The organism is Bacillus sp. RC251, assembly GCF_044908765.1.
Lineage (GTDB): Bacteria > Bacillota > Bacilli > Bacillales > Bacillaceae_G > Bacillus_A > Bacillus_A wiedmannii.
The window spans coordinates 517029-574699 of the sequence record NZ_JBIYDP010000002.1; the positions used below are offsets into that span (position 1 = coordinate 517029).

At 36.1% G+C, this 57671-nt stretch carries 57 protein-coding genes and 1 other annotated feature (1 of these 58 only partly in view); of the genes, 50 read left to right on the top strand and 7 right to left on the bottom strand.

Features of this window, described 5'->3' with window-relative positions:
* Positions 1-141: 141 nt before the first annotated feature.
* The gene (locus ABH961_RS12725; protein ID WP_000358079.1) at positions 142-1470 is read left to right on the top strand and encodes a PhoH family protein; all 1329 of its coding nucleotides are present in this window, start codon (positions 142-144) and stop codon (positions 1468-1470) included.
* A 45-nt stretch (positions 1471-1515) separates the two neighbouring features.
* Here the strand turns inward: ABH961_RS12725 and ABH961_RS12730 are convergent, their stop codons facing one another.
* Positions 1516-2013 (bottom strand): molybdopterin-binding protein, encoded by a 498-nt coding sequence (locus ABH961_RS12730; RefSeq protein ID WP_048546118.1) that lies wholly within the window; start codon positions 2011-2013, stop codon positions 1516-1518.
* Positions 2014-2163: 150 nt separating this feature from the next.
* On the opposite strand from ABH961_RS12730, the gene ABH961_RS12735 reads away from it, so the two are divergent.
* The 3 genes from ABH961_RS12735 to pyc all read left to right on the top strand — a co-directional run bounded on the left by ABH961_RS12735 (position 2164) and on the right by pyc (position 7539).
* Positions 2164-2451, top strand: a complete 288-nt coding sequence (locus tag ABH961_RS12735; RefSeq protein WP_000135698.1) for an Fpa/YlaN family protein — start codon at positions 2164-2166, stop codon at positions 2449-2451.
* A gap of 125 nt (positions 2452-2576) precedes the next feature.
* On the top strand, positions 2577-3758 hold the full coding sequence (gene ftsW, locus ABH961_RS12740; RefSeq protein WP_048546116.1) for a putative lipid II flippase FtsW: 1182 nt from the start codon (positions 2577-2579) through the stop codon (positions 3756-3758).
* Between the two features lie 334 nt (positions 3759-4092).
* Complete coding sequence (gene pyc / locus ABH961_RS12745) at positions 4093-7539, top strand: pyruvate carboxylase (protein WP_048546114.1); 3447 nt, start codon at positions 4093-4095, stop codon at positions 7537-7539.
* Positions 7540-7773: 234 nt separating this feature from the next.
* On the opposite strand, the gene ctaA is transcribed toward pyc, so the two are convergent.
* Positions 7774-8709, bottom strand: a complete 936-nt coding sequence (gene ctaA, locus ABH961_RS12750) for a heme A synthase (protein ID WP_001188735.1) — start codon at positions 8707-8709, stop codon at positions 7774-7776.
* A gap of 496 nt (positions 8710-9205) precedes the next feature.
* Between ctaA and ctaB the strand changes: the two genes are divergently transcribed.
* The 7 genes from ctaB to ABH961_RS12785 all read left to right on the top strand — a co-directional run bounded on the left by ctaB (position 9206) and on the right by ABH961_RS12785 (position 16345).
* Positions 9206-10129, top strand: a complete 924-nt coding sequence (gene ctaB / locus ABH961_RS12755) for a protoheme IX farnesyltransferase (protein ID WP_000017546.1) — start codon at positions 9206-9208, stop codon at positions 10127-10129.
* 93 nt (positions 10130-10222) lie between these two features.
* Complete coding sequence (gene coxB, locus ABH961_RS12760) at positions 10223-11272, top strand: cytochrome c oxidase subunit II (protein ID WP_000745278.1); 1050 nt, start codon at positions 10223-10225, stop codon at positions 11270-11272.
* Between the two features lie 60 nt (positions 11273-11332).
* Positions 11333-13168: a cytochrome c oxidase subunit I gene (ctaD, locus tag ABH961_RS12765; protein ID WP_170956742.1), complete on the top strand. Its 1836-nt coding sequence runs from the start codon at positions 11333-11335 to the stop codon at positions 13166-13168.
* Positions 13168-13791, top strand: a complete 624-nt coding sequence (ctaE, locus tag ABH961_RS12770) for a cytochrome c oxidase subunit III (protein WP_000557858.1) — start codon at positions 13168-13170, stop codon at positions 13789-13791. The genes ctaD and ctaE overlap by 1 nt, the downstream gene beginning before the upstream one ends.
* 3 nt (positions 13792-13794) lie before the next feature.
* On the top strand, positions 13795-14127 hold the full coding sequence (ctaF, locus tag ABH961_RS12775) for a cytochrome c oxidase subunit IVB (protein WP_000985692.1): 333 nt from the start codon (positions 13795-13797) through the stop codon (positions 14125-14127).
* 85 nt (positions 14128-14212) lie between these two features.
* Positions 14213-15118, top strand: coding sequence for a cytochrome c oxidase assembly factor CtaG (gene ctaG / locus ABH961_RS12780; RefSeq protein WP_000069010.1), 906 nt, complete (start codon positions 14213-14215; stop codon positions 15116-15118).
* 228 nt (positions 15119-15346) lie between these two features.
* On the top strand, positions 15347-16345 hold the full coding sequence (locus tag ABH961_RS12785) for a formamidase (protein ID WP_000535797.1): 999 nt from the start codon (positions 15347-15349) through the stop codon (positions 16343-16345).
* A 46-nt stretch (positions 16346-16391) separates the two neighbouring features.
* On the opposite strand, the gene ABH961_RS12790 is transcribed toward ABH961_RS12785, so the two are convergent.
* On the bottom strand, positions 16392-16757 hold the full coding sequence (locus ABH961_RS12790) for a YugN family protein (protein ID WP_048546108.1): 366 nt from the start codon (positions 16755-16757) through the stop codon (positions 16392-16394).
* A 206-nt stretch (positions 16758-16963) separates the two neighbouring features.
* Here ABH961_RS12790 and ABH961_RS12795 point away from each other — a divergent pair, with 206 nt between their 5' ends.
* The 6 genes from ABH961_RS12795 (at position 16964) to ABH961_RS12820 (ending at position 20492) form a co-directional block, all read left to right on the top strand.
* Positions 16964-17998 carry a CAP domain-containing protein gene (locus tag ABH961_RS12795; RefSeq protein WP_048546106.1) on the top strand — a complete coding sequence of 345 codons (1035 nt, stop codon included), beginning with the start codon at positions 16964-16966 and terminating at the stop codon, positions 17996-17998.
* Between the two features lie 186 nt (positions 17999-18184).
* The gene (gene ylbD, locus ABH961_RS12800; protein WP_001143336.1) at positions 18185-18628 is read left to right on the top strand and encodes a YlbD family protein; all 444 of its coding nucleotides are present in this window, start codon (positions 18185-18187) and stop codon (positions 18626-18628) included.
* An 11-nt stretch (positions 18629-18639) separates the two neighbouring features.
* The gene (locus ABH961_RS12805) at positions 18640-18885 is read left to right on the top strand and encodes a YlbE-like family protein (protein WP_001200991.1); all 246 of its coding nucleotides are present in this window, start codon (positions 18640-18642) and stop codon (positions 18883-18885) included.
* 82 nt (positions 18886-18967) lie between these two features.
* Positions 18968-19540 (top strand): histidine phosphatase family protein, encoded by a 573-nt coding sequence (locus tag ABH961_RS12810; protein ID WP_033657734.1) that lies wholly within the window; start codon positions 18968-18970, stop codon positions 19538-19540.
* A gap of 116 nt (positions 19541-19656) precedes the next feature.
* A complete protein-coding gene (locus ABH961_RS12815) occupies positions 19657-20106 on the top strand; it encodes a YlbF/YmcA family competence regulator (protein WP_000634355.1) in 450 nt (149 codons plus the stop codon).
* Between the two features lie 119 nt (positions 20107-20225).
* Positions 20226-20492 (top strand): YlbG family protein, encoded by a 267-nt coding sequence (locus ABH961_RS12820; protein WP_002080814.1) that lies wholly within the window; start codon positions 20226-20228, stop codon positions 20490-20492.
* A 55-nt stretch (positions 20493-20547) separates the two neighbouring features.
* Here ABH961_RS12820 and ABH961_RS12825 read toward each other — a convergent pair whose 3' ends face one another.
* Positions 20548-20937: a DUF7147 family protein gene (locus tag ABH961_RS12825; RefSeq protein WP_000616012.1), complete on the bottom strand. Its 390-nt coding sequence runs from the start codon at positions 20935-20937 to the stop codon at positions 20548-20550.
* A gap of 530 nt (positions 20938-21467) precedes the next feature.
* On the opposite strand from ABH961_RS12825, the gene rsmD reads away from it, so the two are divergent.
* Positions 21468-22034: a 16S rRNA (guanine(966)-N(2))-methyltransferase RsmD gene (rsmD, locus tag ABH961_RS12830; protein ID WP_001266975.1), complete on the top strand. Its 567-nt coding sequence runs from the start codon at positions 21468-21470 to the stop codon at positions 22032-22034.
* The gene (gene coaD, locus ABH961_RS12835; protein WP_000200598.1) at positions 22031-22522 is read left to right on the top strand and encodes a pantetheine-phosphate adenylyltransferase; all 492 of its coding nucleotides are present in this window, start codon (positions 22031-22033) and stop codon (positions 22520-22522) included. The genes rsmD and coaD overlap by 4 nt, the downstream gene beginning before the upstream one ends.
* On the opposite strand, the gene ylbJ is transcribed toward coaD, so the two are convergent.
* On the bottom strand, positions 22514-23743 hold the full coding sequence (gene ylbJ, locus ABH961_RS12840) for a sporulation integral membrane protein YlbJ (protein WP_098847189.1): 1230 nt from the start codon (positions 23741-23743) through the stop codon (positions 22514-22516). The genes coaD and ylbJ overlap by 9 nt on opposite strands.
* A gap of 113 nt (positions 23744-23856) precedes the next feature.
* On the opposite strand from ylbJ, the gene ABH961_RS12845 reads away from it, so the two are divergent.
* Positions 23857-24648, top strand: coding sequence for a patatin-like phospholipase family protein (locus ABH961_RS12845; RefSeq protein ID WP_000662602.1), 792 nt, complete (start codon positions 23857-23859; stop codon positions 24646-24648).
* Positions 24641-25666 (top strand): SepM family pheromone-processing serine protease, encoded by a 1026-nt coding sequence (locus ABH961_RS12850; RefSeq protein WP_000476311.1) that lies wholly within the window; start codon positions 24641-24643, stop codon positions 25664-25666. Before ABH961_RS12845 ends, ABH961_RS12850 begins: the two co-directional genes overlap by 8 nt.
* Positions 25667-25690: 24 nt before the next feature.
* Here ABH961_RS12850 and ABH961_RS12855 read toward each other — a convergent pair whose 3' ends face one another.
* Positions 25691-26932 carry a nucleotidyltransferase gene (locus ABH961_RS12855; RefSeq protein WP_165775555.1) on the bottom strand — a complete coding sequence of 414 codons (1242 nt, stop codon included), beginning with the start codon at positions 26930-26932 and terminating at the stop codon, positions 25691-25693.
* Positions 26933-27085: 153 nt separating this feature from the next.
* Here ABH961_RS12855 and ABH961_RS12860 point away from each other — a divergent pair, with 153 nt between their 5' ends.
* From ABH961_RS12860 to ABH961_RS12870, 3 genes are all read left to right on the top strand, one after another.
* Positions 27086-27586, top strand: a complete 501-nt coding sequence (locus tag ABH961_RS12860; RefSeq protein ID WP_000872150.1) for a YceD family protein — start codon at positions 27086-27088, stop codon at positions 27584-27586.
* Positions 27587-27647: 61 nt separating this feature from the next.
* On the top strand, positions 27648-27821 hold the full coding sequence (gene rpmF / locus ABH961_RS12865; protein WP_001984764.1) for a 50S ribosomal protein L32: 174 nt from the start codon (positions 27648-27650) through the stop codon (positions 27819-27821).
* 130 nt (positions 27822-27951) lie between these two features.
* Positions 27952-28458, top strand: coding sequence for an RsfA family transcriptional regulator (locus tag ABH961_RS12870; RefSeq protein ID WP_048546098.1), 507 nt, complete (start codon positions 27952-27954; stop codon positions 28456-28458).
* Positions 28459-28492: 34 nt separating this feature from the next.
* Here the strand turns inward: ABH961_RS12870 and ABH961_RS12875 are convergent, their stop codons facing one another.
* Positions 28493-28966 (bottom strand): N-acetyltransferase, encoded by a 474-nt coding sequence (locus tag ABH961_RS12875; RefSeq protein ID WP_000506689.1) that lies wholly within the window; start codon positions 28964-28966, stop codon positions 28493-28495.
* 379 nt (positions 28967-29345) lie between these two features.
* Here ABH961_RS12875 and panE point away from each other — a divergent pair, with 379 nt between their 5' ends.
* From panE to ileS2, 26 genes are all read left to right on the top strand, one after another.
* The gene (gene panE, locus ABH961_RS12880; protein ID WP_404519475.1) at positions 29346-30236 is read left to right on the top strand and encodes a 2-dehydropantoate 2-reductase; all 891 of its coding nucleotides are present in this window, start codon (positions 29346-29348) and stop codon (positions 30234-30236) included.
* A 79-nt stretch (positions 30237-30315) separates the two neighbouring features.
* A complete protein-coding gene (gene bshC, locus ABH961_RS12885) occupies positions 30316-31932 on the top strand; it encodes a bacillithiol biosynthesis cysteine-adding enzyme BshC (protein ID WP_098079040.1) in 1617 nt (538 codons plus the stop codon).
* Between the two features lie 368 nt (positions 31933-32300).
* Positions 32301-33233: a 16S rRNA (cytosine(1402)-N(4))-methyltransferase RsmH gene (gene rsmH, locus ABH961_RS12890; protein WP_000472512.1), complete on the top strand. Its 933-nt coding sequence runs from the start codon at positions 32301-32303 to the stop codon at positions 33231-33233.
* A 15-nt stretch (positions 33234-33248) separates the two neighbouring features.
* The gene (gene ftsL / locus ABH961_RS12895) at positions 33249-33611 is read left to right on the top strand and encodes a cell division protein FtsL (RefSeq protein WP_000067079.1); all 363 of its coding nucleotides are present in this window, start codon (positions 33249-33251) and stop codon (positions 33609-33611) included.
* A gap of 21 nt (positions 33612-33632) precedes the next feature.
* Positions 33633-35783 carry a penicillin-binding protein gene (locus tag ABH961_RS12900; RefSeq protein ID WP_088110381.1) on the top strand — a complete coding sequence of 717 codons (2151 nt, stop codon included), beginning with the start codon at positions 33633-33635 and terminating at the stop codon, positions 35781-35783.
* Positions 35784-35864: 81 nt separating this feature from the next.
* The gene (locus tag ABH961_RS12905; protein WP_001266227.1) at positions 35865-37781 is read left to right on the top strand and encodes a stage V sporulation protein D; all 1917 of its coding nucleotides are present in this window, start codon (positions 35865-35867) and stop codon (positions 37779-37781) included.
* Between the two features lie 207 nt (positions 37782-37988).
* The gene (murE, locus tag ABH961_RS12910; RefSeq protein WP_404519478.1) at positions 37989-39464 is read left to right on the top strand and encodes a UDP-N-acetylmuramoyl-L-alanyl-D-glutamate--2,6-diaminopimelate ligase; all 1476 of its coding nucleotides are present in this window, start codon (positions 37989-37991) and stop codon (positions 39462-39464) included.
* Positions 39465-39487: 23 nt separating this feature from the next.
* On the top strand, positions 39488-40462 hold the full coding sequence (mraY, locus tag ABH961_RS12915) for a phospho-N-acetylmuramoyl-pentapeptide-transferase (protein WP_000893058.1): 975 nt from the start codon (positions 39488-39490) through the stop codon (positions 40460-40462).
* Positions 40463-41815 carry a UDP-N-acetylmuramoyl-L-alanine--D-glutamate ligase gene (gene murD / locus ABH961_RS12920; RefSeq protein ID WP_048546091.1) on the top strand — a complete coding sequence of 451 codons (1353 nt, stop codon included), beginning with the start codon at positions 40463-40465 and terminating at the stop codon, positions 41813-41815.
* Positions 41816-41905: 90 nt separating this feature from the next.
* Positions 41906-42997: a stage V sporulation protein E gene (spoVE, locus tag ABH961_RS12925; RefSeq protein WP_000753516.1), complete on the top strand. Its 1092-nt coding sequence runs from the start codon at positions 41906-41908 to the stop codon at positions 42995-42997.
* A gap of 104 nt (positions 42998-43101) precedes the next feature.
* Positions 43102-44196 carry an undecaprenyldiphospho-muramoylpentapeptide beta-N-acetylglucosaminyltransferase gene (murG, locus tag ABH961_RS12930; protein ID WP_001265424.1) on the top strand — a complete coding sequence of 365 codons (1095 nt, stop codon included), beginning with the start codon at positions 43102-43104 and terminating at the stop codon, positions 44194-44196.
* Positions 44197-44257: 61 nt separating this feature from the next.
* Positions 44258-45163 carry a UDP-N-acetylmuramate dehydrogenase gene (murB, locus tag ABH961_RS12935; RefSeq protein WP_048546089.1) on the top strand — a complete coding sequence of 302 codons (906 nt, stop codon included), beginning with the start codon at positions 44258-44260 and terminating at the stop codon, positions 45161-45163.
* 98 nt (positions 45164-45261) lie between these two features.
* On the top strand, positions 45262-46032 hold the full coding sequence (gene divIB, locus ABH961_RS12940; protein WP_000798232.1) for a cell division protein DivIB: 771 nt from the start codon (positions 45262-45264) through the stop codon (positions 46030-46032).
* 400 nt (positions 46033-46432) lie between these two features.
* On the top strand, positions 46433-47740 hold the full coding sequence (gene ftsA, locus ABH961_RS12945) for a cell division protein FtsA (protein WP_048546087.1): 1308 nt from the start codon (positions 46433-46435) through the stop codon (positions 47738-47740).
* Positions 47741-47779: 39 nt separating this feature from the next.
* Positions 47780-48934 (top strand): cell division protein FtsZ, encoded by a 1155-nt coding sequence (ftsZ, locus tag ABH961_RS12950; RefSeq protein WP_000888983.1) that lies wholly within the window; start codon positions 47780-47782, stop codon positions 48932-48934.
* A 312-nt stretch (positions 48935-49246) separates the two neighbouring features.
* Positions 49247-50164 carry a sigma-E processing peptidase SpoIIGA gene (spoIIGA, locus tag ABH961_RS12955; protein ID WP_048546085.1) on the top strand — a complete coding sequence of 306 codons (918 nt, stop codon included), beginning with the start codon at positions 49247-49249 and terminating at the stop codon, positions 50162-50164.
* A 19-nt stretch (positions 50165-50183) separates the two neighbouring features.
* On the top strand, positions 50184-50903 hold the full coding sequence (sigE, locus tag ABH961_RS12960; RefSeq protein WP_000976947.1) for an RNA polymerase sporulation sigma factor SigE: 720 nt from the start codon (positions 50184-50186) through the stop codon (positions 50901-50903).
* Positions 50904-51060: 157 nt separating this feature from the next.
* A complete protein-coding gene (gene sigG / locus ABH961_RS12965; protein WP_000197753.1) occupies positions 51061-51840 on the top strand; it encodes an RNA polymerase sporulation sigma factor SigG in 780 nt (259 codons plus the stop codon).
* 172 nt (positions 51841-52012) lie between these two features.
* Positions 52013-52291 carry a YlmC/YmxH family sporulation protein gene (locus ABH961_RS12970; protein WP_048546082.1) on the top strand — a complete coding sequence of 93 codons (279 nt, stop codon included), beginning with the start codon at positions 52013-52015 and terminating at the stop codon, positions 52289-52291.
* A 117-nt stretch (positions 52292-52408) separates the two neighbouring features.
* Entirely contained in the window at positions 52409-53227 is an 819-nt protein-coding gene (gene pgeF, locus ABH961_RS12975) for a peptidoglycan editing factor PgeF (protein WP_046956465.1), read from the top strand.
* Complete coding sequence (locus ABH961_RS12980; protein ID WP_000218035.1) at positions 53224-53898, top strand: YggS family pyridoxal phosphate-dependent enzyme; 675 nt, start codon at positions 53224-53226, stop codon at positions 53896-53898. The genes pgeF and ABH961_RS12980 overlap by 4 nt, the downstream gene beginning before the upstream one ends.
* Positions 53899-53917: 19 nt before the next feature.
* On the top strand, positions 53918-54388 hold the full coding sequence (locus ABH961_RS12985) for a cell division protein SepF (protein ID WP_000119131.1): 471 nt from the start codon (positions 53918-53920) through the stop codon (positions 54386-54388).
* A 6-nt stretch (positions 54389-54394) separates the two neighbouring features.
* A complete protein-coding gene (locus tag ABH961_RS12990; protein WP_000259082.1) occupies positions 54395-54658 on the top strand; it encodes a YggT family protein in 264 nt (87 codons plus the stop codon).
* Positions 54659-54673: 15 nt separating this feature from the next.
* Positions 54674-55441 (top strand): YlmH family RNA-binding protein, encoded by a 768-nt coding sequence (locus ABH961_RS12995; protein ID WP_000029706.1) that lies wholly within the window; start codon positions 54674-54676, stop codon positions 55439-55441.
* An 89-nt stretch (positions 55442-55530) separates the two neighbouring features.
* Positions 55531-56037 (top strand): septum site-determining protein DivIVA, encoded by a 507-nt coding sequence (gene divIVA / locus ABH961_RS13000; protein WP_001131609.1) that lies wholly within the window; start codon positions 55531-55533, stop codon positions 56035-56037.
* Between the two features lie 51 nt (positions 56038-56088).
* Positions 56089-56313 (top strand) — a binding site (T-box leader).
* Between the two features lie 71 nt (positions 56314-56384).
* Positions 56385-57671, top strand: the beginning of a protein-coding gene (ileS2, locus tag ABH961_RS13005; protein ID WP_098079052.1) for an isoleucine--tRNA ligase. The gene runs 1479 nt beyond the window's last position; the window shows 1287 of its 2766 coding nt (coding positions 1-1287); it begins with the start codon at positions 56385-56387; its stop codon lies beyond the right edge, outside the window.

A 57671-nucleotide genomic window follows, 5' to 3' on the forward strand; every position in this document is an offset into this window, starting at 1 on the left:
AATAAATAAAAGGTTTCATGGCTATGAATTTCGATTCTACCTCGTTTATACGGTACATATAATTATAACAATGGTTCGTCCATATTTTATGGATGAAACCCTTGTTCTACAAATTTAAAAGTGGAGTCAGGGGGTAACAGGTTGGATAAAATTTATGTGTTAGATACGAATGTACTTTTGCAGGATCCTTTATCTATTTTTTCATTTGAAACAAATGAAGTAGTGATTCCAGCAGTTGTATTAGAAGAGGTTGATTCGAAAAAACGTTATATGGATGAAGTAGGACGAAACGCTCGTTATGTATCTAAGTTAATAGACAAATTTCGTGAAATAGGAAAGCTGCATGAAAGTATTCCGTTAGAAAACGGCGGTACATTTCGTATTGAATTAAATCATCGTTCATTTGTTCAACTACAAGATATTTTTGTAGAAAAAACAAATGATAATCGAATTTTAGCTGTAGCAAAAAATCTATCTTTAGAAGAACAAGAAAAAGAGGACGGGAAGTCTGTTATTTTAGTAAGTAAAGACGTGCTCGTAAGGGTAAAAGCTGATGCAATTGGTTTGAAAGCGGAAGATTATTTAAGTGATCGTGTAATTGAAGTAGATAATATATATTCAGGATTTTTAGAAGGGTATATATCAAAAGAGCAATTAGATTATTTTTATGAAAAAGGTGAATTGCCTTTATCCGAAATTGCAAATCACCCTTTTTATCCAAATCAGTTTGTAGTAATGAAAGATGCATTAGGGGGATCTAGTTCAGCACTTGGCATTGTGGATCATTTAGGTAAGAAGGTAAAGAAACTTATTTTTCACAATGAACAAGTATGGGGGATACGACCACGAAATGTGCAGCAAATTATGGGATTAGAATTGTTGCTTCGTGAAGATATTCCGCTAGTCACGTTAACAGGGAAAGCTGGTACAGGAAAAACATTACTCGCGTTGGCTTCAGGACTCATGCAAACGGAAGATTTAGGACTATATAAAAAACTACTCGTTGCAAGGCCAATTGTTCCAGTCGGAAAAGATATCGGTTATTTACCAGGAGAAAAAGAAGAAAAGTTAAGACCATGGATGCAACCGATTTTTGATAATCTAGAGTATTTATTTAATACGAAAAAGCCAGGAGAGTTAGATGCTATTTTAGCTGGAATGGGTTCGATTGAAGTAGAGGCCCTTACCTATATACGTGGGAGAAGTATTCCAGATCAGTTCATTATAATTGATGAAGCACAAAATTTAACGAAGCATGAAGTGAAAACGATATTAACAAGGGTAGGAGAAAAAAGTAAAATTGTATTAATGGGAGATCCTCAGCAAATTGATCACCCGTATTTGGATGAATATAATAATGGTTTAACATATGTTGTAGAGAAGTTTAAAGAGCAACGTATTAGTGGTCATGTAAAGTTTGTTAAAGGGGAGCGGTCTAATTTAGCTCAACTTGCAGCGGATTTATTATAAAAGGAGTGAGCTGAGGCTCACTCCTTTTTCTTCCAAGTATACACTTTAAATAATTGTAAATTTACGGATGTTACGGATTGGATTTTGTCTATTAGATCCATCATTGTAATATAGATGAACAGGTCCATCCTCTTTTAATGGCTTTCCTTCTTTTGAAAAACCAAGAATAGCATTTTCTACAGTTTCTAATGGAAGTATTATTGTTTGATCTACTGTTTCAATTTCGACTTGCGTAGCGTCCTCTAAAATTTCGGCGTTAGCAAGAAATGGATGAAATGGTATACCGAACGTTCCAGTAATTAGTTGTTCTTTTTTATATTTCTTTACACTTTGTTGTATCGGTGGAAACGCAGCACCATCACGGATTTCGCGATCCCAATGCTCTGAAGTGTTTTTTAAATAAGCTTCTAGTTCTGAAGTGTTTTCTCTTGTTTCATCAAAGTAAGTTGTCAAATCTACTTTTCGATCATCAAAGATCCAAACAGTTGGATCGATAGTGATTGGAAAACGAACTTTTCCATTAATAAATAAAATTTCGCTCATTGTTGTTCCCCCATTTGTGTTATACTCCCACTTTTCAGTATAATAGCATTAGACACGGTTGTCACAAAAAATGTTTCTATTGCAATTTACTAAAACTATCGCTAATATTAATAGATAGGAGAGAGTAGGACGGAAACGGAGGGAATCAATTTGGCGTCTGAGACAGTATCAAATCATCAGGAAAAGGCACTAGCCCTTCTACAAGCGGATGCGGAGAAGATTTTAAGACTTATTAAGGTGCAAATGGACAACCTTACAATGCCGCAATGTCCATTATATGAAGAAGTGTTAGACACACAAATGTTTGGACTATCCCGCGAGGTCGATTTTGCAGTTCGCCTTGGTCTTATTGCAGAAGAACAAGGGAAAGCAATGTTAGGAGAGCTTGAACGTGAGTTATCTGCACTTCATGAAGCATTTACGAACAAACAACAATAACGGGTTCAAATAGGGGGGCTCAAACTGAAATAGTTTGGGCTTTTTATTTGTATAATAAAGCAGGAAGAATCAATGTACATATGGAATACAACAATAATTAAATTGAAACAGAAAGAGGAAATGAAATGAAAAGAGTATGGAAATCAATGGATTATTCATTATTACTTCCTCTTGTTATCTTATGTGTGTTGGGAGTTATAATGGTATATAGTTCTAGTTCCATTGTCGCGATTTCGTCGAAATATAACTGGCCAGCAGATCACTTTTTTAAAAAACAATTAGTTGCTCTTGCTATTGGAACGGTAATACTAGTGATTGTCGCTGTAATTCCTTATAAATTTTGGAAGAAAAAAATAGTGCTTGCAGCGATGGGGTTAGGGAGTCTCGGCTTACTAACAGCAGCTTTCCTTTTCGGTAAGGTAATCAATGGTGCAAAAGGATGGATACTAGGTATACAACCAGCTGAGTTTGTAAAAATAGCAGTTATTATTACGCTAGCAAGTTTTTTTGCTAAGAAACAAGAGAGGCAAACCCCTTTTTTTCAAGGGATAATACCTCCTATATTTGTTGTCGGTGGATCGATGGTGTTAATTTTATTACAAAATGACTTAGGAACTGACATATTAATAGGTGGAACAGTGTTAATTATGTTCTTCTGTTCAGGAGTTAATGTTAACTTGTGGATTAAAAGATTTTTATTAACATCTGTCGTGTGGGTTCCGGCGTTGTATTTTATCGGAAACTATAAATTAAGTCAGTACCAAAAAGCTCGATTTTCAGTTTTTCTTGATCCATTTAGCGATCCGCAAAAAGATGGATTTCAATTAATAAATTCATTTATTGGAATTGCCTCAGGTGGGTTAAATGGTAGAGGACTAGGAAATAGTATACAAAAGTATGGCTACTTACCAGAGCCGCAAACGGATTTTATTATGGCGATTATATCTGAAGAACTAGGTTTTATAGGTGTAGCTATCATTTTAATCTGTTTACTACTTATTATCATTCGTTCGTTTAGAGTAGCACAGAAGTGTAAAGATCCATTTGGAAGTTTAATTGCAATCGGAATTGCAAGTTTAATTGGGATACAAACTTTTGTTAATGTTGGTGGTATGTCTGGATTAATACCACTTACAGGAGTACCTTTACCGTTTATTAGTTATGGTGGTAGTTCGTTATTGGCTAATCTAATTGCGATGGGTATATTATTAAATGTTGCTAGTCATGTAAAACGACAAGAGAAACAACAAAATGAGGTAATGAAAGAAAGAGAGCAAGATGGACCGCGTCTTGTTGTAGTAAAATAAAAAACACATTGTGCTTTAGAGCGCGATGTGTTTTTTTATGTGCAAGAAATATTAAATAGGATGCATTAATTGGTATATACACTAAAAAATATATCACATTAAATTAAATGTGATATACAATTAAGTTGTTAGAAAAGGAAGAGGTATGCTATACTATTTTTGTGAAACAAATTGATCAGAAAACTTATCATTTGTTAAAAAATAAGGTATGATGGATAAAAATAAAGTGAAGCTTTCTAAGTATAATATAATGTAGAAAGTGAAGAACTTCACGCTCTTTATGGTGTGTATATATTTTATCTCTAGAGTGGTAGGAAAGTAGAGGGGGAAAATCATGACAAAGCTGCAACGTATTCAAAAAGTATTGGTAGCTAACCGTGGAGAGATTGCAATTCGTGTGTTTCGAGCTTGTTCGGAACTTGGATTAAAAACAGTTGCAATCTATTCTAAAGAGGATAGTGGTTCTTATCATCGTTATAAAGCCGATGAGTCCTATTTAGTTGGGGAAGGGAAAAAGCCAATTGATGCTTATCTAGATATTGAGGGCATTATTGAGATTGCGAAAAGTAATCATGTAGATGCAATCCACCCTGGATATGGTTTCTTGTCAGAAAATATTCAATTCGCAAAACGTTGTGAAGAAGAAGGGATTATCTTTATTGGTCCAAAGAGTAAGCATTTAGATATGTTTGGAGATAAAGTGAAAGCAAGAACACAAGCGCAGCTAGCACAAATTCCAGTTATTCCTGGTAGTGATGGACCGGTAAATTCAGTAGAAGAAGTTGGAGAATTTGCTGAAAAGTATGATTACCCGATTATTATTAAAGCTTCCCTTGGCGGTGGTGGTCGTGGTATGCGTATTGTACGTAGTAGTGAAGAATTAAGAGAATCGTATAATCGAGCGAAGTCAGAAGCGAAAGCAGCCTTTGGTAATGATGAAGTATACGTTGAAAAATTCGTTGAAAAACCTAAACATATAGAAGTTCAAATTTTAGCAGATGAAGAGGGCAATGTTGTTCATTTATACGAGCGTGACTGTTCTGTACAACGTCGTCACCAAAAAGTGGTAGAAATTGCACCTAGTGTGTCGCTTTCAGATGATTTGCGTCAGCGTATTTGTGATGCTGCTGTGAAATTAACGAAAAATGTAAATTATTTAAACGCAGGAACAGTAGAATTTCTTGTAAAAGGTGATGAGTTTTACTTTATTGAAGTAAATCCGCGTGTTCAAGTTGAACATACAATTACAGAAATGATCACAGGGGTAGATATCGTTCAATCGCAAATTTTAATAGCTGATGGACATGCATTACATAGTAAAATGGTAGGTGTTCCGAAGCAAGAGGAAGTAGTTGTTCATGGATTTGCGATCCAATCTCGTGTAACGACTGAGGACCCACTAAATAATTTCATGCCGGATACAGGAAAAATTATGGCATACCGATCAGGCGGTGGTTTCGGTGTTCGTCTTGATACAGGTAATAGTTTCCAAGGTGCTGTTATTACACCGTACTATGATTCTTTACTTGTAAAAGTTACAACATGGGCACTTACTTTTGAACAAGCTGCTGCGAAAATGGAACGTAACTTAAAAGAGTTCCGTATTCGTGGTATTAAAACAAATATTCCATTCCTAGAGAATGTAGTAAAACATAAAAACTTCTTATCAGGAGAATATGACACTTCATTTATTGATGCGTCACCTGAACTATTCCTGTTCCCGAAACGTAAAGACCGCGGAACAAAAATGTTAAATTACATTGGGTCAGTAACAGTAAATGGCTTCCCAGGAGTAGGGAAAAAAGAGAAACCAATTTTCCCGGATGCTCGTATACCGAATGTATTACACTCAGAGCCGGTTCAAAATGGAACGAAACAAATTTTGGATGAGCGTGGAGCGGATGGATTAGTAAAATGGGTACAAGATCAAAAGCGTGTACTTTTAACGGATACAACATTCCGTGATGCGCATCAGTCATTACTGGCGACGCGTATTCGTACAAAAGATTTACATCAAATTGCAGAGCCGACAGCGAGAATGTTACCGAACCTATTCTCAGCGGAAATGTGGGGTGGTGCAACGTTTGATGTTGCATATCGTTTCTTAAAGGAAGATCCATGGGAACGATTACTAGATCTTCGTGAAAAAATGCCAAACGTTTTATTCCAAATGTTACTTCGTTCTTCAAACGCAGTTGGTTACAAAAACTATCCGGATAATTTAATTCAAAAATTTGTGGAATGTTCTGCTCAAGCTGGAATTGATGTGTTCCGTATTTTTGATAGCTTAAACTGGGTAGAAGGTATGAGAGTTGCGATTGATGCTGTACGAGATACTGGTAAAATTGCAGAAGCAACAATGTGCTACACAGGAGATATTCATGATCCGTTACGTAGTAAATATGATTTAAATTACTATAAAAACTTAGCAAAAGAGTTAGAAGCATCAGGAGCACATATATTAGGAATTAAAGATATGGCAGGCTTATTAAAACCTAATGCGGCATATGATTTAGTTTCTGCATTAAAAGAGACGGTATCGATTCCGATTCACTTGCATACACACGATACGAGTGGAAATGGTATATTAACGTATACAAAGGCAATTGAAGCAGGTGTTGACATTGTCGATGTAGCAGTAAGTTCTATGGCTGGTCAAACGTCACAACCAAGTGCGAACACGCTATACTATGCATTAGGTGGAAACGAAAGACAGCCAGACGTTAATATAGATTCATTAGAAAAACTATCTCATTATTGGGAAGATGTACGTAAATACTACGCACCGTTTGAAAGTGGTATGAATGCACCTCATACAGAGGTATATATGCACGAAATGCCAGGCGGACAGTATAGTAATCTACAACAACAAGCGAAAGCGGTTGGTTTAGGAGATCGCTTCGATGAAGTGAAAGTAATGTACCGCCGTGTGAATGACATGTTTGGCGATATTGTTAAAGTAACGCCATCATCTAAAGTTGTCGGTGATATGGCATTATTTATGGTTCAAAATCACTTAACAGAACAAGATGTTTTAGAGCGTGGGCATTCTATGGACTTCCCAGGATCTGTTGTTGAAATGTTCTCAGGAGATTTAGGACAACCGTATGGTGGTTTCCCGAAAAAGTTGCAAGAAATTATTTTAAAAGGGAAAGAGCCATTAACAGTAAGACCGGGTGAATTATTAGAGCCAGTAGATTTCGACGCGTTAAAAGAAGAGCTATTCCATAAGCTTGGACGCGAAGTGACGATTTTTGATGTAGTTGCATATGCATTATATCCAAAAGTATTTATGGATTACGAAAAAGTTGCTGAGCTTTATGGAAGTGTATCTGTGCTTGATACACCGACATTCTTCTATGGTATGAGACTTGGTGAAGAAATCAATGTGGAAATCGAACAAGGTAAAACATTGATGGTTAAACTAGTATCAATCGGAGAGCCTCAGCCAGATGGAAATCGTGTGCTTTACTTGGAGTTTAACGGTCAACCACGTGAGATAGTTGTGAAAGACGAAAGTGTGAAAGCAACAGTGGCACAACGTGTGAAAGGAAACCGTGAAAACCCAAACCACATTAGTGCAACAATGCCAGGAACGGTTATTAAAGTAGTTGTTAAAGAAGGCGATGAAGTGAAAAAAGGCGATTCTATGGCAATTACAGAAGCGATGAAAATGGAAACGACAGTTCAAGCGCCGTTCAATGGGAAAGTGAAAAAAGTATATGTTAACGATGGAGATGCAATTCAGACGGGTGACTTACTCATTGAATTAGATCACTAAAAAAGAAAAAGAGCTGTGTAAATGCAGCTCTTTTTTTTCCGCTATTCGCCGGGCAGTAAGACACCCGCCTCAAAATTCAGCGAAAACAAAGATGTTAGATGGGGGATCAACTGCCCATAAAAGTCTGATTGGTGCGGGCTAATAATCAGTGGGGGATGAAGACCCCCACTGATTAAAGTTTCACTTTATTGCAAAAAATACCTTGCCAATTCGGCAAGGTATTTTAATTTAACTTTATTTTGTTTGTTTAGAAGTTGATTCAGCTTCTTTTGCATTCACTTTACTTCGTGTACCTAACATAACTAAATAGCATAGTACAGCAAACAAGCAAGAAATGAATAGTGAATGTAATAATGCCATTACTAAATTAGCATTTGTAAATACGACTAAAATTCCTACGATAGCTTGAAGTGTAACAAGGATAAATGAAATGATCCATCCCCAGTATACGACAGGCTGCTGCTTGTAATGGCGAATAGCGAGAATCATCGCGTATAGTATCCAAGCGAAAATTAACATCGCTGCAACTCTATGTCCCATTTGAACCCATTCATGTAGTTGAGTTGGCATAGGTCTATTTTTGCTACATAAAGGAAAGTCTGGACAGGCTAAGCTAGCTCGTTCGTGACGTACTAAAGCACCTGTGTAGACGACAATATAACTGTAAATTGTTACACCATAAATATGAAATTTCATTTTTTTGTCCATAATAAGTGAACGTGCATCAAATTTTTGATCAATTTCAAAGATAAGACACGTTAATAAAATGACAGAAGCAAATGAAATTAAGGAAATACCGAAATGGATAGCAAGTACAGCTGGCATTTGTCCCCAAACAACTGCTGCCGCTCCCATTAATGCTTGCGCAACTAAAAATACGAAGGATAAAATTGCTAACGTTTTTGTTTCGCGCACATGTTTATAATATTTCCAGGACAAAATACAAAGGAGAGTGACAAGAATTCCTGCTGATCCTGATGTAAGGCGGTGACTTAGTTCAATAATAGTTTCCATTGATAAATTAGATGGAACAAATTCACCGTTACAAAGTGGCCATGATTTACCGCACCCTTGGCCAGAACCTGTTTTTGTAACTAAGGCGCCTCCTAGTAAAACTATTAATAAATCAAGACTCGTAATGACTGCTAACCATTTAATAAAGCGTTGCAATCTATTTCACCATCTTTCTGCTATGAAGTTATTGCGAAATATTTTCATTCCATTATGTATAGAATAAAAAGCGCTAGTTCCTATGATATATAAAAAATAATAAAATAGCAAAGAAATGGCGGGGGCAGACAGGGGAGAGAAAATGGGTGTGGAAATAGGATGTATAAGGGAATTTTTAGGTGAAAAACAGGCTATTTTGAAAAGATATGGGGAGAATACGTGTTAAATATGACAAAAAAGTTTATTATAGAAGGTAACATCATGTTATGATAAGGACAAGTAAGAATTAAGTTTTTATATTCGACACAAAAAGTTCATGTTTTCTTCACAAAATGTTCGGGAAATATGATTTAATATATTGGAGTATGGGCGTAGATTAGTAGTAGAATGGATTAACAATATTTCTACTGTAATAATATTGCTATATAGAAGCGAAATATTTCATTCGAAATAGGCGCAAAAAGAAAGATGAAAGTTTTAAGAGGGGGTTAAAGTGATGAGCCATGCAACAAGTGAGCTGCATGATGAGTCAGCTGTTACAAGTGTACCGGAAACAACTCGGCTACAAGATTTATCAGCGCTCGTTAAAATGGGGATTGTAAACTCAAATACACTTACTGTATTTACAGGATTTTGGTTGGCATTACATTTTAATGGATTAAGTGTGATGGACAATCTGGATAAGTTATTCTTTACAATCGTTGGTTCTGGATTAATTATGGCAGGGGTATGTTGTTTAAATAACTACATTGATCGAGACATCGACCCGTTAATGGAAAGAACAAAAACCCGTCCAACAGTTACTGGGAAGTATAAACCGGGATTTGCACTTACATTTGGACTAGTTATATTACTTCTTGGATTTGTATTTTTATTATTAACAACACCAATGGCAGTATTAATGGGATTTATTGGTGCTTTCACATATGTTGTCTTATATACGTTATGGACAAAGAGAAAGTATACACTAAATACTGTTGTAGGTAGTATATCTGGAGCAGTTCCACCTTTAATTGGATGGGCAGCAATCGATCCATCTTTAGGCCATCCAATTGCTTGGATGTTATTTTTAATTATGTTTATTTGGCAAATCCCACATTTCCTCGCATTAGCGATGAAACGTGTTGATGAATATCGAAATGCAGGAATTCCAATGCTTCCTGTAGTTCATGGATTTGAAATTACGAAACGCCAAATTATGATTTGGACAGTATGTTTATTACCACTACCATTTTATATGAGTGGACTAGGGATAACATTTATGGTAATTGCAACATTGTTAAACATCGGATGGATCGTTTTAGGATTTTATGGCTTCCGTAAGCAAGATGACATCAAATGGTCCGTACAAATGTTTGTTTATTCCCTAAATTATTTAACAATCTTATTTGTATCAATGATTGTAGTTACATTCTTCTAAGACAACGACATAATTGGATTTCTTTACGTTGAGATTTACTTTACTTAACTATAAAGTACAATCTAATTCACAAGGAAAGTGGGGGTTGTTTGTATGAAGAAACAGTGGCGACTGCTTTCGTTCGTTTCACTGCTGGCTTTACTGTTAGGGGGATGCGGTAAAGCCTTTCAATCTACTTTAATTCCGCAAGGAGAAGTAGCAAAAATGCAATATGATTTGCTCTTACTAGCAACTGCGATTATGGTAGGAGTAGTACTAGTAGTTACTATTATTTTCTTATATGTAATTGTGCGTTTCCGACAAAAGAAAGGTCAGGAAGATTATATTCCTGAGCAAGTTGAAGGGAATCACAAACTAGAAATTATTTGGACAGTTATTCCGATTATTCTTTTGTTAATCTTAGCTGTTCCGACGGTTACATATACATTCAAACTTGCTGATGTAAGTGCGATGGAGAAAAAGAATATTGATAAAGATACTATCGTTGTTGATGTAACAGCGAATCTTTATTGGTGGGAATTTTCTTATAAATCAGAAAAAATAGTAACTTCTCAAGATTTAGTCATCCCCACAGGTAAGAAAGTGTATTTGAATTTGAAGGGTGCCGATATTAAACATTCGTTTTGGGTTCCATCTTTAGCTGGGAAAATGGATACAAATACAGACAATGTGAACAAAATGTGGTTAAAGGCAGATAAATCGGGCACTTATAATGGTTTTTGTACAGAATTTTGCGGCCCATCACATTCTTTAATGCAATTCAAAGTGAAAGCTTTAGATGAAAGCGAGTACAAAAAGTGGCTTGCTGATATGAAGAAGATTGATGGGAAGAAAGAAGTAGCTTCAACAAAGGCGCAAGAGGGCCAAGAAATATTTAATAAAAGCTGTATTGGTTGTCACGCAGTTGGATCTAATGATAGTAGACCACCTTCCGCTCGTATCGCACCAAACTTAGCAAACTTTGCGGATCGCGATATGGTTGCCGGTATTGCCGAAAACAATGAAGAAAACTTAAAAAAATGGCTGAAAGATCCTGAAAATATGAAACCAGGAAATAAAATGACTGGTAAATATGGCAACTTAACGGATGATCAAATTGATGCATTAAATGCATACTTACAAACGTTAAAAGTTGAAAAGTAAAGAGGGATTATTCGCGAAGGGGAGGTTGAAAACGTGAGTTCTGTAGCAAAAAAACAGGGGATGGGTGCTGTCATATGGGATTATTTAACGACAGTAGACCATAAAAAGATTGCCATTCTCTATTTAATTGCAGGTGGATTGTTTTTTATAATAGGCGGAATAGAAGCTCTATTTATTCGCCTTCAATTAGCGATTCCTAACAACGCTTTTCTTGTTGGGGATGCTTATAATCAAGTATTAACGATGCACGGTACAACAATGATTTTCCTCGCAGCTATGCCACTCGTGTTTGCATTTATGAACGCCGCTGTACCACTTCAAATTGGTGCACGTGATGTAGCGTTCCCGTTTTTGAATTCACTCGGATTTTGGTTATTTTTCTTTGGTGGAGTATTTTTAAATTTAAGTTGGTTTTTAGGTGGAGCACCTGATGCAGGCTGGACATCTTATGCATCTTTAGCTTTAGCCTCTAAAGGCCATGGTGTTGATTTTTATGTACTCGGCTTGCAAATCTCCGGTATTGGTACATTAATTGGAGGTATTAACTTCCTTGTAACCATTATTAATATGCGTGCGCCAGGAATGACGTATATGCGTATGCCGATGTTTACATGGACGACATTTGTAACATCTTCTCTAATATTATTCGCTTTTCCGCCGTTAACTGTAGGATTAGGACTTTTAATGTTAGATCGTTTATTTGGAACAAGTTTCTTTAATCCAGCATTGGGCGGGAATACGATTATATGGGAGCATTTATTCTGGATTTTCGGTCATCCAGAAGTATACATTCTTATACTCCCAGCTTTCGGAATATTCTCAGAAATCTTCGCGACATTTTCGAAAAAACGATTATTTGGTTATTCGTCGATGGTGTTTGCGACAGTATTAATTGGATTCTTAGGATTTATGGTATGGGCGCATCATATGTTTACTGTTGGACTTGGTCCAGTTGCAAATGCTATTTTCTCAGTTGCAACAATGGCGATTGCAGTACCGACCGGTATTAAAATATTCAACTGGCTCTTTACGATGTGGGGAGGAAGTATTCGTTTTACGACACCGATGATGTGGGCAGTAGCTTTCATTCCATCATTCGTAATGGGTGGAGTTACAGGTGTTATGCTAGCATCTGCACCAGCGGATTATCAATTTCATGATAACTATTTCGTAGTAGCTCACTTTCATTATGTAATTGTCGGCGGTGTTGTATTTGGTTTACTTGCAGGAGCTCATTATTATTGGCCACTGATGTTTAATAAAGTATTGAATGAAACGTTAGGAAAGATAACATTTTGGCTATTCTTTATCGGTTTCCATTTAACGTTCTTCATACAGCATTTCCTTGGTTTAATTGGTATGCCACGTCGCTACTACACATATCTTGAAGGCCAAGGGTTGGAAATGGGGAATATGATTAGTTCTATTGGAGCGGTATTTATGGCTCTTGGAACGATTGTTCTTCTATTCAATGTAATTAAAACGACAGTTTCAAAAGAAAAGGCTGGTCGTGATCCATGGGATGCACGTACATTAGAATGGACAATGCCAGCACCAACACCAGAATATAACTTTAAACAATTACCATTTGTTCGCGGGTTAGATCCGTTTTGGATTGAAAAACGTGAAGGGAATAAAGAGATGACAGCGGCGGAACCAATTGGTGATATTCATATGCCAAATCCATCGTTTTCACCATTTATCATTTCTTTAGGATTATTTATAGCGGCATTCGGTGCAATGTATATGCAGGGTGGAAAAGATAAGTTTTGGTTATTAGTAGCAATTATCGGTTTAATCATTACATTTGGTACAATGTTCCTACGTTCAGTAATCGATGATCATGGATATCATATTCATAAGGAAGATTTAGAAGATAAGGGGGGCAAGGCATAATGCATGTAGATGAAAAATTAACGAATGAAACATTTCCAGCAGAGCCTGAAAAAGCAACCCTTGAGGGAAAAAATAAGTTCGTCGGTTTTTGGTTATTTCTTGGAGGCGAAACAGTATTGTTCGCTTCCTTGTTTGGCACATATTTAGCGTTAAAGAATTCTACAAATGGTGGACCAACATCTCAAGAGATGTTCCAAATGCCACTCGTTTTCATTATGACGATGCTTTTATTAACGAGTAGCTTAACGAGCGTATATGCGATGTATCATATGAAAAACTTTAACTTTAAGAAAATGCAACTTTGGCTATTAGTAACAGTGTTGCTAGGTTTAGGGTTTTTAGCATTTGAGATATATGAGTTTTATCATTATACGCATGAATTTAAGCATACTATGAGAAGTAGTGCATTTGGTTCCGCGTTTTATGCTCTTGTTGGTACACATGGTCTCCACGTATTGTTTGGATTATGTTGGATTTTAACATTAATCTTTAGAAATGCGAAGAGAGGTCTAAATTTATACAATGCACCGAAGTTTTATGTTGCATCGATTTATTGGCACTTTATTGACGTAGTTTGGGTGTTTATTTTCACTGTAGTATATTTGATGGGAATGGTGGGATAAACAATGGCGATAAAGCAAATGAATAATCCTAAAGTTGATCTTGTTTATCGGAAGAGAAAAAGTGCGGAGGAAATGAAGCATCAAGTTATTACATTTGCATTAATGATTTTTTTAACATTAGTTGCATTTGCAGCAGTCGCATATCCGAAAACTTTTAGTCCGACTTTCTCAGTACCATTTATTTTACTATTAGCAGTGGTACAAGTAATTTTTCAATTGTATTATTTTATGCATATGAGTCATAAAGGACATGAAGCGGCAAGTTTCTTTCTTTATTCTGGTCTGTTGATCGGGTTAATTACAATTTTAGCTTTTATGACAATTGTGTGGATTTGAAAAGTGAAGAATAAGGGAGCTTGTGTCGTCACAGCTCCCTCTTCATGTTATGTGAAAGGATAATCTTAAGAAGGTAGGTGTGACAATGAGTAACTTGTGGATATTTGGTTTTCAAGCTCTATGGAGTCCAATCTTTTTACTATTTATGCTTTCGATCCTTATCGGGTACTTTTTAATTATTGGGCCATATAGAATGCGATTTGAACATGCGAAAAAGGTAAGTAAGAAGCAAGTTTTTTATTTTACGACCGGGATTGTTCTTTTGTATTTTGTAAAGGGAGGGCCTATTGATTTAATTGGTCATATTATATTTAGTGCACATATGTTTGAAATGGCAGTTATGTATATTGCAGTTCCACCGTTATTGTTGCTTGGTATACCAGTTTGGTTATATCGTTATATTACTTCTTTTAAGTTCGTTCAAATTATATTGAAGATATTTGCTAAGCCACTTATTGCATTGTTTGTATTTAATGGCCTGTTTTCTTTTTATCATTTACCAGTTGTTTTTGATACAGTAAAACAAAGTCAAATTGCTCATCCTATTTGTCTCGCTATATTGTTCTTTACCGCAATCATGATGTGGTGGCCGATGCTAAATCCATTACCAGAATATCAAACGTTAAGTGATATAAAGAAACTGGGTTATATGTTTGCTAACGGTATATTATTAACGCCAGCTTGCGCGTTAATCATTTTTGCGACGGCGCCATTATTTGCAACGTATACGGATCCGGCTGCTTGGATGAAGGCGATGGAACTATGTGTACCAGCGGGAACTTTATCTGATTTAAATATAACTGGACCAGAATTTTTACACTGGATGCCAGTCGTACAAGATCAACAAACAGGTGGCATCATTATGAAAATTGTCCAGGAAATAGTGTACGGTACGATTATTGGTTATGTATTTTTTAGGTGGGCACGTAGAGAGCGTGAAAAAGATAAAGAGCAGTTGCAACAATTACCGCCATATTTACAGACTAAGTAAAAAAGTGTATGGGTTTCCATACACTTTTTTAGTTTTAGTAAACTATAAAAAGATTGAATTTTCAATTTATTCATGTTAAGTTAGTGTAGGCATGTACTAAAAGTGGATATAAGATTTACTACTAGCTTTAATACGTAATGATTCCATGTGTAGTGCAAGTTTTTTAGAGAGTTACAAATTTATATTGTTATCTTTAATAAACAAGAACTATTTTAAGGGGGAATTTAAATGGGTAGTAGTGGAAGTATGGTAAAGCCAATTAGTGGTTTTTTAACAGCATTAATACAATATCCAGTACCGGTAGTAGAGTCACGTGCAGACATTGATAAACAAATTAAACAGATCATAAAAACAATTCATTCAACTAAATCAGGGTATCCTGGATTGGAATTGATAGTATTTCCAGAATATAGTACACAAGGGCTTAATACAAAAAAATGGACTACAGAAGAGTTTTTATGTACAGTTCCTGGGCCAGAAACAGACTTGTTTGCTGAGGCATGTAAAGAGTCTGAGGTATATGGTGTTTTTTCTATAATGGAAAGAAACCCTGATGGTGGAGAACCGTATAATACAGCAATAATTATTGATCCACAAGGTGAAATGATTTTGAAGTATCGTAAGCTAAATCCTTGGGTGCCAGTCGAACCTTGGAAAGCTGGAGATTTAGGCTTACCTGTTTGTGATGGACCTGGAGGAAGTAAATTAGCTGTTTGTATTTGTCATGATGGTATGTTTCCTGAAGTAGCTCGTGAAGCAGCTTATAAAGGTGCAAATGTCTTGATTCGTATTTCTGGATATAGCACACAAGTTAGTGAACAATGGATGTTAACTAATCGTTCGAATGCATGGCAAAACTTAATGTATACATTGTCAGTGAACTTAGCGGGTTATGATGGGGTATTTTATTACTTTGGTGAAGGACAAGTATGTAATTTTGATGGGACTACTTTAGTGCAAGGACACCGAAATCCTTGGGAGATTGTTACTGCCGAAGTATATCCAGAGCTAGCAGATCAGGCTAGATTAGGATGGGGTCTCGAAAATAATATATATAATTTAGGTTCAAGGGGATATGTAGCGACTCCTGGAGGGGTGAAAGAAAACCCGTATACGTTTGTAAAAGATTTAGCTGAAGGTAAATATAAGGTTCCTTGGGAAGATGAGATTAAAGTAAAGGATGGAACTATTTATGGGTATCCAGTCAAAAAGACGATTCATTCTTAAGTAAGATAAATAGAAAAAGCGCATCACTATGATGCGCTTTTTCTATTTACTCAATGATTTGGAACTCTTTTAACTCTTTTTCGATATTTTGTAGGAGTTGTTCGCTTTTTTGAAGTACATTCGTTGGGAAAGTTTCACCATCACCATATTCAACGCCGTGAGGATAATAATGTTTTCCTAATAAGGGAGGAAGTAGCTTTATTTCAGCGTGTCTGCTACCAACATCACCTTCAACAGCCAAACCTTGTACGCGCAAATAATAAATATCATTTAATATTTCAAATTTATAATCGTATGTAACTCGTTCATAATCCCACTGTCCAGCAAGTACAAAATGGTTCTTTTCCATAATCTCTGTTAATAGTGTTAAATCCACGACTGCCCCATTAAATTTCGTATTTTTAAATTGCATATAATACCTCCTCTTTTCATGTCACATCATTATTTTTATAATAGTATGAATAGTAAGAAAGTGCAATTCATATTGAGAGAAAAGGTAGAATCCAGACTTTTTTTGCGAAAATATGATATAGTGAAAAGAGTACGGTACACACAAAAAAGGAAAGAAAAGGATTTGTGTATATCTCAATTTTATGTTTTGTGCAGGAGGTATATCGATTGAAGAAATTATTGCGTATCGTAATGATTACATTTTTAATTTTAGCTGTTGATTTATACGGGAAATTACTCGTTTCACAATATATATTAACCCCATCTCAATCAAAGCAAGAAAATAAAATTGTGAAAAAGAAAAAACAAGTAAATGAAGACTCTTCCGATACTGTTTTAAATATGATTGGTGGGGATTCTGAAAATTTATTAGCAAAATGGGGCGAACCATCTCGAATAGAGCCATCTGCTTACGGATATGAATGGTGGGTATATAATCAAGATTTAACTAAGTATGTGCAATTTGGAGTTGCAGAACGAAAAGTTGTAACGGCGTATGTTGCTGGTGAGCAAGTTAAGGTGCCGCCTTATTATATAAATGAAAAGTATGAAGAAGTGTATAAAAAGAATCCACTCTCGCATGAGATTTCGTTAAAAAGAGGGAAACATAGTTATCAATTTGAGTTATCTGACACGGAAGTGATGGAACAACCATTAATACCTGTAGAAGATGGCTGGGCACAATTATATTTTGATCATTTTACACATGAGCTTGTTGGTGTTCGTTATATGGATGATGAAACGTTATTACGCCAAAGACCGTATCAGCTTGTTTATTCGGGTGAATTACTAGCTGAACAACCATTGACTCCAGATAAAATGAAACAAATAGAGAATGGGAATATGCAACAAATTTTTGATTTAACAAATATTATTCGAAGTCGCCATAAGTTACCGCTGTTAGCTTGGGATCAACAAACAGCAGAGGTGGCTATAGGGCATAGTAAAGATATGAAGGATAATAATTACTTTTCACACGATTCACCTACACTAGGTACGTTAGGAGATCGTTTACAGCGCGGGAAAGTAGGGTTTCAACTTGCTGGTGAGAACATAGCGGCGCAACATAGTGATGGAATTGCGGCGGTGCAAGGTTGGTTAAATAGTGAAGGGCATAGAAAGAATGTATTAAATGAACAATTTACAGGATTAGGTGTTGGGGTATACGATAAGTTTTATACACAAAACTTTATTCGAAAATAAAGTGAAATTTTAAGTTGGGTAGGGGAAACCTCACGTTTAAGTACTTCGTATTCACTGAAGTGTAGGTCGGAATCTTACCGTATGCAAATAGCAGGATAAAAAGGTGCATGAATCGTCTAAAAATAGGCGAACCATGTGCCTTTTTTTTCTTACTATATAGTAGATATACATGAAGAGGTGAGGATTATGCCAACAACAAAAGGGCCGTTACATCCATCGGTTCAACAGTTTAAAGAGTTTGTAAACCATCACCCTAAAATGGTTCATGAGGTTAGAAGTGGTCACAAAACTTGGCAACAGTTTTATGAAGAATGGTACTTACTTGGTGAAGAAGACCCGATATGGGCAACTTTTAGGCCTGATGGAGCGCCAGCTTTTTCTTCGGTAAAAGAAAATAAACAAGAAAAAGAAAAAGATAATCGAACTGAAGAGGAAAAAACTGCTGATGTGATGGGACAAATGCTTTCTTTCTTTAAAAAGCTAGATGTGGAACAGATGCAACACCATTTAGCTAATGTGACGAGTGCTATTGGTAGTGTGCAACAAGTTTTTCAACAATTTCAAGGGAAGCCCGCGCGGCAAGAAGAAAGTACTTCCGAAAATAATCCATTTTTCTTTCAGAAGGATTAGGGGGAAAGCGGATGAGAGCGGAAATTATGGAGTTTATAAAGGCTGATGAGGATTTATCTCGCTATATTAGGGAGCAACCGTACTGGTATAGAAAACTAACGCGAAACCCTGAAGAAAAAGAGGCATTTGAGTTAGCGGCTATGCAGCATTTCAAAAAAACGATACCAGATAAAGTTGAGAAATTTCAAAACCAATTGGCAGTTGCCTCCATTATGATCGATATGTTTCAGTATATGAAGCAGCAAAATACAACATAATTGGAAGGGAAAACTATGTCCGTCATGCAGAACTTTTGATACAATAGAAGCGGATTATTTAAAAAGGAGTTGCAGCATGAGCATGACGGAAATTTGTTTAGTACGACATGGACAAACTGATTGGAATTTTCAAGAGATTATTCAGGGACGTGAAGATATTCCGCTTAATGAAGTGGGAAAGAAGCAAGCAAGTCAAAGTGCAGTTGCTTTGCAAGCGGAAGCATGGGATGTAATTATAAGTAGCCCATTAATTAGAGCGCACGAAACAGCTAAGGAAATTGCAGGGGCTGCAGGATTGCAATCGATTTTATTAGATGAGCGATTTGTTGAACGTAATTTTGGTGAAGCTTCCGGGAAGCCGGTTGCGACTGTTAGGGAGCTAATTGCAGAAGGTAAAGTAGAAGGTATGGAGCAAGATGAAGAGATTGTAACTCGTTGCTTTGCTGCTATAAAAGATGTTGCAGAAACCCATTCTGGCAAACGTATTATCATTGTAGCTCATTCACATGCGATAAAAGCAATTTTACATGCAATTGCACCGGAAGATATTTCGTTTAAGACACCATTAAAAAATGCATGTATTAGTTATGTGAAAGAAAATAGTGGGAAATGGGATGTTCTGAAATATAATATTGCGGAACATATTAATGTATAAGTATGTGCTGGGATTATACGGAAAATAGTTAGAGTGATATCTTTCTGTTTAGTGAGACACTTCAATTAGTAGTTCTATTCTAAATGTGGTATGATGAATACTCGGAGGTGTCTCTCATGATTGTAGCGACGCTGGAAAGCGTATTGATATTAGATAAGGCAGAGCAGCTTGCAAAAGCGATTATCTGTTCAGATATAGCAGAAGACTATCGTAAGTGTTATAAAGAATTGCATGAAGATATGGAAGTTCAGACGTTAATTCAGCAATTTACAGCGATGAAAGAACGATATGAAGAAGTGCAACGTTTCGGTAAATACCATCCTGATTATACTTTCGTTTCGACGAAAATGAGGGAGTTAAAGCGTTCTGTAGACTTACATGATAAGGTTGCAGCTTTTAAACGAGTAGAAACAGCTTTGCAAAAGTTGTTAGATGAAGTTAGTGTAGCAATCGGTTCTGAGGTGTCTTCTTCCATCAAAGTTCCAACAGGAAATCCATTTTTTGATGCTGGTGGCTGTGGTGGCGGTTGTGGTACCGGCGGAGGTTGTGGCTGTAAAACGGGGTAAATCACCCCGTTTTTTAGAAGGTAGAAGAAAACATATACAGAGTTTGTCCTGTAATGTCATAAATTTCTGATTGGTTTTCATAAAATATATGTTTTTAAAAGGAGAAGATGGAGAAGATTATGTTCGGGCAACGACAAAGTATGATTGTTTATTTACATTCATTGAAACATGCCAAGATTTTAAGGAAATATGGTAACATACATTACATATCAAAACGCTTAAAATACGCAGTAGTATATTGTGATATGGAACAAATTGAGCATATGATGCAAAAGTTGAACAAACTTCCTTTTGTGAAGAAGATAGAACAGTCGTACCGCCCGTATTTAAAAACGGAATTTGAAAATTCACGTCCTGATCGGGCAAAAGAATACGATTATAGTTAATAGAAAAAATCCCCTGCTAATTTTAGTAGGGGATTTTTTTACTTGAAATAACATTTTATTTCATTGGAGGAATGAAATTATTCATTCGTAAAATACCAATTAAATGATTGAAAAACAGTTCTTTTTCTGGGAAAGTTGTGGATGGTTTTACCGTAAAGGTAGTCACTTTTCTTCCTAGTTGTTCTGCCGTTTCTTCAAATAAAATGACGCGTTTACTTTTTTTATTTTCAAGTACAGGAATGCCTTCACGACATATGTATAATGGTTGGAAATCACCAGTAGTAGTTGGTTTTAATATTACAACAAGTGAGCACACTTTTTTTTCATTTTTAATCGTTTCAAATTGTAACATATGTGTTATACGTTCTTGATTTGCTTTGGCAATTTCAAGTAATTCATATAAATCAGAGTAGCCTTCTCCGAGTTCTATAAAGCGTTGAATCATATTTTTTCCTCCTCTTTCTTTTATTTACTGTACCATCTCACTTTTTAAATGAAAAGTAGACAAAGAAAAAAAACCCTGCAAAGCAGGGCCCTTCTTATACTAGCATGTACTAGTAAGAAGGCAAAGGGAGAGGAGAAACCGGAGGAAGAACTTATGGGGAAACGTAAGTCTTCTCCGCGGTTGGCAACAACATCGAAGGTGATGTTGTTATAATTATTTATGTCCAATCTAAATGAAGATATACATCATGAAATTAAATTTTATGTTTGGCTTTTTATTTTTCTTTTTTTTATTTTATGATAGGATAAAAAAGATAAAGTGAAACGAATATACATAATGGGTTCGTGTTAGCGCATGGTGAGATGAATACATAAAAATGCAGAGCGGTTATTTTAAGCCAAAGTTCTCCTATTGTTCGTTGAGAAATGAATGGAAAATTTCATGGAATAGTATAGTTTGGTAGCGGTTACCGAATGGAGAAAGGTTTTCTATAATTGCTCGATAGATTGAAATAAAGGTAGTGACAACAGATGAGAGTAGTTTCAGGAAAATGTAAAGGGCATCCACTAAAAGCGGTGCCAGGTAATACAACACGTCCAACGACAGATAAAGTGAAAGAATCAATCTTTAATATGATAGGTCCTTATTTTGATGGTGGTATCGCTCTTGATTTATTTGGCGGTAGTGGTGGTCTTGGAATCGAGGCTATAAGTAGAGGGATTGATAAAGCAATTTTTGTTGATCGAGATAATAAAGCGATAAAAGTAATCCATCAAAATTTAGAAAGTTGTCGAATACAGGAACAAGCTGAAGTATATCGAAATGATGCAGAACGTGCGGTAAAGGCTCTTATAAAACGTGAAATATCATTCGATCTTATATTAATTGATCCTCCATATAAAGATCAAAAAATTGTATCTTTAATTAGTGTGATGGATCAACATGGATTGCTACATAGAGATGGATTAATTATGTCAGAGCATGGTAATGATGTGGTTTTACCTGATTCTATAGGGAGTCTTGTAAAAGTAAGAGCTGAAAATTATGGGATTACAGCAATATCGATTTATAAGTATGAAGGTGAGGGGACGGAATGACTAGTATAGCTATTTCTTCGGGAAGTTTTGATCCAATTACCCTTGGGCATCTGGATATTATTAAAAGGGGAGCAAAAGTATTTGATGAGGTATACGTAGTAGTTTTAAACAACTCGTCAAAAAAACCGTTCTTTTCAGTTGAAGAGCGCTTAGATTTAATTCGAGAAGCAACAAAGGATATCCCGAATGTAAAAGTAGATTCACATAGTGGACTACTAGTGGAGTATGCGAAAATGCGTAATGCAAACGCGATTTTGCGTGGGTTACGAGCGGTTTCTGATTTTGAATATGAGATGCAAATTACTTCTATGAATCGAAAATTAGATGAAAATATTGAAACCTTTTTTATTATGACAAATAACCAATATTCATTTTTAAGCTCGAGCATTGTAAAAGAAGTTGCGAGATATGGAGGAAGCGTAGTAGATCTTGTACCTCCTGTTGTAGAACGTGCTTTAAAAGAAAAGTTTCAAACCCCGTTAAAGTGAACGGGGTTTTTCTTTGTTGCTACGAAAAAATAATAAGATAACATATACATATAAACAAAATAAAGTAAAGATCGGTCCATAGTGTACAAAAGATGTCCAAATTTCTTGCAGTATAGAAGAATGATTCGATAAAAATACGGGGATATCTTTTTGCATAGGTGAAAAAGAGCTTACTTTTTCATAAAATGGTTTCCAAAATATAAAAGTAAAAATAGGAGCCAGAATACTTTGGATAATTCGTGCGAAAAAATAGGGCTTAAATCGGATGTCTGTTTCAGCTAATATGCTAGCAACTTGTGCCTGAATAGAAAGGCCGCTAAACGCTAAAATAAAGCTTGTTACCATAGCTTGCTGCAGGAGGGGTGTTTCATTTATTTGACTAATCATTTGGCTACCGAGTGTCATTTCAAAAATGCCTGATAAGATTGGAATACTAAATTCTGTAGTTAATTGGAAGAATGATAAAATATGTTGCATAATAAAAGAAAGTGTTGCTGTAATATGAAATACAGTAATCATTTTATTTAAAACAGAGAATAAAATAATAAATCCACCAATCATAAGTAACGTTTGAATAGAAGAAACGATAGCGTCCCCAAGTAATTTTCCTAATGGTCTTTTTTCTTGCATGCGCGTCTCGTGTAGGACTGAAAAAGGGTTTTGAAAAGGACGTTTTTTAGTAGGATGTTGATCCTTCGTGGAAATATTGTTATTGCCGTAAAAACGCATCAATAACCCGACGGCAAAGTTACTTAAATAATGTGCAGCAGCTAATACGATTCCTAATTTCGGATTATTGAAAAAACCGATAGAAACAGCTCCAAAAATAAAAAGTGGATTAGATGAGTTTGTAAAAGATACGAGGCGTTCTGCTTCGATTTGTGTTAGCTGATTACTTTTACGTAGTCTAGCGCTTAATTTGGCGCCAGCAGGGAATCCAGAAGCCATTCCCATTGCCCAAACAAATCCGCCTATCCCTGGAACGCGAAAAAGTGGTCGCATGAGTGGTTCTAATATAACACCTATAAATTTTACAACACCAATACTAATTAGAAGTTCCGCAATGATGAAAAACGGTAAAAGTGAAGGGAATACAACTTCCCACCATATATTTAACCCTCGAATGGAAGCTTGCAAAGCAGCTTGGGGGTGAAGTACAAGAGAAAAGGTTAAAAACAGTGTTGATATGGTAAGAAAAGCCGTTTTCCATTTTTCATACATGTAAGTAAATCCCCCTTTGTCCCAAAAAACGTTCATTTCAGTATACGTGGATACGTAGTGCATTTAGACCATAAGTATGAAAAAGGAATGAAAAAAATTAAAGGGTGAGAAAAATGAAAGAACCGAAAATTGGTTTAGCTCTTGGATCTGGGGGCGCAAAAGGGTTTGCGCATATTGGTGTTATAAAAGTTTTAAGAGAAAATGGTATACCGATTCATATGATTGCAGGAAGTAGTATGGGGGCTTTAGTAGGTACGTTTTATGCAGCTAGCTCAAACGTTGAAAGGTTGTATAAACTGGCAAATGTTTTTAAGAGGAAATATTATTTAGATTTTACAGTTCCGAAAATGGGATTTATTGCTGGAAAACGTGTCAAAGATATGATTAAAATGTTTACATATAATAAAAATTTAGAAGAGTTAGATATCCCGACGGCTGTTGTGGCTACTGACATCTTGAAGGGGGAAAAAGTAGTTTTTACAAGTGGTCCTGTTGCAGAGGCTGTGAGAGCTAGCATATCTGTACCTGGAGTATTTGTACCAGAAAAGATAGATGGACGATTATTGGTGGATGGCGGAGTGATTGATCGCATTCCAGTATCGGTTGTGAAAGAGTTAGGTGCCGATATTGTTATTGCTGTTGATGTATCGCCGATTAAAGTGAATGGAGAGGTTACGTCTATTTATGATGTAATTATGCAGAGTATTGAAATTATGCAACATGAGCTGGTGATGAATCGACAAATTGCATCGGATTTAATGATGCGACCAGCTGTAGAACAATTTAGTTCACGTGCTTTTACAAACATTGAAGACATTATTCGAGTTGGAGAAGTAGAGGCGGAAAAACATGTTGCAAATATTTATTTATTAATTGAGCAGTGGAAGGAGAAACATAATGTTTAAGCGTTTTCGGTTTATATATGCAATTTTAATAGGGGTTATATTGGCGATGTTACTTGTTTACGTACGTTTACCGTATTATGTAACAAAACCAGGAATGGCGGCCAAATTAGAGCCTTACGTTCAAGTTGAGGGTGGAACGAAAGAATCCGGTGATTTTATGCTTGTTACGGTTTCAATGGGACCAGCAAATGTGGTGAATTTAATAGCGGCACAGTTTAATAAATATACACATATTTCGAAAGCGGAAGAAATATTGCAAAAAGGTGAGAGTGATGAAGAATATCAATTTCGCCAAAATTATGCCATGAAAGATTCGCAAAATGCAGCAATCTATAATGCGTATAAACGTGCAAACCGTACTGTTTCTTTTGAAAATAAAGGTGTATTGGTTGCAGGAGTAGCGAAAGGGATGCCGTCAGAAGGAAAGCTTAAGCTTGGAGATGTCATCATAGCTGTCGACGGAAAAACATTTGAAAAGACGGAGCAATTTATTGAATATATGACAGGGAAAAAAGAAGGGGAAGCAGTAAATATTGAGTACAAGAGAAATGGAAAACAGTTAAAAGAAAATTTAAATGTAAAGACCATTCCGAATGGAAATGGGCGTGTTGGTATAGGGGTTTCTATCGTTACTGAAAGAGAATTAATGGTAGATCCGAAAGTGAAAATTGATTCTCATGAAATAGGCGGACCATCGGCAGGCCTAATGTTTACATTAGAAATATATAATCAACTTGTGGAAGATGATTTAACAAGAGGGCATGAAATAGCTGGAACAGGGACGATAAATGAAAAGGGAGAAATTGGCCCGATTGGTGGTATTCAGCAAAAAGTGGTTGCTGCAAGTGATGCTGGTGCTGAAGTGTTCTTTGCGCCAAATGAAAAAGGTGCGGAGAAATCGAATTATAAAGATGCGCTTGAGGCTGCGAAAGATATTAAAACAAAAATGAAAGTTGTACCAGTTGATACGCTGGATGATGCATTGCTGTATTTGGAAAAAATGGGCGAGAAAAAATAAACCTCTCTGAAAAAGAGAGGTTTTTTATAGAAATTTTGCAGTTGTTTCATCATAACGAATTGGATGGTGTGTTGCATCTTGTTTTAGTAGTTGTGTTCGTAATGGTTCTTGCATGATGGAGAAATATACAGAATTGGCTTTTCGCTCTATATGTAAAGTAGGATGGTCAAATGTTTTTGTATGGGTAAGGATGGGAAGTTCTATTTTTTTCTTGTTTTTTGAAAGGTAAGTTTGTCCTTTTTGTGACATGCCTAGTAGACGAATGTACGGTGCATGCTGCTCTATATTTGCGCTATGTATTTCTTCTTTTGTTGTATTTGTTAAAATGTGTGTACAAGCTCTTTGTAATCTAGTCCATGTATAACGCTTCGTTTTTAATGCTTCCATGAATGAATGGAAGGAGGAACTGTTTTGTATTTTTGATAAAATACGATGCTCTAAACCTTCTTCTATTTCATATATATGTCGTAAGTCTTCTGGAGACATCGTCATGAGTTTGTATTTGAAAAATGAAAAGTATTGTTCCCAATTATGTAATATCCCGTAGTTTTGTTTGTAACTTGCTAAAAGAGAAGCAGTCGCTTTTGGGATAAAAGGCTCAATTTCTGTAAAAGAACTATTTTCGCTAAAAAGTTTTTTACGAATACTAGTTGCGCTTGCAATATGTTGGTCGCTAAATGTTTCATCATGATAATGAGATGCGAATCTTTTTATCGTTTGTGCTTGCATAGAACTATTTTGTAAGAAAATTGATTTCATGTATTGGAATCCTAATATGTTATTCGGTTGTGACATGTCTATGTTTTTTTCGGATGGTAAAATGTGTAGGAAGGCTTCAGATGTAGCTTTTGCGTAACTGTTACCTGCATTCATAAATTGCTTTACAAGACGATTAAAAGTATCTTCTTCATTTTTTTGCACAGAGATGGTGTTATGAAAATTTTCAATCTGCCCATCTTCACTACCGAAACAAATTTCAGAAACACGCAGGGCGTTTAAAATAGAAATAGCGCCATTTGCAAAGGTTTCAGCCTTTTGTGTTGAGAAGGCGTATGGAAGCTCTACAACAAGGTCTACACCGCATGATAAGGCCATTTTGGTACGATACCATTTGGATATGAGTGCTGGCTCACCACGCTGTAAAAAAGGGCCACTCATAACAGCGATTGTAATATCGGCGTGTGTTAACTTTTTTGTTTGTTGCACATGATAATCATGACCGTTATGAAAAGGGTTATATTCAACAACAATACCACTGGCTTTTATGGTAATCTCTCCTTTCGATGTAGCATCTTTTTCAAAAACGTGATACTCTATATATTATTTACTATGATGACTTCATTATAGTGTAAAGAAAAAACATTGACAAATATAAAATGGCTAGCTATAATTTTGTTTGTTGCCTTGAGGTGATATGATATGAAATGGTCCATCCATCAATTGAATAAATTGAGAAATAAAGGATTGACATTGGATGAGATGGTAGATGTAAGTGAGCTACAAGAGGTCGAGAAAGATATTCGTGAAATTAATCCTGCTCATGTAACAGGAAGAGTTGATTTTGGCTCCGGTAAGTTTACGTTCCATCTACATATAACTGGAAGCATGGTTTTACCATGTTCTCGCTCTTTAGTAGATGTGACATTACCATTTGACATTAAAACAACTGAGGTGTTCCAAACTTCACAAGAAGAATTTGAAACTGAAGCTGAAATTCATTGTTTAGAAGGAGAAGTACTTGACTTACTGCCCGTAATCAAGGAAAATATACTTTTGGAGATTCCAATGCAAATTTTCAGTGATGATGTTTCTGGTGGAGCACCGATGCAAGGTCAAGACTGGCAAGTGATTTCGGAAGAAAACAAAGAAAAGACTGTTGATCCACGATTAGCAGGACTTGCAAAGTTTTTTGACAAATAATCGGAAGACTGGTTTAGGCCTTCATATGAAAATAACTATTTCTTTTAAGGAGGTGGGAAGAATGGCTGTACCTTTTAGAAGAACTTCTAAAACAGTAAAAAGAAAGCGTCGTACGCATTTCAAATTATCAGTACCTGGTATGGTAGAGTGCCCAAGCTGTGGTGAAGCGAAATTAGCTCACCGTGTATGTAAAGCATGCGGTACTTACAAAGGTAAAGAAGTAATCAGCAAGTAATTGCGGGAAAATAAACGTAGAAGATATCTTCTGCGTTTATTTTTTTTTGTCTTATTCTTTATTTGTTGTATTCTATCTTTTCTAGTAACTGCATATGCTTAATAAAAAATGCATAGGGAGGACTAGAGAGATGGCGACAACAAGACAAGATGCTTGGACTGATGATGAAGATTTGCTTCTGGCAGAAGTAGTACTCCGGCATATTCGAGAAGGTGGAACGCAATTATCTGCCTTTAAAGAAGTGGGAAGACATTTATCTCGTACACCAGCAGCATGTGGCTTTAGATGGAATTCTTACGTTAGAAAGCAATACAAAGAACGTATTGAAGAAGCGAAGCAACTACGTAAAGTAGAAAATTATGAAGTAAAAGAGACAAAGGTAGTAGAGCCTACGTCAATTACATTGAATGATGTTATTGATTTCTTGCAAAATTATAAAGATGAAAACTCTTTAATGGTGTTGCAACAGCAAATTGAATCGTTACAAACAGAGAGAGAGAGTCTTTTGGAGCGATTATCAGTATATGAGGAAGAGTATAGAACATTGCTTGATTATATCGATCAAAAAAGAAGTGTAATGGTAGCGGAAAGAAATAGCACTCGTTCGAATGGGAAATTAGAAAAGTTAAAGAAATAAAAAAACAGCTGCTATGTAGCTGTTTTTTTATTTCTTATGCAGACTCTTCGTTTGTAACCGTATTCAAATTTGTTTCTGGGTTCCAAACATAAAAATCACCATCAGGTACTGATACAGGCTGGAAATTTAATTTATCCCAAAAACCAGCTGAATGGATACGTGCGATCGTTTTAATTGGGAACTGTAGCCCCTTCGCATAATTTACAAGCATTTCTCCGAATCCTTGTTTTTGGAAAGTTGGTAACACTTCAAGTTTATAGAGTTCTAGGTAAGTACCTGTAATTTCGAATGGTTCCCCGCCGTGCCTTTTCATATACAGACTCATACGTGCAATTAGTGATCCGCCATAATAAATACCGTAAAATGGAGATTCACTATCGTTTTCAATAATGTTTGCCTGTAATTCTTCTAACATGGATAATTCTTGAGCTCCGCAACCTTTAAATTTTTTAAATTCGTCTAATGTTTTATAATTGATGAGCAAGCGCTCAACTTTTGGGAATCCCATAACATCACATCCTTTTCTTGTCTCGTTGAATGCAGAAAAGTAAAAATATTTATAATAATATTATAACTCATTTTTTTATTTTTATGAAGAAGATAGTATATTTCTTTTATTATTTTTTTGAGGATTTGCTAAACTAAGAGTAGAAGCATATTAATAGGTAGTATATACATATTGAAAGAAGAGGTTGCATTTGTTTGTTAAAGAGCAATGGAATTGTAAACTGTGTTCATGGGATTGAGAACGATAGAGTGAAACTGTAATCGGTGGGATTTGTTCACCTTTAGTTAATTATGATTGATTCCGCACCAATCAGGCGTTTGCGGGATAAAAAGGGGGAGGGAAAAGGGACTTGTGTATCGTATTTATATGAGTTCCTTGTGTGAAAATGAAAATCGGAGTTGTGGGACCAGGAGCTATCGGTCTGTTATATGCATTTTATTTACAAAAAAGTAATCAAGATGTTACGTTGTTTACAAGGACAGCTAAACAGGCTGAGGAATTGAATATAACGGGTGTAACTTGTATGAGGGAGGAAAAACGTGAAACCGTATTCCCGCCTGTTTTGCCAATAGAAAGTATGCTAGATCAGAAGCTAGACTATATATTTATTGCTGTTAAGCAATATCATATAACTGACATACTGCCTTTTGTGCGAGGGGAATCCTCATTAATCTTTTTGCAAAACGGAATGTCGCATCTTCATGCTATGCAGAAAATAGGGAATGAAAATATTGCAGTTGGGATTGTAGAGCATGGTGCAAAAAAAGAAGAAAGACATACCGTTTATCATACGGGGATAGGTGTAACGAAGTTTGGAATCGTGCACGGCCAGTCTATACATTTTGAAAAAATATTTAACTGCTTTCCATTTCCTCATTTTCCGATTCAAATAGAAGATGATTGGAAGGATGTCATGCACAAAAAATTAGTAGTTAATGTATGTATCAATCCATTGACAGCATTATTACAAGTCCAGAACGGAGATTTGATTACGAACCCTTTTTTTTATCGATTGATGGAGCAAGTTTTTCAGGAAGTCGTTTTTCTTGTTAAAGAAGAAAAAGAAATGGTATGGAAAATGGTACGTCACGTATGTGAAAGAACGTCTCGTAATACATCATCTATGCTGGCAGATGTAAGGGCGAATAGACAAACGGAAATTGGTGCGATTGTTGGATATGTATTAGAAGAAGCTAAGAAACAGCAACAATCCGTTCCGACACTGCAATTTTTGTTCGATGCAATAAAAGGATTAGAAGTAAAAGAATAAGTGTAATTCTTTGCTTTTACGTGCAACATTGACTACAATGTGGATTGGTGAGAGAACAGGATACGAAAGGAAGAATTATATGGAGATAAAAGAAATCTCTGTTCCGCAACAAGGTGTTGTAGCGGACTATATGAACGGTAAAAAAGAGATACAGTCTTGTTTTGACTATATGTTAACAGAAGATGCTTTTAAACAGCGTGTACATGATTTGCGTGAGAGGGAGTTTTTCCGCCAAGATTTAGTAGCGCATTTATTAGAATATAATACAAAATTACAAGCGGGAGAAGCTACGATTCAAAATGTAAAAGCGCTTGGAGATGAAAATACATATGTTGTTATAGCTGGACAACAAGCTGGGTTATTAACTGGACCACTTTATACAATTCATAAAATCATTTCAGTTTTACAGCTTGCAAGGGAAAAGGAAGAAAGTTTAGGTGTTAAAGTTGTTCCTGTTTTCTGGATTGCTGGTGAAGACCATGATATGGATGAAATTAATCATACTTTTGTAACGAAGAATAAAAAAATAAAAAAGACTATTTTTCATGACCGTAATCCGAAAGTGGCGAGTGCTTCAGAGTCCGAGCTTTCTTTGGAAGACTGTAGAAAGTGGATTGAAGAAATTTTCAAAACATACCCTGAAACGAATTTTACAAAGGATGTACTGCGATTTATTGATGATTCTTTGGGGAAATCGAATACGTATGTAGATTTCTTTGCCCATCTTATTATGAAAATGTTCGTTAATTCTGGTTTAATTCTTGTTGATTCGCATCATCCTGAATTAAGAAAATTAGAAGTGCCGTTTTTTAAGCAAATTATAGATAAGTATAAAGAAGTGCAAGAGGGGCTTCATAACCAACAGGAAATAATTAAAGAATTAGGATATAAACCGATTATTGAAACAAAGTATAATGCAGTACATATATTCATGGAAATTGATAATGAGCGAGTATTACTTGAAGACGATCAAGGGAAGTTTGTAGGGAAGGATGGAGCGTATTCCTTTTCATATGAGGAATTGATGGAAGAGATGGAAAGAAGTCCGGAACGCTTTAGTAATAATGTTGTAACGCGCCCTCTTATGCAAGAGTATCTATTTCCTACGCTCGCGTTTATTGGAGGACCAGGGGAATTAGCTTACTGGAGTGAATTGCAACAAGTTTTCCATACGATTGGTTTCCAAATGCCGCCTGTCGTTCCGCGTATTACAATCACTTATGTAGAGAGGGATATAGCGACAGATTTATACGATTTGCAATTGCAAGACAGTGATCCTTTTTTAAATAACGTAGATAAGTTGCGTGAAAACTGGTTATCTAATCAAATAGAGGAACCGATAGATGATCGATTTGTAGAGGCGAAAAAAGAAATAATTGATATCCATACGTCATTACAACAGTTTGTGAAGAAAATAGATCCTGGATTAAGTGCGTTTGCAGGGAAAAATGAATTCAAAATTAATGAACAAATTGAACTGTTGGAAAGAATGTTGAAAAGAAATGTTGAGAAAAAACATGAAGTACAGCTAAATAAATTCCGTCGCATACAATTTGCACTTCGTCCATTAGGGGCGCCGCAAGAGCGTGTGTGGAATGTATGTTACTATTTAAATCAGTTTGGTTTGGATTTCGTTGATCGTGTAATGGAAAAACCGTTTTCTTGGGACGGAAAACATCATGTTATAAAACTATAAAATCTTGCTCTTAGGAGCAGGATTTTATTTTTGTCTTGTTGAATTTACTGTGAAGTGAAATTTTTCTGAATTATCAATTTTAAAAAAGTGAATATCGTAATTATGCAGGATACTTAAATATATGACAAAATAGCACAAAATGTAAACGTATTATCATCTTTTTCGACAGTTTTTTATTTAAATTCCCGCAAAAGATGATAAAATTTAGTATATAATAAAAGAAAATAGCGATTTGTATAGTATGCTGCCTTTGTAGGTAAGTTAAATGAGTCGTTCTTTCATAGTATTTCGTTCTCTAATCGTGAAATATGCGTTTGGAGGAGGAGATGCATTCAACATAATTAATTGGAAAAAGAGTAGGTGCAACAATGTTTAAACACGTAACAGTGCTTTTGAAGGAAACAGTAGACGGCTTAGATATAAAGCCAGGTGGTACATATGTAGATTGTACACTGGGGGGAGGAGGACATAGTTCTTATTTATTATCCCAATTAACTGAAGGTGGAAGATTAATCGCGTTTGATCAAGATGAGATAGCGATTCAAAATGCGAAAGAAAGATTCTCTTCATACGGTGAGCAGTTCATAACAGTAAAGAGTAATTTCCGTTATTTATCTGAAAAACTACAGGAATTAGGTATAACAGAAGTAGATGGTATTTTATTTGATTTAGGTGTTTCATCCCCACAATTAGATACACCAGAGCGTGGCTTTAGTTATCATCATGATGCACCGTTAGATATGCGGATGGATCAAGATGCCCCATTAACAGCATATGATGTTGTAAATAGCTGGTCATATGAGCAACTTGTAAGAATTTTCTTCCAGTATGGTGAAGAGAAATTTTCAAAACAAATAGTAAGGAAAATTGAAGCGTATCGTGAGAATAAAGCTATTGAAACGACAGGAGAATTAGTAGAACTAATTAAAGAGGGTATTCCAGCTCCTGCTCGTAGAACGGGTGGACACCCTGCGAAGCGAGTGTTCCAAGCAATCCGTATTGCGGTAAATGATGAATTGAAAGTATTTGAAGAAGCGTTGGAATCTGCAATTGAGATGGTCAAGCCGGGCGGAAGAGTTAGTGTTATAACATTCCATTCTTTAGAAGACCGTATTTGTAAAACGACGTTTAAACGAAATAGCACAACGCCACAATTGCCACCAGGATTACCGATTATTCCTGATGAATTTAAGCCCAAATTAAAGCTTATTACGAGAAAACCGATTTTACCTTCTGATATAGAGTTAGAAGAAAATAATCGAGCGCGTTCTGCGAAATTGAGAATCGCTGAAAAACGATAAAAAGGGGAGAGAGGTATGAGTAACTTAGCTGTAAAGTACAAACAACAAGCGCAAGAAGAGATACAGATTCAAACGCCCCCACAGCAGATGGTTCAGCCAAAAGCTAAAGCGAAGATTACAAGAATCGAAAAACTGTTGTATGTAGCATTTATTGGCTTTTTATTGTATGCCTGTGTAGCGTTTATTGGAAATAAAGCAGGCCTTTATCAAGTTAATGTAGAAGCAGCGACGATAGAACAAAAAATTGTACAGCAGCAAAAAGAAAATCAAGAGTTACAGGCTGAAGTAGAGAAGTTAAGTCGCTATGAACGAATCGCTGAAGTTGCAAAAAAACACGGGCTAGAAATTAATGCGAATAATGTGAAGGGCCTCAAATAAGGCAATAGGTGTGAAGGGAAAATGAAGAGAAATATGACTAAATTTCATACCAATAAGGGAGCAGGGTATTTTATGATTTTATTCCTCCTGCTCTTTTTGCTATTGTTAGCCCGATTTTTTTACATACAAGCAACAGGAACTGTTCATAATCAAGATTTGGATGCACTTGCTAAGCAAAAACATAGTAAAACAGGAGTTCTGGAAGCAAATCGCGGGACGATTTATGATCAAAACGGTCATGTATTAGCGCAAGATGCAAACTCTTATAAACTTGTAGCAGAATTAAAAGGTGCGAATCATGTTGAAAATAAAGAGGATACTGCAAAGAAAATTGCGGGAGTACTCGGAAAAGACGAAGAGAAGATTTTAGCCACGTTAAATAAAAAAGATAAAAATCAAGTCGAATTTGGATCACTAGGTAAAGATTTGACGAAAGAACAGAAGGAACAAATAGAAGCATTGAAATTGCCAGGCATATCTTTTATTACTGAAAATGCAAGAGTGTATCCGAACGGTGATTTTGCATCTTACGTTATAGGTCATGCTAAACCGAATGAAGAGGGAACTTCGATAGGGCAATTTGGTTTAGAAAAAAGTTTAGATAAGTATTTAAGTGCTTCTAACGGAAAAGTAGCTTATACAGGTGATCGTAAAGGTGTGTCTCTTGACGGTGGGAAAGTGAACGTAGAAGCACCTAAAAACGGAGATAACGCATATTTAACGATAGATCAACGTATTCAAAGTTACTTAGAAGATGCGATGAAAGCTGCAAGTAAGCATTACGATCCAGAAAGTTTAATAGGGATTGTTGCGGATCCAAAAACAGGGAAAATATTAGCGATGTCTAGTAAGCCTAGTTATGATCCAAATGATCGTCAAATTAAATATTTCTTCAATGACGCAATTGCAAATGCATTTGAACCTGGATCAACAATGAAAATTTTCACGCTAGCAGCAGCTATTAATGAAGGTGTGTATAAAGGGCAAGATTATTATCAGTCTGGTACATATCAAGTCGGAAACCGAAAAATAAAAGATCATAACGGCGGCGCTGGATGGGGATCTATCACATTTGATGAAGGGGTAGAGCGCTCTTCAAACGTAGCGTTTGCAATTTTAGGGGATCAAAAACTTGGCCCCGAACGTTTCCGAAAATATATTCATAGTTTTGGATTAGATGAAAAAACGAACATTGATTTACCTGGTGAAGGTTCAAATACAATTGGATTCGATCAGCAAATACAGCAAGTAACAACAGCTTTTGGACAAGGTTCTACTGTAACGCCAATACAGCTTGTACAAGCTGCAACTGCTATTGCAAATGATGGGAAAATGATGAAACCTTATACAATTGATAAAATTGTAGATCCAATAACAGGCGAAGTAAAATTAGAACATAAGCCAGAAGAAGTGGGAAAACCTGTTACGAAAGAAACAGCAGCGCAAGTAAGACAGTTATTAGAACGCGTCGTTACATCGCCGAAAGGAACAGGAACTGCTTATAAAATCGATGGATATTCAGTTGGTGGTAAAACAGGGACAGCGCAAATTCCGGATGGAAAAGGTGGCTATATGACGGGAAGAGAGAATTATATATTCTCATTCTTAGGGATGGCACCTATGGACGATCCGCAACTTGTTGTGTATGTAGCTGTAAAACAGCCGGAATTGAAAGATGATGAGAATGGCGCACAGCCTTTAGCTGATATTTTTAAATATGTAACTAAAAATAGTTTAGAGTATTTAAAGATTAAGCCAAATGAAATAAAAGACCCGAAAAAATATGTGAAAGAACAACAAACTGTCGTTCCGGATGTAACAGGGAAAACGATGGAAGAAGCGAAAAAAGCAATTGATAAAGCAAAACTTCGTCCAATCGTATTAGGTGAAGGGAAAGTGCAGCAGCAAGTGCCAAAAGCAACTGAGCAAACATTAAAAGGTGACCGAGTCTTCTTAGTAGGAGATAAACCTACAATGCCAAATATACAAGGCTGGGCACTGCGTGATGTTATGAATTTAGCGAAAACATTAAAGCTTAACCTAAAACCTACTGGTACCGGATATGTAACTGAACAAAGTGTGGCAGAAGGAACATTGTTACAACCTGGTACAGAGTTAGGTGTAACGCTTGTACCGCCACTTGAACCACAACAAGAAGCAGAAGAACAGTAATGGTAAAAGAGAAGAAGTTCTAATTAAATAAGTACAAGCATATATTGGAACAAGCTAGGCGTAAGGGAGGCTTGTTCCAATATGCGTGTATCAAATGTAACGGTTAGAAAACGACTTATTTTTATACTCATATCAGGTATACTTATTTTCACTATCATCGATATTCGTCTTGGATATGTGCAATTTTTTCTTGGCAATATGTTAACGGATCGTGCGAAGGATTCATGGAGTCGAAATATTACTTTTGAACCTGAACGTGGGAAGATTTTAGACCGGAATGGTGTGGAACTTGCTACGAATAAAAGTGCCCCAACTGTCTTTGTTGTACCGAGGCAAATTGAAAAACCAGCAGAGACTGCAGAGAAGTTAGCTGCAGTATTAGGTGTGGAAAAAGATGAGATTTATAAGAGAATTACAAAAAAAGAATCAATTGTAAGGTTAGATAAAGGCGGAAGGAAAATATCACATGATAAAGCGAAAGAGGTACGAGGATTAAGTTTGAAAGGTGTTTATATCGCAGAGGACTCTATCCGGTACTATCCATTTGGCAACTTTTTATCACACGTATTAGGGTTTGCAGGTAGTGATAACCAAGGTCTTATGGGACTGGAAAAATATTATGATAAAGAGCTAAATGGTGATGAAGGTCATGTGCGTTTTTTTGCAGATGCAAAAGGACAAAGGATGCCTAATGTTGGCGATGATTTCAAAAAACCAGAAGCTGGTTTGAATTTAGGTTTAACAATTGATGCACGTATTAATAGAATTATGGAAAGAGAAATGAATATTGCAGAGTCGACATATAATCCAGATGGTATGATTGCGATTGCAATGAATCCGAAAAATGGTGAAATTTTAGGTATGTCGAGTCGGCCGAGTTTTGATCCAGCAGATTTTCAAAGTGTTTCTCCAGAAGTGTATAATAGAAACTTACCAGTATGGAGTACGTATGAGCCTGGTTCAACATTTAAGATCATTACGTTAGCAGCAGCCTTGAATGAAAATTTAGTAGACTTAGAGAAAGATACGTTTTATGATGATGGAGCAGCTGAAGTGGGGGGAGCTAGATTGAAATGCTGGAAAGCGGGAGGCCATGGTAGCCAAACGTTTTTAGAAGTAGTTCAAAACTCATGTAACCCAGGATTTATTGAACTTGGTGATCGTCTTGGTAAAGACCGATTGTTTAAATACATTCGTAATTTTGGCTTTGGACAGAAAACCGGAATTGATTTGCAAGGTGAAGGTAGTGGGATTTTATTTAATTTAGATAAAGTCGGTCCAGTCGAGCAAGCAACTACTTCATTTGGTCAAGGAGTTTCTGTAACACCAATTCAACAAGTGGCAGCAGTAGCAGCGGCTGTAAATGGTGGGACATTGTATCAACCGTATATAGCTAAGGAATTTATTGATCCGAAAAATAATCAAGTTGTAAGTAAAAAGACACCTGTGGAAAAAAGAAAAGTTATTTCCAAGGAAACTTCAGAAAAAGTTCGGTATGCATTAGAGAATGTTGTAGCAAAGGGATCTGGTAAAGGTGCTTTCATTGATGGGTATCGTGTAGGTGGAAAAACAGGTACGGCTCAAAAGGTGAAAGATGGTAAATATTTAGAGAATAATTATATAGTATCTTTTATCGGTTTTGCTCCAGCGGATGATCCGGAAATTGTTGTCTATGTTGCTGTTGATAATCCGAAAGGTGTAACGCAATTTGGTGGAGTAGTAGCAGCTCCAATTGTTGGGAATATTCTTCGGGATGCACTTCCTGTTATGGGAGTGAAACCGAGAAAAGAACAAGTTGAGAGAGAATATAAATGGGGCGATACACCAACTGTGGAAGTTCCGAATTTAATTGGTATGAAAAAGAAAGACTTACAGACACAACTCGTCGACTTGAAGCTTGATATAAGTGGAGACGGAGAGAAAGTAATTAAACAATCCCCAGAAGCAGGAGCTAAAGTGAAAGAAGGCTCAAAAATTAGAATTTACTTCGGGAATTAAAGGTAACCTAGTACGTTTTATGGTACAATTGGTGGAAGTGAGTTCTTTATAGAAGAGTTACTTAATTTGAGGCTGTAAGAGCCCCAATTATAAATAAGTCTATTTATTAGACACAGTAGCACTTACCTCCTATTTTACATATTTAGGAGGTAACGTGTTGCTTATTAAAAAAGAGATAAATACACAATGTAGAGAGGGTTTAGTGAAATGAAGTTGCATACACTTTTATCATGTTTGCATGATTTTCCAGTTGTTCCAAAAGAAAATCCAGAAATCACATCTATAGAAGCTGATTCACGTAAAGTGAAAGAGGGAAGCTTATTTGTATGTATGAAAGGATATACGGTTGATAGCCATGATTTTGCTAAGCAAGCAGCGGCACAAGGAGCGGCTGCTATTGTTGCGGAAAGACCAATTGATGTTGACGTTCCAGTTGTACTTGTGAAAAACACTTTTCGTTCGTTAGCGGTTTTAGCTGATTATTTTTATGGTCAACCAACACACAAGTTACATTTAATCGGAATTACAGGTACAAATGGAAAGACAACAACATCGCATATTATGGATGAGATTATGCGCGCACATGGTCATAAAACGGGGCTAATTGGAACGATTAATATGAAAATCGGTGATGAAACATTTGAGGTGAAAAATACAACACCAGATGCACTAACACTTCAACAGACATTTTTAAAAATGGTTGAGCACGGTGTAGATAGTACAGTAATGGAAGTTTCGTCACATGCTTTAGATCTTGGTCGTGTACACGGATGTGATTACGATGTAGCAGTGTTTACAAATTTAACACAAGATCATTTAGACTATCATAAAACGATGGAAGAATATAAACATGCAAAAGGGTTGCTATTTGCACAACTTGGCAATAGTTATAACCATGATCGTGAAAAGTACGCGGTACTGAATAACGATGATGCTGTAACTGCGGAATATATGAGAAGTACTGCGGCAACTGTTGTAACGTATGGAATTGATACAACAAGTGATATTATGGCCAAAAATATCGTTATGACGAGTGCTGGAACTACATTTACGCTTGTAACACCGTATGAAAGTGTAAATGTTACGATGAAATTGATTGGGAAATTTAATGTATATAACGTACTAGCGGCAACAGCAGCAGGACTTGTTTCTGGTGTAAGTTTAGAAACGGTTATTGATGTAATAAAGCAACTAGCTGGAGTTCCAGGACGTTTTGAAGTAGTTGATGGTGGACAAAATTATACAGTTATTGTTGATTATGCACATACACCAGATAGCTTAGAGAATGTATTAAAAACAGCAAAACAGTTTGCAAAAGGCGATGTATATTGTATCGTCGGTTGTGGTGGAGATAGAGATCGAACAAAGAGACCAATCATGGCAAGTGTTGCAACAAAATATGCAACTCATGCAATTTACACTTCAGATAATCCAAGAAGTGAAGAGCCAGGAGCTATTTTAGATGATATGGTGCAGGGTGCAAATGGGAATAATTATGAAGTAATTATTGATAGAAAAGAAGCGATATACCATGCAATTGCTAACGCGAAAGCTGAAGATATCATCATTATTGCTGGTAAGGGTCATGAAACGTATCAAATTATTGGTAAAGACGTTCATCATTTTGACGATCGTGAAGTCGCTAAAGAAGCAATTACAGAGCGTTTAAACAACGAAGAGTAAACAACGTGAGAGGAGGACTACATGTGCTTGAGCAAGGTTTATTAGTAACGGCTGGGGTAGCATTCTTAATTTCTGTTGCCCTTTCGCCATTATTTATTCCATTTTTAAGGAAATTAAAGTTCGGACAGAGTATTCGTGATGAGGGACCAAAGTCACATCAAAAAAAATCAGGGACACCTACAATGGGTGGTATTGTCATATATGTATCTATGATGGTAACTTCACTTATTATGGCGATTAAGTTTAATCATTTAGGTGCAGAGGTTTCGTTATTATTATTAGTGACATTTGGCTACGGATTAATTGGATTTTTAGATGACTACATAAAGGTAGTTAAGAAGAGAAATCTTGGTTTAACATCAAAACAAAAATTAGTAGGTCAGCTTGTTATTGCTATTGCGTTCTTTTTAATTGGAAAAGGGCAAGCGTTCCACACATACATCATGATTCCGGGAACAGATGTTAAGTTTGAACTAGGTTGGGCGTATTTTGTACTTGTATTATTTATGCTTATTGGTGGATCAAATGCAGTTAACTTAACTGACGGTTTAGATGGTTTATTATCAGGAACAGCTGCTATTGCATTTGGAGCTTTTAGTATTATTGCAGTAGCGCAAGAGCAATTTGGAGTAGCGATATTCTGTATGGCAGTTGTAGGAGCTGTACTTGGATTTTTAGTATTCAATGCAAATCCAGCGAAAGTGTTTATGGGAGATACAGGTTCCTTAGCTTTAGGTGGAGCCATTGCAGCTGTAGCGATTTTATTAAAACAAGAATTACTACTTGTAATCATTGGTGGAGTATTCGTAATGGAAACTTTATCTGTTATTATTCAGGTCATTTCTTTTAAAACAACAGGAAAACGTGTCTTTAAAATGAGTCCATTACACCATCATTATGAATTATGTGGTTGGTCAGAGTGGCGTGTTGTTGTGACATTTTGGTCTGTAGGATTTTTATTAGCTGTGTTAGGAATTTATATCGGGGTGTGGATGTAATTGAAAACTGTAACTGAATTTCAAAATAAAAATATTCTTGTATTAGGCATTGCAAAAAGTGGTTATGCAGCAGCTACGTTGTTACAAAAATTAGGGGCAAATGTTATCGTAAATGACGGAAAGCCTTTAGCAGATAATGTACTTGCTGCAGAATTACAAGCAAAAGGAATGGACGTTGTATGCGGTGGTCATCCTTTAGAATTGTTAGAGAGAAATATTTCTCTTGTAGTAAAAAATCCAGGAATCCCGTATTCTAATCCAATATTAGTTGCCGCGAAAGAAAAGCAAATTCCAATTGTTACGGAAGTTGAATTAGCATATCGTATTTCAGAAGCGCCATTTATTGGGATTACGGGGTCTAACGGTAAAACGACGACGACAATGCTTGCATTTGAAATGCTAAAAGAAGGACAAAAGCATCCTATAATTGCAGGGAACATAGGAACTGTAGCGTGTGAAGTAGCACAGGGTGCAAAAGAAAATGAAGTTGTAGTTACAGAGCTTTCATCGTTCCAACTGATGGGAGTAGAATTGTTCCAACCTAAAATTGCTGCGTTTTTAAATTTATTTGAGGCCCACTTAGATTATCACGGGACGAAGAAGGAATATGGTTTAGCAAAAGCAAATATTTTTAAAAACCAAACAGAAAATGATTATAGTGTAATAAATGCAGATGATGCAGATGTGATGGCTTTAGCTGCTTATAGTAAAGGGCAAAAAGTACTATTCTCGACAAAGAAAGAAATTGAAGATGGTGCGTGTATAAAAGAGAATGCTCTTTGTTTTAAAGGTGAAAAAGTTGTTGAAGTAGGCGATATCGTTTTACCTGGTCAACATAATTTAGAAAATATTTTAGCAGCGATGAGTATCGCAAAATTATTGGGTGTTTCTAATGAAGCAATTACTGTGGTATTAAAACGTTTTACAGGTGTAAAACATCGTTTAGAATATGTAACAACTATTAACAATCGTAAGGTTTATAATGACTCAAAAGCAACGAATATGTTAGCGACTGAGAAAGCTTTATCTGCGTTTACACAACCGATTGTGTTATTAGCAGGTGGGCTTGATCGTGGAAATGAATTCGATGATTTAATTCCATATTTCAAAAATGTAAAAGCAATTGTAACATTTGGACAAACAGCTCCAAAACTAGTAAGAGCTGCAGAAAAAGCGGGATTAGATACAATTGAAAGTGTCGATACTTTAGATGAAGCGGTAGTGAAAGCTTATGCTCATTCTACAGATGGCGATGTAATTCTTCTTTCTCCAGCATGTGCAAGCTGGGATCAATTTAAAACATTTGAAGAAAGAGGAGACATTTTTATACAAGCTGTGCATAAACTTATATAAAGTAAATCAAAACATCAGTAGGCTAACACCTACTGATGTTTTGTTACATAGGGCAAAAGTTTCTGCCTAAAGAGGTGGTGTTTATGGGTAATGAAGAAAACGCCTGATTTTATTCTCATCATCGTTACACTTGCGTTGTTAACAATCGGAATGGTTATGGTGTATAGTGCGAGTGCGGTTTGGGCCTCTTATAAAATGGGGGACTCATTCTTTTTTGCAAAAAGGCAATTGCTATTTGCAAGTATTGGTGTAGTGGCTATGTTTTTAATTATGAAAATTGATTATTGGGTGTGGCGTACGTATTCAAAAGTAATTTTGCTAGTTTGCTTCATTCTTCTTATTCTTGTTCTTATTCCTGGGGTAGGACTTGTTCGAGGAGGAGCGCGAAGTTGGATTGGAATCGGGGCATTTTCCATTCAACCGTCAGAATTTATGAAATTTGCGATGATTATTTTCTTAGCAAAATTTTTAGCGGAACGACAAAAATTAATTACCTCTTTTAAACGTGGTTTACTACCAGCTCTTAGTTTTGTATTTCTTGCTTTTGGGATGATTATGTTACAGCCAGATCTTGGCACAGGAACTGTAATGGTTGGGACATGTATTATTATGATATTTATCTCGGGAGCAAGGGTATTTCACTTTGCAATGTTTGGTTTGCTTGGTGTAGCAGGATTTGTAGGGCTAATTGCATCAGCACCGTATCGAATGAAACGTATTACATCATATTTAGATCCGTGGTCAGATCCGCTTGGAAGTGGATTTCAAATTATTCAATCGTTACTCGCAATTGGACCTGGTGGATTATTCGGGCTTGGACTTGGACAAAGTAGACAAAAGTTTCTTTATTTACCTGAACCGCAAACAGACTTTATATTTGCGATCTTATCCGAGGAATTAGGTTTTATTGGTGGTTCATTTGTGTTATTATTATTTAGTCTATTATTATGGCGTGGGATTCGTATAGCTTTAGGAGCGCCAGATTTATATGGTACGTTTTTAGCAGTAGGTATTGTGGCGATGATTGCGATTCAAGTAATGATTAATGTTGGTGTTGTAACAGGATTGATGCCTGTAACAGGTATTACTTTGCCGTTTTTAAGTTATGGTGGATCAAGTTTGACATTAATGTTAATGGCAGTAGGTGTATTATTAAATATAAGTCGCCATTCTCGCTACTAAACCCTGTTTTATAAGACAGGGTTTTTCGTATGTGCGCGAAGAAACATGATGTATATAGAAATAAATACGACTGAAATAAGAAAAGAGAAGCGGAGGAGTTAGTAGTGCGTGTATTAGTAAGTGGTGGGGGCACTGGAGGTCATATTTATCCGGCTCTTGCTCTAATAAGAGAAATAAAAAAATTAAATCCGGAAGCAAGGTTTTTATATATTGGTACGGAGAGTGGATTAGAGAGCACAATCGTTCCAAAAGCAGGCATACCGTTTCAATCTATTGTTATAAGTGGATTTAAGCGTAAAATATCGTTAGATAACGTGAAAACGGTGATGCGTTTCCTAAAGGGTGTACAAGATAGTAAACGATATATTCGTCGTTTTAATCCTGATATTGTGATTGGAACGGGTGGATATGTATGTGGACCAGTTGTATATGCTGCAGCAAAATTAGGTATTCCAACCATTGTACATGAACAAAATAGTGTACCTGGTGTAACGAATAAATTTTTAAGCCGCTATGTTGATAAAGTTGCGGTTTGTTTTGAAGCGGCTGCAGAACATTTTCCACAGTCAAAAGTGGTGATGACAGGGAATCCAAGAGCATCAGAAGTAATGGATCAGAATGGAATGAAAGGAAAACGTTCAGTAGGTTTATCTCTTCCTAAAAAATCGGTACTTATTTTTGGTGGAAGTCGTGGGGCTAGACCGATTAACGATGCTTTCGTAGAGGCAATTGAACAGTTTGGAAATAAAAGTTACGAAATATTGTATGTAACAGGTGAAGTTCATTATGACAAAGTGATGGAAGCAGTGAAGCAAAAAGGGAATCCGAATAATGTTATTATTAAACCTTTCATTCATAATATGCCAGAGGTACTTACAGGTGTAGATCTTGTTGTTTCAAGAGCGGGGGCAACAACACTTGCAGAATTAACCGCGTTAGGTAAGCCAAGTGTGTTAATACCGAGTCCTTACGTAACAAATAACCATCAGGAAAAGAATGCACGTTCCGTTGTCGATAAAGGAGCAGCAAAAATGTTGCTTGAAAAAGATTTAACCGCAGAAACGCTTATTCGTGATATTGATGAGATTTTATTAGATGCACAAACATTACAAAATATGAAGCTGGCTGCGGGGCAATTAGGTATTCCCGATGCAGCAAATAAGCTGTATGAAGTAATGAATAAGCTTGTAAAAAAATAACGTTAGGTGAACGCCCTGCATACTACTGTAATAAGGATACTTAGTATGGGGGAGATTGTTTATGGAGCAATTAGTAAATGAGCTTATAGAAGCAAATGTTGGTCGCGTGTTAGTGAATGAAGCGTTAGCGCGTTATACCACTATGAAAATAGGTGGACCAGCTGATATTTTAATTGTGCCAAAGCATGTTGCCAGTATTGAAAAAACGTTGCAGTTAGTAAAAAAATATAAAACAAAGTGGACTGTAATTGGTCGAGGTTCGAACCTTCTTGTATCTGATCTAGGTATAGAAGGTGTCGTTATTCGTTTAGGAGAAGGATTAGACCACTTAGAAGTCGAAAAACATAGAGTAAGAGTTGGTGGTGGGTATCCCCTTATTAAATTATCAACTTTACTTAGTCGTCAAGGGTTATCCGGCCTGGAATTTGCCAGTGGTATTCCAGGAAGTGTTGGTGGTGCAGTGTATATGAATGCAGGAGCACATAAATCGGATATATCAAACATATTATCAAAAGCTCTTATTTTGTTTGAAAACGGAACAATTGATTGGTTAACACATGAAGAAATGGAGTTTTCCTATCGTACTTCTGTATTGCAAACGAAACGTCCTGGTATTGTTTTGGAAGCTGAGTTTCAATTGCAGGTAGGGGAGCGTGAGGGAATCGTAAGCGTCATGCAAAAGAATAAAGACTACCGTCGTGAAACACAGCCGTGGAATCATCCTTGTGCAGGAAGCATATTTCGGAATCCAATCCCATACTTTGCAGGAGACTTAATAGAAAAGGCGGGGCTTCGTGGTTATCAAATAGGCGGAGCTCAAATTTCTGAAATGCATGGGAATTTTATTATTAATACTGGGGGAGCCAGTGCGCAAGATGTCTTATCTTTAATTGCATTAATAAAACAAACAATTGAGGATAAATTTGGCGTAGAAATGCATACAGAAGTAGAAATCATTGGAAGATAACGGTTATTCGTTCCGCTCATTATCATTTATGTTATAATAAGAAGATAAGAACGGCATGAGGAACATGCCGTTTTTTATGTTACGTAGGGGGATCGTACATGAAAAATAGTAAAGTGATTAAACTACAGGATCGTGTACCAAAGTTAAAAAATCAACAGAAGAAAAACAAGAAAAATGTTAATCATCGGTTGATTTTATACATATCAATTTTATTTTTATTAGTGCTCTTTTTAATTTATTTTCGGTCTCCGCTAAGCAATATCAAAAAGATAAGTGTGTTTGGAAATCATTATATGACAGATGAACAAGTGATGAAGGAATCAGGTGTGACGTATGATACAAGTTATTTCCGAGTGACGGCACATAAAGCAGAAGAAAACCTAACGAAACGAAAAGAAATTAAAGCAGTAAATGTAAAAAAACGTTTTCCAAATAAAATTGATGTTCATATTGAAGAATATTTAACGATTGGTTATATAAACAAAGATGGGAAATTACAACCGTTACTAGAGAACGGGAAAACACTTGATGTACTTCCGAACGGAAAACTTCCTGTTGCAGCACCAATTTTTGAACCTTTTAAAGAGGAAAAAATGAAGGAGTTAATTGCTGAGCTTGAAAAATTAACACCAACTATTTTAAGGTCTATTTCTGAAATTCGTTATTCACCGACGAATGCGAATGAAGATCATCTTACTTTATATATGAACGAAGGGTACGAAGTGAGCACTACGATTCAAAATTTCGCAAAGCGTATGGAAGCTTATCCGCTTATCTTAAAAACAATTGAGCCGGGTAAAAAGGTATTAATTGATTTAGAAGTAGGGGCATATACGAAAGAATTAGGAGCGGAAGAAAAAAAAGAATAGAACGATAGTTTTTACTACGTTCCTGTAGAAAAAACGAAACGAATGTTCTATTGAATGCATCTGAATTTACAAGAATGGTTCATTTGATGAAAAAGATGTAAAAATTCTTAGATTCATACTAGGATTGGTACAAGTTTCACTTTTCTATGAGTACATCTTAGTGTAGACTTATACTTGGCGGTAATCTTTACACTTGAAATAGAATTATTTCAAGATAAGCAGTTATTCAAAGTTTACTGCGATATTCTTAAATGAATGTTAAATAAAAATAAGAAAAATATAGGGTTAAAAAAGGGAAACGTATAAAGACGTTGAATATTTTTCTTATAAATAGTAAAGTTGCGATTGTTGTTCCATATATTGAGTTGTATGGTATAAATAAAGAAGGAGGTGCCAAAGAATGAACAGCAATGAAATATATGTTAGTCTTGACATCGGTACATCCAATGTTAAAGTCATCATTGGTGAAATGGTTAATGACAGCTTAAACATTATTGGTGTTGGAAATGTAAAATCAAATGGTTTAAAGAAGGGATCGATAGTTGATATAGACGAGACTGTTCGATCAATTAAAAAAGCAATTGAACAAGCTGAGCGCATGGTGGGAATCCACATTGAGCAAGTTGTAGTAGGTGTCAATGCAAACCAGGTACAGCTACTTCCTTGTCACGGAGTAGTCGCTGTTTCAAATGAAGATCGTGAAATCGGGAATGAAGATGTCTTACGCGTTCTAGATGCAGCACAAGTTGTGTCAATTGCTCCAGAGCGTGAGTTTATTGATGTGGTACCTCGACAGTTCATCGTAGACGGTCTTGACGAGATTAACGATCCACGCGGGATGATCGGTGTAAGATTAGAAATGGAAGGTACACTTATAACAGGCTCGAGAACTTTACTACATAACCTACTTCGTTGTGTAGAAAAAGCAGGTCTTGAAATAGTTGATATTTGTCTTCAGCCTTTAGCGGCTGCAACAGTTGCTATATCTTCAGATGAAAAAAATAGAGGAGTGGCCCTTGTTGATATGGGGGGAGGATCTACAACTTTATCTATTTTTAAAGATGGAGAGTTACAAGCGACGAGCGTATTACCGTTAGGTGGAGACCATATAACGAAGGATATTGCGATTGGGTTGAAAACTTCAACAGACAATGCAGATCAAATAAAGTTGAAATATGGACATGCTTTTTATGATACAGCATCTGAAGAAGAGATGTTTACGGTTCCTATTATGGGAAGCGATCAAACAGAACAATATTCTCAGTTGGAATTATCGGATATAATAGAGGCTCGTGTAGAAGAAATTTTAATGTTTGTTCAAGATGAAGTGCGTAAGTTAGGAGTAAAGCAAGTAGCTTCTGGCTATGTACTAACTGGTGGAATTGCTTCTATGCCGGGTGTTCTTGATCTTGCATATGATATTTTACATGAAAATGTTCGTATAGCGACTCCTGATTATATTGGTGTGCGTGAGCCACAATATACAAGTGGAGTAGGATTAATTAAACATTCTTATCAAAAAGCTAAATTACGTGGAAAAAATGTGCAGGAAAAGCAAGAACATTTTGAACCAGTACCAGCACCAGCACCAACGCCGGTACAACAGCAACCTGCGAAACAAAAAACTCGTAATCAAAACAATAATAATCAAAATGATGAACGTATGATGTCAAAAGTAAAACGTGTATTCCGTTATTTATGGGATTAAAATTGGACACGAAAAATGAGGTTCTAGGGGGATTTCGACATGTTAGAGTTTGATACTACTCAAGATCAATTAGCGAATATAAAAGTTATCGGTGTCGGCGGTGGCGGAAACAATGCTGTAAACCGTATGATCGAACACGGTGTACAAGGTGTAGACTTTATCGCTGTGAATACTGATGCACAAGCATTAAATCTATCAAAAGCTGAAACAAAAATGCAAATTGGTGGAAAATTAACACGTGGACTTGGTGCAGGTGCAAACCCTGAAGTAGGGAAAAAAGCTGCAGAAGAAAGTAAAGAACAGATCCAAGAAGCACTTCGTGGTGCGGATATGGTCTTCGTAACTGCTGGTATGGGCGGCGGAACTGGAACTGGTGCAGCTCCAGTTGTTGCTCAAGTTGCAAAAGAATTAGGTGCATTAACAGTTGGTGTTGTGACACGTCCATTTACATTTGAAGGACGTAAACGTGCAACGCAAGCAGCATCTGGTATTGCGGCATTTAAAGAAAATGTAGATACACTTATTGTAATTCCAAACGATCGCTTATTAGAGATTGTTGATAAAAATACGCCGATGTTAGAAGCATTCCGTGAAGCAGATAACGTATTACGTCAAGGTGTTCAAGGTATTTCTGATTTAATTGCAACACCAGGTTTAATTAACTTAGACTTCGCAGACGTAAAGACAATTATGTCTAATAGAGGTTCTGCTTTAATGGGTATTGGTTCTGGTAATGGAGAAAATCGTGCTGCTGAAGCTGCGAAAAAAGCGATTTCTAGTCCATTATTAGAAACATCTATTGATGGAGCTCAAGGTGTTATCATGAACATTACGGGTGGAGCTAACTTAAGCTTATATGAAGTACAAGAAGCGGCAGACATTGTAGCTTCAGCTTCAGATCCAGAAGTAAATATGATCTTCGGTTCTGTTATTAATGAAGGATTAAAAGATGATATCGTTGTAACTGTAATTGCAACTGGTTTTGATGATAGTGCTTCGACGCAGCCACCAAAACCAATTATCCGTCCGACTGCGAATCACACGCAACAACAGCAACAGCAAGTAGCTCAACCTTCAAAACAACGTGAAGTTAAGCGTGAAATGAAACGTGAAGAGCCGGTTGTGCATGAGCGTCATACAGATTCAGATGACATCGATATTCCAGCATTCTTACGTAACCGTCGTAGACGATAAAAGAAAAGGGGCTTTTATGCTCCTTTTTTGTTTTATACAGGGAAAAGATCTGCTAAGCAGGTCTTTTTTTATTTTATATATTTCGATTTATCCCGCTATTTGCTGGGCGCCTGATTGGTGCGGGGTGATTAAAGTTTCACTTAATATATAAGTAAAAAGATATAGTATTCTATGAAACATATACTTTTATTTTTTACCGACAGATTTTGTCTAGAAAGCACAAAATAACAAAAAAACACCTCCGCAAATTGACACACTTTCCTATTGGATATGCATTATACTAGTCTCAACTTAAAAAAAGAGGTGAATTGTTTGGTTGTTTACGCCGACGTTGTTTGGTTGTTAAACGCCTGCATTGATTTTCTTTTACTTTTATTAACAGCAACCGTGTTAAAAAAGAAGATCAAAAGATGGAGGCTTGTGTTAGGGGCATTTATAGGTTCAACCATTGTTATTTTTGCCTTTACTCCTTTTGCTTCTATGATGACACATCCAATTATGAAACTACTGTACTCGTTACTTATTGTGTATACAGCATTTGGGTTTACAACGTTTAGAAACTATGCACAAACTGTTTTTACTTTTTACTTTGTAACCTTTATGGTTGGCGGAGGGTTAATTGGGACTCATTTCTTTTTGCAAACGAATGAAATGGTAAATGGATTGGTTCAATCTCAATCAATTTCTTACGGTGATCCAATTAGCTGGTTGTTTGTTGTTTTTGGTTTTCCAGTAATTTATTATTTTTCTAAAAAGCGTATTGAAAGCGTAGAGGTTACAAAAATACACTATGACCAAATTGTGAAATTGAAAATTCAATTAGCTGAAGAGGAACTAGAACTCGCAGGTTTAATTGATAGTGGGAACCAACTTTACGACCCGTTAACAAAAACACCCGTTATGATTATGCATATTTCATCATTAGAGCATTGCTTGCCAGCTTGGTTAACAGAACAAATTTATTCCAAAACAGAGATTCCTCAAATACCAGAAAATGATTCTGGCTGGGCGACAAAATTACGCTTAATTCCTTTCAGAGCAGTAGGAGTAGAGAATCAATTTTTATGGGCAATTAAGCCAGACAGTGTGCAAATTTATCATGAAGGTAGTTCTATTGTAGTCAGCAAAGTATTGATTGGAATAAATACACAACAGTTGTCAACCAATGGAGAGTATCAATGTATTGTGCATCCGAAAATGTTAATTTCTCAAAAAATGGTAATTGCTTAATAATGGGAGGCGGGATAATATGATGAAATTAAAATTTTATTTAGTATACCTTTGGTATAAAGTATTGTTGAAATTAGGAATTAAGACCGATGAAATTTATTATATTGGTGGAAGTGAAGCGTTGCCACCACCGTTAACGAAAGAAGAAGAGGAAGTTCTTTTGAATAAATTGCCAAAAGGAGATCAGGCAGCAAGATCGTTACTGATTGAACGCAACTTACGGTTAGTTGTATATATAGCAAGAAAGTTTGAAAATACAGGGATAAATATTGAAGACTTGATTAGTATAGGAACAATTGGCCTTATTAAAGCAGTGAATACATTTAATCCGGAAAAGAAAATAAAATTAGCGACATATGCCTCACGTTGTATAGAAAATGAAATTTTAATGCATTTGCGTCGGAATAATAAAAATCGTTCAGAAGTTTCTTTTGACGAACCGCTTAACATCGATTGGGATGGGAATGAACTTTTGTTATCAGATGTATTAGGTACAGATGATGATATTATTACAAAAGATTTAGAAGCTACTGTAGATCGTCATCTTCTAATGAAAGCATTGCATCAATTAAATGATCGTGAAAAACAAATTATGGAACTTCGGTTTGGGCTTGCTGGAGAAGAGGAAAAGACGCAAAAAGATGTGGCGGATATGCTTGGGATTTCACAGTCATACATTTCGCGTTTAGAAAAAAGAATCATAAAAAGATTACGAAAAGAATTTAATAAAATGGTGTAAAGAATAAGACCAGCCGTTATCTAGGCTGGTCTTATTCTCTTTCGTTGTAGGAGAAGAGACAACGAAAATGAAAAATGAAGAGAAAACCGCATGCATAAAATCCCCTTCAAAGGAAATACTTTACACTGTACAGCAACTCCCGATAGGAGGGAACACTTTGACGAGAAACAAAGTAGAAATTTGCGGTGTTGATACAGCTAAACTTCCCGTACTAAAAAATGATGAAATGCGTAAATTATTTCGTGAAATGCAAAGTGGAGAGATAAGCGCAAGAGAGAAATTAGTGAATGGAAACTTACGTCTTGTACTGAGCGTCATCCAAAGATTTAATAACAGAGGAGAATATGTTGACGATTTATTTCAAGTTGGTTGCATCGGACTTATGAAATCCATTGATAACTTTGATTTAGGCCAAAATGTAAAATTTTCAACGTATGCTGTGCCGATGATTATTGGGGAAATACGCAGATATTTGCGTGATAATAATCCGATTCGCGTATCTCGATCATTAAGAGATATTGCGTATAAAGCGTTACAAGTAAGAGAGAAATTGATTGCAGAAAATTCAAAAGAACCAACAGCAATGGATATTGCAAAAGTGCTTGAAGTGACTCATGAAGAAATTGTTTTTGCATTAGATGCGATTCAAGATCCAGTTTCATTATTTGAACCGATTTATAACGATGGGGGAGATCCTATCTTTGTTATGGATCAGTTAAGTGATGAAAAACAAAAGGACGAGCAGTGGGTTGAAGAGCTAGCACTGAAAGAAGGGATGAAGCGTTTAAATGATCGTGAGAAAATGATTATTCGAAAACGTTTCTTTCAAGGAAAGACACAAATGGAAGTTGCAGAAGAAATTGGGATTTCTCAAGCACAAGTGTCACGTTTAGAGAAATCAGCTATTAAACAAATGAATAAGACGATTCAAGGATAAGGTTTCACCATTTATGGTGAAACCTTTTTATATGTAATATAGTTTGTCTTCGCTCATAGTAGGGAAGTTGTGCTCATATAATGAAAATAATATGGGATTAGTAGAGGGTGCTTCCTGTTAATTTGAGAAACAGTGTTTTTTCAATTCGTCATATATAAGGGAGAGGATGAAAATGATAAAAATTTCGGAGTTGCAGATGAAAGAGATAATAAATGTTTCAGATGGAAAAAGGCTTGGGAATATTGGAGATATTGAAATTGATATGAACACAGGGAAGATCGGGTCTATTATTATTTCCAAACAGGCACGTATGTTAGGGATCTTTGGGAAGGATGTAGAAATTGTAATTCCTTGGGAGGAAATTATGAAAATTGGGGAAGATGTCATACTTGTTAGAGTAAATCCTGTTAATTCTGTAACAGAATCAATACAAACACCGACAATTTCATAAAGAATATTACAAATTCCTCTTTTTTTTCTGTTGGCATTATGAAAAAATAAAAGTATGGTAAAATAGACAGGAAGTACCATGCTTTTTTATGTTATTTTAATTAAAAGGAGTCACTTTATGAGACAACCATTTAAATATGTGGACGGTATACTGTATTTACAAGCGTGGAAAGAACTTGGAAACATTACTGCTGGATTTACGACAAAAGATGGTGGGGTAAGTACGGGCTCCTTTCATGCGATGAATTTAGGATTACATGTGAATGATATCGTGGAGAACGTTCATGAAAACAGACGCATTTTAGCAAATAAGTTACAAAAACCATTAGAAAACTGGATTTGCTCTGAACAAGTTCATGATCATCATGTTGAAAAAGTAGGACAACAGGAAAAAGGAAGTGGCGTCTATTCATATGAAGACGGCATTTCAAAAACAGATGGCATTTATACGACTAATAATGATGTTCTTCTAACATCATGTTACGCGGATTGTGTTCCACTCTATTTTTATGCACCATCACATGGTATGATAGGACTTGCGCATGCTGGATGGAAAGGGACTGTAAAAGAGATTGCAAAGGAAATGATTCAAAAATGGAATGCAGAAGGGATTTCAAGTGATGAAATTCATGTTGCAATTGGACCAGCAATTGGATCTTGTTGTTACGTTGTTGATGATCGAGTGTTAACAGCAGCAGAACAAGTAGTAAACGGCTCTGTCCCTTATAAAAAAATTTCTGATGGGCAGTACGCAATTAATTTAAAAGAAATTAATCGTATATTATGTGTACAATCAGGCATAAAAGAAGAGAATATTGTAATGTCATCTCTTTGTACAAGCTGTGAAGAACAACTATTTTTCTCTCATCGTCGTGATCAAGGTAAGACAGGAAGAATGTTGAGTTTCATAGGTTTTAAGGAGGAAGAAAGCAAGTGACAGTACAAAAAAATTTAACAACTGTAAATGAAGCAATTAAACAATCTTGCGTACGAGCGGGACGTTCGTTGCAAGATATTAAACTCGTTGCGGTTACAAAAACGGTAGGAATTGAAAAAACAAACGAAGTAATTGAAGCTGGAATTATCGATTTAGGTGAAAATAGAAATGAAAGTTTCTTACAGAAGTACGAACATTTCGGTTCAAAAGTGAATTGGCATTTTATTGGATCATTACAAACGAGAAAAGTAAAAGAAATCATTAATGAAATTGATTATTTACATTCGTTAGATCGTCTTTCACTTGCAAAAGAAATTCAAAAACGTGCTGATAAGAAAGTGAAATGTTTTATTCAAGTGAAAACATCATCTGAAGAATCAAAGCAAGGATTGGCAATAGAAGAAACCGTTTCTTTTATTCAAAGTTTGCAAGAATTGGATAAGATTGAAGTGGTGGGACTAATGACAATGGCTCCGTTTACAGAAGAAGAGGAAGAAATCAGACGCTGTTTTAAGGAGTTGTGTATGCTACAAACAGAGGTGCAGGAGCTAGAATTATTACATGCGCCATGTAAAGAATTATCAATGGGAATGTCTAATGATTACACGATTGCAATTGAAGAAGGTGCTACATATATTCGTTTGGGGACGATTTTAGTAGGAAAAGCGTAAAAGGAAGGAGAATCTTATTATGAGTTGGTCAAAAGTAAAATACTTCTTTTTTGATACACCGGAAGAAAAAGAAGCAGCTCAATATAGTTATGAAAAGGAGCAAACAGACATGAAGAAGCAGCAAGATCCACCAGAACAACAAGATGTTGCGTTTCCAAAAGCGCAACCGAAACAAAATGTTGTGAGCATTGAAACGGCAAAGCAATCTTCAAAAGTTGTTTTATTAGAACCACGCACATATTCGGAAGCACAAGGGATTTCGGACCATTTAAAAGGTAGACGAGCTGTTGTGATTAATTTACAACGAATGTCTACTGATCAAGCTGTACGTATCGTTGACTTTTTAAGTGGTACTGTATACGCTATAGGCGGGGACATTCAAAAAATAGGACCGAAAACATTTATGTGTACCCCTGAAAATGTAGATATTGTTGGTGCAATTTCAGAGTTATTCGGTGAAGAAGAAGACACAAATATAAAGAGGTGGTAATACGCCATGGTAACAGTTTTAAACGTTTTAATTACTGCTATCGAGATCTACTCGTGGGCACTTATTATTTACATTCTTCTATCATGGTTCCCTGGTGCAAAGGAATCAACTTTTGGAGAAATTCTTGCGCGTATTTGTGAACCGTATTTAGAACCATTTCGCAGATTTATTCCGCCGCTTGGTATGATTGATATCTCTCCACTCGTTGCGATTTTCACGTTAAAGCTTGCTACGAATGGTTTAATAAGTATATTCAACTATTTCTTATAGTAAGAGGTTAAATACATGAGCATCTATGAACATTTCAGACCCGATGAAGAGGTCTTTGTGGATAAGGTGTTAGAGTGGAAGCGAGCAGCGGAGTACCATCAAGTGAAGTTAACAGACTTCCTTGATCCAAGACAACAACAAATTGTCACTATGGTAATAGGACAAGGGGATGTTGCTGTACAGTTTGATGGTGCAACGCCTCATGCAGAGCGTAAGAGAGCACTCATTTATCCGGACTATCTAGTAGTGAATGAAGAGGAATTTCAAGTAGAAGTATTGGAAATTGACTATCCTTCCAAGTTTTATACGCTAGAACATAGGCAAATATTAGGTACATTTATGTCTCTTGGTTTAACGAGAGAAAAATGTGGTGATATTTTGCTTCAAGAAGATCGTGCCCAAATTGTAGTCGCGAAAGAAGTTGTATCTTATATTGAGATGAACTTACAATCTATAGGGAAAGTGAAAGTCTCCTTATCACCAGTACAAGGAGAAAAAATTCTACAGATGCAAGAAACGTGGGGAGAGAAATCTGGAACGGTTTCTTCACTTCGTTTAGATGTTATGTTAGCTGAAATGTTACATATATCCAGACAAAAAGTACAACCTTTCATAAAAAATGGTTTAGTAAAAGTTAATTGGAAAACAGTGGAGCAAACTTCTTATGAATGTTATCCAGGAGATGTTTTTTCAGTGAGAGGATATGGACGAAGTAAATTGTTTTCTGTAGAAGGTAGAACAAAGCGCGACAAATGGAGAATTTTGTATGGTATACTAAAATGATTGGTTTTTTAGAAGGAAATCCTCCTATTTTGTCGAAGAAAAGATATAATTGAAATAGGAAATTTAGATAACTACTTGGAGGTGGCGTTGTGCCGTTAACACCATTAGATATTCATAACAAAGAATTTGGTCGCGGATTCCGTGGCTATGATGAAGATCAAGTAAATGAGTTTCTTGATCAAATTATCAAAGATTATGAATTAGTCATTCGTGAGAAAAAAGCTTTAGAAGAAAAAGTTGCGCAATTAGAAGGGAAGTTAGATCATTTCTCTAATATTGAAGATACGTTAAACAAATCTATCATCGTTGCACAAGAAGCAGCGGAAGAAGTAAAACGTAATGCGCAAAAAGAAGCAAAATTAATCGTACGTGAAGCTGAAAAGAATGCAGATCGTATTATTAACGAAGCGTTAGTAAAATCAAGAAAAGTTGCCTTTGATATTGAAGAGCTAAAGAAACAAGCGAAAGTATTCCGCACTCGTTTCCGTATGTTATTAGAAACACAGCTTGAAATGTTAAACAACGATGATTGGGATAAACTAATTGAGTTAGAAGACGAAGTAGATGAACTGTTGAAAAAAGAAGAAACAGTGTAAGCTTGACGTTTTTCTCATTATTACATATAATTTTAAACAACATATTTATTAAGAAAAACGAAGATAGGGATAAGTACCTTTTTCATACCTTATATAGCGAACTGAGGATGGTGTAAGCTCAGGATAAGGAGATAATGGGAATATCACCCTGGAGTTCCGCGCTGAACAAATAGAGTAAGCGTAGGCGTATATTCGCGTTAAGAATATAAAGAGGATTGTATACATACGTATAGGATCTACTAGGGTGGTACCGCGGGAGACTTTCTCGTCCCTTTTGGGGATGAGAAAGTCTCTTTTTTATTCCGTTTTTTAAGTGTTTCTTTTATACATGTAAGGAGGAATTGAGCATGGAGTACAAAAATACATTACTAATGCCAAAAACAGAGTTCCCAATGCGTGGGAATTTACCAAAACGTGAGCCTGCAATGCAAGAACAGTGGGCTGAAATGAATATTTATGAAAAGGTACAAGAACATACGAAAGGTCGTCCTTTATTTGTACTGCATGATGGACCTCCATATGCGAATGGTGACATTCATATGGGACATGCATTAAATAAAGTGTTAAAAGACTTTATTGTTCGTTATAAATCAATGACTGGTTACTGCGCACCATATGTACCGGGTTGGGATACACACGGTTTACCAATTGAGCAAGCTTTAACAAATAAAGGTGTAAAGCGTAAAGAAATGACAGTTGCTGAGTTCCGTAAGTTATGTGCAGAGTATGCATATGAACAAGTAGAACGTCAACGTGAACAATTTAAGCGTTTAGGTGTACGTGCAGATTGGGATAACCCATATATTACTTTAGAGCCGGCTTATGAAGCGCAACAAATTAAAGTGTTCGGTGATATGGCGAAAAAAGGTTATATCTATAAAGGGCAGAAACCAGTTTACTGGTCTCCAACGAGTGAATCAGCTTTAGCAGAAGCTGAAATTGAATACCAAGATAAAAAATCAGCATCTATTTACGTAGCATTCCCTGTAAAAGACGGAAAGAACGTATTAGAAGGTGATGAGAAATTCATTATCTGGACAACAACACCTTGGACGTTACCTGCAAACTTAGGTATTTCTGTTCACCCAGAACTTGAATACGCTATTGTAAAAGTAAATGATGAAAAATATATTATTGCTTCTGAACTATTTGAGACAGTTGCAAAAACGTTAGAGTGGGAAAATGCTGAAGTTGTGAAAACGGTAAAAGGTAGCGAACTTGAGTATACAGTTGCAAAACATCCATTCTACGATCGTGATTCATTAGTTATGCTAGGAGATCACGTAACAACAGATGCAGGTACAGGTTGTGTTCATACAGCACCAGGACACGGGGAAGATGACTTCGTTGTTGGTAAAAAGTATGGATTAGAAGTACTTTGCCCAGTTGATGATAAAGGTGTATTAACAAATGAAGCACCTGGATTTGAAGGCTTATTCTATGATAAAGCTAACAAGCCAATTACAGAAAAATTAGAAGAAGTAGGCGCGTTACTGAAGCTAGCATTCATTACGCATTCATACCCACATGATTGGAGAACGAAAAAACCAATTATTTTCCGTGCGACAGCACAGTGGTTTGCATCTATTGAAGCGTTCCGTAAAGAATTATTGGAAGCTGTTGCGGAAACAAAA

Coding starts and splice junctions, on each gene's coding strand:
- ABH961_RS12850 (WP_000476311.1), top strand. CDS start 24,641: ATGTTTAAGCGTTTTCGGTTTATATATGCAATTTTAATAGGGGTTATA.
- bshC (WP_098079040.1), top strand. CDS start 30,316: ATGGAGATAAAAGAAATCTCTGTTCCGCAACAAGGTGTTGTAGCGGAC.
- murB (WP_048546089.1), top strand. CDS start 44,258: ATGGAGCAATTAGTAAATGAGCTTATAGAAGCAAATGTTGGTCGCGTG.
- rsmH (WP_000472512.1), top strand. CDS start 32,301: ATGTTTAAACACGTAACAGTGCTTTTGAAGGAAACAGTAGACGGCTTA.
- divIB (WP_000798232.1), top strand. CDS start 45,262: ATGAAAAATAGTAAAGTGATTAAACTACAGGATCGTGTACCAAAGTTA.
- ftsA (WP_048546087.1), top strand. CDS start 46,433: ATGAACAGCAATGAAATATATGTTAGTCTTGACATCGGTACATCCAAT.
- ftsL (WP_000067079.1), top strand. CDS start 33,249: ATGAGTAACTTAGCTGTAAAGTACAAACAACAAGCGCAAGAAGAGATA.
- ylbD (WP_001143336.1), top strand. CDS start 18,185: ATGCCAACAACAAAAGGGCCGTTACATCCATCGGTTCAACAGTTTAAA.
- coxB (WP_000745278.1), top strand. CDS start 10,223: ATGAAGAAACAGTGGCGACTGCTTTCGTTCGTTTCACTGCTGGCTTTA.
- ABH961_RS12730 (WP_048546118.1), bottom strand. CDS start 2,013: ATGAGCGAAATTTTATTTATTAATGGAAAAGTTCGTTTTCCAATCACT.
- sigE (WP_000976947.1), top strand. CDS start 50,184: ATGATGAAATTAAAATTTTATTTAGTATACCTTTGGTATAAAGTATTG.
- ctaF (WP_000985692.1), top strand. CDS start 13,795: ATGGCGATAAAGCAAATGAATAATCCTAAAGTTGATCTTGTTTATCGG.
- ABH961_RS12810 (WP_033657734.1), top strand. CDS start 18,968: ATGACGGAAATTTGTTTAGTACGACATGGACAAACTGATTGGAATTTT.
- ABH961_RS12900 (WP_088110381.1), top strand. CDS start 33,633: ATGAAGAGAAATATGACTAAATTTCATACCAATAAGGGAGCAGGGTAT.
- rsmD (WP_001266975.1), top strand. CDS start 21,468: ATGAGAGTAGTTTCAGGAAAATGTAAAGGGCATCCACTAAAAGCGGTG.
- ABH961_RS12820 (WP_002080814.1), top strand. CDS start 20,226: ATGTTCGGGCAACGACAAAGTATGATTGTTTATTTACATTCATTGAAA.
- pgeF (WP_046956465.1), top strand. CDS start 52,409: ATGAGACAACCATTTAAATATGTGGACGGTATACTGTATTTACAAGCG.
- ctaD (WP_170956742.1), top strand. CDS start 11,333: ATGGGTGCTGTCATATGGGATTATTTAACGACAGTAGACCATAAAAAG.
- ABH961_RS12875 (WP_000506689.1), bottom strand. CDS start 28,966: ATGGGATTCCCAAAAGTTGAGCGCTTGCTCATCAATTATAAAACATTA.
- ABH961_RS12985 (WP_000119131.1), top strand. CDS start 53,918: ATGAGTTGGTCAAAAGTAAAATACTTCTTTTTTGATACACCGGAAGAA.
- ftsZ (WP_000888983.1), top strand. CDS start 47,780: ATGTTAGAGTTTGATACTACTCAAGATCAATTAGCGAATATAAAAGTT.
- ABH961_RS12825 (WP_000616012.1), bottom strand. CDS start 20,937: ATGATTCAACGCTTTATAGAACTCGGAGAAGGCTACTCTGATTTATAT.
- ctaE (WP_000557858.1), top strand. CDS start 13,168: ATGCATGTAGATGAAAAATTAACGAATGAAACATTTCCAGCAGAGCCT.
- ctaG (WP_000069010.1), top strand. CDS start 14,213: ATGAGTAACTTGTGGATATTTGGTTTTCAAGCTCTATGGAGTCCAATC.
- ABH961_RS12785 (WP_000535797.1), top strand. CDS start 15,347: ATGGGTAGTAGTGGAAGTATGGTAAAGCCAATTAGTGGTTTTTTAACA.
- rpmF (WP_001984764.1), top strand. CDS start 27,648: ATGGCTGTACCTTTTAGAAGAACTTCTAAAACAGTAAAAAGAAAGCGT.
- ftsW (WP_048546116.1), top strand. CDS start 2,577: ATGAAAAGAGTATGGAAATCAATGGATTATTCATTATTACTTCCTCTT.
- ABH961_RS12905 (WP_001266227.1), top strand. CDS start 35,865: ATGCGTGTATCAAATGTAACGGTTAGAAAACGACTTATTTTTATACTC.
- ABH961_RS12790 (WP_048546108.1), bottom strand. CDS start 16,757: ATGCAATTTAAAAATACGAAATTTAATGGGGCAGTCGTGGATTTAACA.
- ABH961_RS12870 (WP_048546098.1), top strand. CDS start 27,952: ATGGCGACAACAAGACAAGATGCTTGGACTGATGATGAAGATTTGCTT.
- ABH961_RS12805 (WP_001200991.1), top strand. CDS start 18,640: ATGAGAGCGGAAATTATGGAGTTTATAAAGGCTGATGAGGATTTATCT.
- ABH961_RS12995 (WP_000029706.1), top strand. CDS start 54,674: ATGAGCATCTATGAACATTTCAGACCCGATGAAGAGGTCTTTGTGGAT.
- pyc (WP_048546114.1), top strand. CDS start 4,093: ATGACAAAGCTGCAACGTATTCAAAAAGTATTGGTAGCTAACCGTGGA.
- murE (WP_404519478.1), top strand. CDS start 37,989: ATGAAGTTGCATACACTTTTATCATGTTTGCATGATTTTCCAGTTGTT.
- ABH961_RS12845 (WP_000662602.1), top strand. CDS start 23,857: ATGAAAGAACCGAAAATTGGTTTAGCTCTTGGATCTGGGGGCGCAAAA.
- ylbJ (WP_098847189.1), bottom strand. CDS start 23,743: ATGTATGAAAAATGGAAAACGGCTTTTCTTACCATATCAACACTGTTT.
- ABH961_RS12970 (WP_048546082.1), top strand. CDS start 52,013: ATGATAAAAATTTCGGAGTTGCAGATGAAAGAGATAATAAATGTTTCA.
- ABH961_RS12990 (WP_000259082.1), top strand. CDS start 54,395: ATGGTAACAGTTTTAAACGTTTTAATTACTGCTATCGAGATCTACTCG.
- ABH961_RS12815 (WP_000634355.1), top strand. CDS start 19,657: ATGATTGTAGCGACGCTGGAAAGCGTATTGATATTAGATAAGGCAGAG.
- coaD (WP_000200598.1), top strand. CDS start 22,031: ATGACTAGTATAGCTATTTCTTCGGGAAGTTTTGATCCAATTACCCTT.
- ABH961_RS12860 (WP_000872150.1), top strand. CDS start 27,086: ATGAAATGGTCCATCCATCAATTGAATAAATTGAGAAATAAAGGATTG.
- ctaB (WP_000017546.1), top strand. CDS start 9,206: ATGAGCCATGCAACAAGTGAGCTGCATGATGAGTCAGCTGTTACAAGT.
- spoVE (WP_000753516.1), top strand. CDS start 41,906: ATGAAGAAAACGCCTGATTTTATTCTCATCATCGTTACACTTGCGTTG.